The 54,779-nt window shown below is 67.4% G+C and carries 57 protein-coding genes (2 of these 57 cut by a window edge); 33 read left to right on the top strand and 24 right to left on the bottom strand.

The genetic code is table 11. The annotated features are described in order from the left end of the window. Both HHL27_RS06735 and HHL27_RS06730 read right to left on the bottom strand, forming a co-directional pair. Positions 1-773 carry the 5' portion of an acyl-CoA dehydrogenase family protein gene (locus HHL27_RS06735; protein WP_169492599.1) on the bottom strand. The gene continues 472 nt to the left of window position 1, outside the view, so 773 of the gene's 1,245 nt are visible here — the first part of the coding sequence; it begins with the start codon at positions 771-773; its stop codon lies beyond the left edge, outside the window. 3 nt (positions 774-776) lie between these two features. After that, positions 777-1,778: an ABC transporter substrate-binding protein gene (locus HHL27_RS06730; protein WP_169492598.1), complete on the bottom strand. Its 1,002-nt coding sequence runs from the start codon at positions 1,776-1,778 to the stop codon at positions 777-779. Positions 1,779-1,945: 167 nt separating this feature from the next. Here HHL27_RS06730 and HHL27_RS06725 point away from each other — a divergent pair, with 167 nt between their 5' ends. Next, complete coding sequence (locus HHL27_RS06725; protein ID WP_169492597.1) at positions 1,946-2,530, top strand: nitroreductase family protein; 585 nt, start codon at positions 1,946-1,948, stop codon at positions 2,528-2,530. A gap of 113 nt (positions 2,531-2,643) precedes the next feature. Here the strand turns inward: HHL27_RS06725 and HHL27_RS06720 are convergent, their stop codons facing one another. Next, the gene (locus HHL27_RS06720) at positions 2,644-4,005 is read right to left on the bottom strand and encodes an FAD/NAD(P)-binding protein (RefSeq protein ID WP_169492596.1); all 1,362 of its coding nucleotides are present in this window, start codon (positions 4,003-4,005) and stop codon (positions 2,644-2,646) included. 308 nt (positions 4,006-4,313) lie between these two features. Here HHL27_RS06720 and HHL27_RS06715 point away from each other — a divergent pair, with 308 nt between their 5' ends. From HHL27_RS06715 to HHL27_RS06700, 4 genes are all read left to right on the top strand, one after another. Further along, complete coding sequence (locus HHL27_RS06715; protein WP_169492595.1) at positions 4,314-4,925, top strand: class I SAM-dependent methyltransferase; 612 nt, start codon at positions 4,314-4,316, stop codon at positions 4,923-4,925. Next, a complete protein-coding gene (locus HHL27_RS06710) occupies positions 4,922-5,452 on the top strand; it encodes an AAA family ATPase (RefSeq protein ID WP_169492594.1) in 531 nt (176 codons plus the stop codon). Before HHL27_RS06715 ends, HHL27_RS06710 begins: the two co-directional genes overlap by 4 nt. Positions 5,453-5,595: 143 nt before the next feature. Continuing rightward, entirely contained in the window at positions 5,596-6,084 is a 489-nt protein-coding gene (locus HHL27_RS06705; protein WP_169492593.1) for a hypothetical protein, read from the top strand. 83 nt (positions 6,085-6,167) lie between these two features. Further along, positions 6,168-6,644 carry a DUF6644 family protein gene (locus HHL27_RS06700; RefSeq protein WP_169492592.1) on the top strand — a complete coding sequence of 159 codons (477 nt, stop codon included), beginning with the start codon at positions 6,168-6,170 and terminating at the stop codon, positions 6,642-6,644. A 72-nt stretch (positions 6,645-6,716) separates the two neighbouring features. Here HHL27_RS06700 and HHL27_RS06695 read toward each other — a convergent pair whose 3' ends face one another. Continuing rightward, positions 6,717-7,133, bottom strand: a complete 417-nt coding sequence (locus HHL27_RS06695) for a DUF6152 family protein (protein WP_169492591.1) — start codon at positions 7,131-7,133, stop codon at positions 6,717-6,719. Next, complete coding sequence (locus HHL27_RS06690) at positions 7,130-7,993, bottom strand: hypothetical protein (protein WP_169492590.1); 864 nt, start codon at positions 7,991-7,993, stop codon at positions 7,130-7,132. Before HHL27_RS06690 ends, HHL27_RS06695 begins: the two co-directional genes overlap by 4 nt. A gap of 137 nt (positions 7,994-8,130) precedes the next feature. Here HHL27_RS06690 and HHL27_RS06685 point away from each other — a divergent pair, with 137 nt between their 5' ends. Beyond that, a complete protein-coding gene (locus HHL27_RS06685) occupies positions 8,131-8,820 on the top strand; it encodes a c-type cytochrome (protein WP_206069411.1) in 690 nt (229 codons plus the stop codon). Positions 8,821-9,000: 180 nt separating this feature from the next. Beyond that, positions 9,001-11,340 (top strand): TonB-dependent receptor, encoded by a 2,340-nt coding sequence (locus HHL27_RS06680; RefSeq protein WP_169492588.1) that lies wholly within the window; start codon positions 9,001-9,003, stop codon positions 11,338-11,340. 42 nt (positions 11,341-11,382) lie between these two features. Here the strand turns inward: HHL27_RS06680 and HHL27_RS06675 are convergent, their stop codons facing one another. Genes HHL27_RS06675 through HHL27_RS06665 form a run of 3 tightly spaced genes read right to left on the bottom strand, consistent with a single transcriptional unit; the run spans position 11,383 to position 13,242 of the window. Continuing rightward, complete coding sequence (locus HHL27_RS06675; RefSeq protein WP_169492587.1) at positions 11,383-12,075, bottom strand: VIT1/CCC1 transporter family protein; 693 nt, start codon at positions 12,073-12,075, stop codon at positions 11,383-11,385. Between the two features lie 6 nt (positions 12,076-12,081). Beyond that, positions 12,082-12,597, bottom strand: a complete 516-nt coding sequence (locus HHL27_RS06670) for a helix-turn-helix transcriptional regulator (RefSeq protein WP_169492586.1) — start codon at positions 12,595-12,597, stop codon at positions 12,082-12,084. A gap of 9 nt (positions 12,598-12,606) precedes the next feature. After that, entirely contained in the window at positions 12,607-13,242 is a 636-nt protein-coding gene (locus HHL27_RS06665; RefSeq protein WP_169492585.1) for a cytochrome b/b6 domain-containing protein, read from the bottom strand. A 245-nt stretch (positions 13,243-13,487) separates the two neighbouring features. Here HHL27_RS06665 and HHL27_RS06660 point away from each other — a divergent pair, with 245 nt between their 5' ends. Continuing rightward, positions 13,488-14,501 (top strand): sensor domain-containing diguanylate cyclase, encoded by a 1,014-nt coding sequence (locus HHL27_RS06660; RefSeq protein ID WP_169492584.1) that lies wholly within the window; start codon positions 13,488-13,490, stop codon positions 14,499-14,501. Between the two features lie 76 nt (positions 14,502-14,577). Here the strand turns inward: HHL27_RS06660 and HHL27_RS06655 are convergent, their stop codons facing one another. After that, positions 14,578-15,339 (bottom strand): crotonase/enoyl-CoA hydratase family protein, encoded by a 762-nt coding sequence (locus HHL27_RS06655; RefSeq protein ID WP_169492583.1) that lies wholly within the window; start codon positions 15,337-15,339, stop codon positions 14,578-14,580. Between the two features lie 203 nt (positions 15,340-15,542). On the opposite strand from HHL27_RS06655, the gene HHL27_RS06650 reads away from it, so the two are divergent. From HHL27_RS06650 to HHL27_RS06620, 7 genes are all read left to right on the top strand, one after another. Then, complete coding sequence (locus HHL27_RS06650; protein WP_169492582.1) at positions 15,543-16,766, top strand: NADP-dependent isocitrate dehydrogenase; 1,224 nt, start codon at positions 15,543-15,545, stop codon at positions 16,764-16,766. A gap of 137 nt (positions 16,767-16,903) precedes the next feature. Continuing rightward, positions 16,904-17,989, top strand: a complete 1,086-nt coding sequence (locus HHL27_RS06645; protein ID WP_240959436.1) for a serine hydrolase domain-containing protein — start codon at positions 16,904-16,906, stop codon at positions 17,987-17,989. 13 nt (positions 17,990-18,002) lie between these two features. Beyond that, on the top strand, positions 18,003-18,479 hold the full coding sequence (locus tag HHL27_RS06640; protein ID WP_169492581.1) for a nuclear transport factor 2 family protein: 477 nt from the start codon (positions 18,003-18,005) through the stop codon (positions 18,477-18,479). A 148-nt stretch (positions 18,480-18,627) separates the two neighbouring features. Then, positions 18,628-19,692: a DUF5694 domain-containing protein gene (locus tag HHL27_RS06635; protein WP_240959432.1), complete on the top strand. Its 1,065-nt coding sequence runs from the start codon at positions 18,628-18,630 to the stop codon at positions 19,690-19,692. Positions 19,693-20,042: 350 nt separating this feature from the next. Continuing rightward, complete coding sequence (locus HHL27_RS06630) at positions 20,043-21,824, top strand: cation:proton antiporter domain-containing protein (RefSeq protein WP_169492580.1); 1,782 nt, start codon at positions 20,043-20,045, stop codon at positions 21,822-21,824. Between the two features lie 24 nt (positions 21,825-21,848). Continuing rightward, complete coding sequence (locus tag HHL27_RS06625) at positions 21,849-22,493, top strand: hypothetical protein (protein WP_169492579.1); 645 nt, start codon at positions 21,849-21,851, stop codon at positions 22,491-22,493. A 71-nt stretch (positions 22,494-22,564) separates the two neighbouring features. Further along, positions 22,565-22,741 carry a hypothetical protein gene (locus HHL27_RS06620; protein WP_169492578.1) on the top strand — a complete coding sequence of 59 codons (177 nt, stop codon included), beginning with the start codon at positions 22,565-22,567 and terminating at the stop codon, positions 22,739-22,741. Between the two features lie 3 nt (positions 22,742-22,744). Here HHL27_RS06620 and HHL27_RS06615 read toward each other — a convergent pair whose 3' ends face one another. The 8 genes from HHL27_RS06615 to smpB form a co-directional block, all read right to left on the bottom strand. Beyond that, positions 22,745-24,775, bottom strand: coding sequence for a S9 family peptidase (locus HHL27_RS06615; RefSeq protein ID WP_169492577.1), 2,031 nt, complete (start codon positions 24,773-24,775; stop codon positions 22,745-22,747). Between the two features lie 113 nt (positions 24,776-24,888). Further along, positions 24,889-25,347 carry a hypothetical protein gene (locus HHL27_RS06610; RefSeq protein WP_169492576.1) on the bottom strand — a complete coding sequence of 153 codons (459 nt, stop codon included), beginning with the start codon at positions 25,345-25,347 and terminating at the stop codon, positions 24,889-24,891. 26 nt (positions 25,348-25,373) lie between these two features. Beyond that, entirely contained in the window at positions 25,374-28,019 is a 2,646-nt protein-coding gene (gene alaS / locus HHL27_RS06605) for an alanine--tRNA ligase (RefSeq protein WP_169492575.1), read from the bottom strand. A gap of 58 nt (positions 28,020-28,077) precedes the next feature. Continuing rightward, positions 28,078-28,926 carry a class I SAM-dependent methyltransferase gene (locus HHL27_RS06600; protein ID WP_169492574.1) on the bottom strand — a complete coding sequence of 283 codons (849 nt, stop codon included), beginning with the start codon at positions 28,924-28,926 and terminating at the stop codon, positions 28,078-28,080. A 241-nt stretch (positions 28,927-29,167) separates the two neighbouring features. Continuing rightward, positions 29,168-30,238, bottom strand: coding sequence for a recombinase RecA (recA, locus tag HHL27_RS06595; protein ID WP_169492573.1), 1,071 nt, complete (start codon positions 30,236-30,238; stop codon positions 29,168-29,170). Positions 30,239-30,501: 263 nt separating this feature from the next. Continuing rightward, positions 30,502-32,970 (bottom strand): ATP-binding protein, encoded by a 2,469-nt coding sequence (locus tag HHL27_RS06590; RefSeq protein ID WP_420874032.1) that lies wholly within the window; start codon positions 32,968-32,970, stop codon positions 30,502-30,504. Positions 32,971-33,007: 37 nt separating this feature from the next. Further along, positions 33,008-33,568: a DUF2062 domain-containing protein gene (locus HHL27_RS06585; protein WP_169492571.1), complete on the bottom strand. Its 561-nt coding sequence runs from the start codon at positions 33,566-33,568 to the stop codon at positions 33,008-33,010. A gap of 122 nt (positions 33,569-33,690) precedes the next feature. Continuing rightward, positions 33,691-34,179: an SsrA-binding protein SmpB gene (smpB, locus tag HHL27_RS06580; protein ID WP_169492570.1), complete on the bottom strand. Its 489-nt coding sequence runs from the start codon at positions 34,177-34,179 to the stop codon at positions 33,691-33,693. 174 nt (positions 34,180-34,353) lie between these two features. Between smpB and HHL27_RS06575 the strand changes: the two genes are divergently transcribed. From HHL27_RS06575 to HHL27_RS06550, 7 genes are all read left to right on the top strand, one after another. Next, complete coding sequence (locus HHL27_RS06575) at positions 34,354-35,457, top strand: patatin-like phospholipase family protein (RefSeq protein ID WP_169492569.1); 1,104 nt, start codon at positions 34,354-34,356, stop codon at positions 35,455-35,457. Positions 35,458-35,501: 44 nt separating this feature from the next. Continuing rightward, a complete protein-coding gene (locus tag HHL27_RS06570) occupies positions 35,502-36,284 on the top strand; it encodes a 3-hydroxybutyrate dehydrogenase (RefSeq protein ID WP_169492568.1) in 783 nt (260 codons plus the stop codon). A 361-nt stretch (positions 36,285-36,645) separates the two neighbouring features. Beyond that, entirely contained in the window at positions 36,646-36,942 is a 297-nt protein-coding gene (locus HHL27_RS22375; RefSeq protein ID WP_240959430.1) for an acyltransferase, read from the top strand. Then, a complete protein-coding gene (locus HHL27_RS22680; protein ID WP_338114839.1) occupies positions 36,939-37,157 on the top strand; it encodes a hypothetical protein in 219 nt (72 codons plus the stop codon). Before HHL27_RS22375 ends, HHL27_RS22680 begins: the two co-directional genes overlap by 4 nt. 14 nt (positions 37,158-37,171) lie before the next feature. Beyond that, on the top strand, positions 37,172-37,504 hold the full coding sequence (locus HHL27_RS22190; RefSeq protein WP_206069409.1) for an acyl carrier protein: 333 nt from the start codon (positions 37,172-37,174) through the stop codon (positions 37,502-37,504). After that, on the top strand, positions 37,497-38,810 hold the full coding sequence (locus HHL27_RS06555) for an ANL family adenylate-forming protein (RefSeq protein ID WP_169492567.1): 1,314 nt from the start codon (positions 37,497-37,499) through the stop codon (positions 38,808-38,810). The genes HHL27_RS22190 and HHL27_RS06555 overlap by 8 nt, the downstream gene beginning before the upstream one ends. Then, positions 38,807-39,526, top strand: coding sequence for an SDR family oxidoreductase (locus HHL27_RS06550; RefSeq protein WP_169492566.1), 720 nt, complete (start codon positions 38,807-38,809; stop codon positions 39,524-39,526). The genes HHL27_RS06555 and HHL27_RS06550 overlap by 4 nt, the downstream gene beginning before the upstream one ends. A 25-nt stretch (positions 39,527-39,551) precedes the next feature. Here HHL27_RS06550 and dapA read toward each other — a convergent pair whose 3' ends face one another. Further along, a complete protein-coding gene (dapA, locus tag HHL27_RS06545) occupies positions 39,552-40,433 on the bottom strand; it encodes a 4-hydroxy-tetrahydrodipicolinate synthase (protein ID WP_169492565.1) in 882 nt (293 codons plus the stop codon). 108 nt (positions 40,434-40,541) lie between these two features. Between dapA and HHL27_RS06540 the strand changes: the two genes are divergently transcribed. After that, on the top strand, positions 40,542-42,563 hold the full coding sequence (locus HHL27_RS06540; protein WP_169492564.1) for a lytic transglycosylase domain-containing protein: 2,022 nt from the start codon (positions 40,542-40,544) through the stop codon (positions 42,561-42,563). Between the two features lie 1,015 nt (positions 42,564-43,578). Here HHL27_RS06540 and HHL27_RS06535 read toward each other — a convergent pair. Next, complete coding sequence (locus HHL27_RS06535) at positions 43,579-43,800, bottom strand: hypothetical protein (RefSeq protein WP_240959427.1); 222 nt, start codon at positions 43,798-43,800, stop codon at positions 43,579-43,581. A 98-nt stretch (positions 43,801-43,898) separates the two neighbouring features. Between HHL27_RS06535 and greB the strand changes: the two genes are divergently transcribed. Then, positions 43,899-44,384, top strand: coding sequence for a transcription elongation factor GreB (gene greB, locus HHL27_RS06530; RefSeq protein ID WP_169492562.1), 486 nt, complete (start codon positions 43,899-43,901; stop codon positions 44,382-44,384). A 19-nt stretch (positions 44,385-44,403) separates the two neighbouring features. Here the strand turns inward: greB and HHL27_RS06525 are convergent, their stop codons facing one another. Next, positions 44,404-46,059, bottom strand: a complete 1,656-nt coding sequence (locus tag HHL27_RS06525) for an FAD-dependent oxidoreductase (RefSeq protein ID WP_338114838.1) — start codon at positions 46,057-46,059, stop codon at positions 44,404-44,406. A gap of 151 nt (positions 46,060-46,210) precedes the next feature. Here HHL27_RS06525 and HHL27_RS06520 point away from each other — a divergent pair, with 151 nt between their 5' ends. The 6 genes from HHL27_RS06520 to HHL27_RS06495 all read left to right on the top strand — a co-directional run bounded on the left by HHL27_RS06520 (position 46,211) and on the right by HHL27_RS06495 (position 48,884). After that, on the top strand, positions 46,211-46,795 hold the full coding sequence (locus HHL27_RS06520; protein WP_169492560.1) for a TetR/AcrR family transcriptional regulator: 585 nt from the start codon (positions 46,211-46,213) through the stop codon (positions 46,793-46,795). 110 nt (positions 46,796-46,905) lie between these two features. Then, entirely contained in the window at positions 46,906-47,289 is a 384-nt protein-coding gene (locus HHL27_RS06515) for a hypothetical protein (protein WP_169492559.1), read from the top strand. A gap of 79 nt (positions 47,290-47,368) precedes the next feature. Further along, positions 47,369-47,998, top strand: a complete 630-nt coding sequence (locus tag HHL27_RS06510; protein ID WP_169492558.1) for a histidine phosphatase family protein — start codon at positions 47,369-47,371, stop codon at positions 47,996-47,998. After that, positions 47,998-48,183: a DUF4169 family protein gene (locus HHL27_RS06505; RefSeq protein WP_169492557.1), complete on the top strand. Its 186-nt coding sequence runs from the start codon at positions 47,998-48,000 to the stop codon at positions 48,181-48,183. The genes HHL27_RS06510 and HHL27_RS06505 overlap by 1 nt, the downstream gene beginning before the upstream one ends. A 3-nt stretch (positions 48,184-48,186) precedes the next feature. After that, entirely contained in the window at positions 48,187-48,390 is a 204-nt protein-coding gene (locus HHL27_RS06500; RefSeq protein ID WP_169492556.1) for a hypothetical protein, read from the top strand. Further along, the gene (locus HHL27_RS06495) at positions 48,387-48,884 is read left to right on the top strand and encodes a hypothetical protein (RefSeq protein ID WP_169492555.1); all 498 of its coding nucleotides are present in this window, start codon (positions 48,387-48,389) and stop codon (positions 48,882-48,884) included. The genes HHL27_RS06500 and HHL27_RS06495 overlap by 4 nt, the downstream gene beginning before the upstream one ends. A gap of 61 nt (positions 48,885-48,945) precedes the next feature. Here HHL27_RS06495 and HHL27_RS06490 read toward each other — a convergent pair whose 3' ends face one another. Both HHL27_RS06490 and HHL27_RS06485 read right to left on the bottom strand, forming a co-directional pair. Next, positions 48,946-49,635 carry a porin family protein gene (locus tag HHL27_RS06490; protein ID WP_169492554.1) on the bottom strand — a complete coding sequence of 230 codons (690 nt, stop codon included), beginning with the start codon at positions 49,633-49,635 and terminating at the stop codon, positions 48,946-48,948. Positions 49,636-49,868: 233 nt separating this feature from the next. Further along, positions 49,869-50,540 (bottom strand): outer membrane protein, encoded by a 672-nt coding sequence (locus tag HHL27_RS06485; protein ID WP_169492553.1) that lies wholly within the window; start codon positions 50,538-50,540, stop codon positions 49,869-49,871. A 179-nt stretch (positions 50,541-50,719) separates the two neighbouring features. Here HHL27_RS06485 and rlmN point away from each other — a divergent pair, with 179 nt between their 5' ends. Further along, positions 50,720-51,982 (top strand): 23S rRNA (adenine(2503)-C(2))-methyltransferase RlmN, encoded by a 1,263-nt coding sequence (gene rlmN, locus HHL27_RS06480; protein WP_169492552.1) that lies wholly within the window; start codon positions 50,720-50,722, stop codon positions 51,980-51,982. 9 nt (positions 51,983-51,991) lie between these two features. Here the strand turns inward: rlmN and HHL27_RS06475 are convergent, their stop codons facing one another. Next, positions 51,992-53,155 (bottom strand): hypothetical protein, encoded by a 1,164-nt coding sequence (locus HHL27_RS06475; protein WP_169492551.1) that lies wholly within the window; start codon positions 53,153-53,155, stop codon positions 51,992-51,994. 73 nt (positions 53,156-53,228) lie between these two features. Further along, positions 53,229-54,068, bottom strand: coding sequence for a PhzF family phenazine biosynthesis isomerase (locus HHL27_RS06470; protein WP_169492550.1), 840 nt, complete (start codon positions 54,066-54,068; stop codon positions 53,229-53,231). Between the two features lie 182 nt (positions 54,069-54,250). Here HHL27_RS06470 and HHL27_RS06465 point away from each other — a divergent pair, with 182 nt between their 5' ends. Together HHL27_RS06465 and HHL27_RS06460 are read left to right on the top strand one after the other, a co-directional pair. Continuing rightward, positions 54,251-54,661 carry a glycine zipper 2TM domain-containing protein gene (locus HHL27_RS06465; protein WP_169492549.1) on the top strand — a complete coding sequence of 137 codons (411 nt, stop codon included), beginning with the start codon at positions 54,251-54,253 and terminating at the stop codon, positions 54,659-54,661. Positions 54,662-54,762: 101 nt separating this feature from the next. Then, positions 54,763-54,779, top strand: the 5' end (the start) of a protein-coding gene (locus HHL27_RS06460) for an SAM-dependent methyltransferase (protein ID WP_169492816.1). It continues 1,261 nt past the right edge of the window; the window shows 17 of its 1,278 coding nt (coding positions 1-17); it begins with the start codon at positions 54,763-54,765; its stop codon lies off the right edge, out of view.

The raw sequence follows: 54,779 nt of genomic DNA, 5'->3' as shown, positions 1-54,779 counted from the left end.
ATCGTCGCGATGGCGAGCGCGTTCCACAGCCCGGCGCGGTTGTCGTCGCCCGGACGCGGCGCCCATTCCTCGGGCGCGCGCAAGTCCACGGCGAACTCGGCTGGCGTGGGCGTATCGTCGAACACCACCCGGTGGCTGACCGTCGCACGCATGCCGAGGTGGTCCCATTCGGGCTCGATCGCGATGCGCTCGCTGTCCGGCCGGACCAGGAACGTGCCGAGGCGCGGCGGCTGCTCGTCGGTCTTCGCCCAGACCGCAAACCAGTCGAGCCCGGTCGATCCGGTCGAATAGATCTTCTCGCCGGTGATCGCCCAGCCGGTGTCGGTGCGGCGGGCCGTCGTTTTGGGCAGGCCGCCGCGCACCGGAGTGCCAAGCTCGGGCTCGACGCGGAAGGTGCCGATCAGCCCCCTGCCCGCCGCCGCTTCGTGCGCCAGCCGCTCGTACAGCCTGCGGTTCCAGCGCGCGTTCTTGTCGGGCGCGGCGTGAAAGGCATAGGTCATGAACAGGATCAGCGCGGTCGATGGCTCGCCCTTGGCCACCGCGCCCAGCACCCGCAGCGCATCGACAAAGCCCGCGCCGCCGCCGCCCAGGGCTTCGTCCACGGTCAATCCGATCAGCCCGCGGCTTGCCAGGATGTCGAACGCCTCGCGCGGGAAGCGGGGATGGCGGTCGTAGTCTTCGGCAAGCGCGGCCAGTCCCGCGCTCAACCGGGCCAGCGCCTCGTCGGATAGATCGGGATGGACGGCTTTCGCCGCAACCGGCTGGGTGGCCATGGATCAGGTTTCCTTGAGAACGGGATTGAAGCGCGCGTCCCACAGCGGGCGCACGTCGACCTTGCGCGGGATGAGCCCGGCGCTCGAAAAGACATCGGCAACCTGCTGCTGCGAGGCTATGGCCTTGTCATCGACCGGGCGCAGCTCGAACGAGGCGCTCTTGCGGCGGAACTGGTCGCGCACCTGCTCAACCGGAACGCCGATGCTGGCGGCAACCACTTCGGCCCAGGGGTCCTGGTTCGCCGCCGCCCAGGCATAGCCCTTGCGGACCAGCGCCAGGTAGCGCGCGATCCAGTCGTGCCGCACCGGATCCTCGATCGCATCCTTGTGCGCGGCGATGATGTAGTTGCCCGAAAGGAAGCCCAGCGCGGTCGACAGGATGCGCGCACCGTCGTGCGCCATGGCGCGCTGGATGGGAAAGCCATAGATCGCCCACGCATCCAGCCCGCCCTGACCGAAGGCGGCCGCGCCGTCGGCCACCGTCATGGCGATTGGCGTGATGTCCGCCCAGGTCAGCCCCACGGATTCGAGCATGCGGATGAGGAAATACTGCGTCGTCGTCGCGCGGACATAGCCGACGCGCTTGCCCTTGAGATCGCGCAGCGAGGCGATCGTCGAACCCTTGGGCACCAGCACCGCCTGGTTGTTGACGTCCCCGTGGTACACCCCGATCTGGCGGAAGCTCTGCACCGAAGAGGCGGCGGCGAACACCGGCGGGATCTCGCTCATGCCGCCGAAGTCGACCGCGCCCGAATTGAACGCCTCAACCACCAGGTGGCCGGATTCGAACTCCGACCAGGCCAGCGGAATGTCGGGTGTGATGCCCGCCGCCTTGAACAGCAGGCGGTTGTCGCTTTCGCCCTTGCCGGTGATGGCGATGCGCAGCGCGCTCGCCTTGGCGGATTCGCGCGCGCAACCGGCCAGCAGCGCCGCGCCGACGATCGCGCCGGAGCCGGCCAGGACGGAGCGGCGGGTCAGCGCGGAAGGAGATCTGGGCAGGGTCATGACCGAAAAATGCTTTGCAGACAGGAGCAAAAATCAAACTCAAGTTTATCGGTAGACTAATCCCGCAACAATCAAGTATCGCTCGATGGTCGAATGAGCGATCCTTGATTGGCGGACCGCGATCATGCCGCTTAGCCAAGGCCCGCTTTCCTCTCCCAGGAGCCTCTATGACCCGTACGACCGACTTGCCTGTCCTGCCCCAGTTCCTCGACCGATGGTCGCCGCGCTCGTTCGATTCGAGCGAGATTTCCGAGCAGGATCTGCTCACCCTGTTCGACGGCGCGCGCTGGGCGCCCTCGGCCTTCAACTGGCAGCCCTGGCGCTTCGTCTGGGCCCGCCGCGGCGATGCGAACTGGGCCACGCTGGTCGACCTGCTGCTGCCGTTCAACGCCGGCTGGGCCCAGAACGCCAGTGCGCTCGTCTTCCTGCTGTCGGACCGCGAGATCGTCGCCCCCGGCACCACCGAAGCCAAGCCCGCCACGACGGCCAGCTTCGATGCCGGCGCGGCGTGGGCCTTCCTGGCGCTGCAGGCGCACGAGCTCGGCCTTGCCACGCATGCCATGGCCGGCTTCGATCACGAACGCGCGCCCGCCGCGCTGGGCGCCGGTGAGCGTTTCAAGGTGGAAGCCGCCATCGCGATCGGCCGTCGCGGCCCCGCCTCGGCCCTGCCCGAGGCGCTTCAGGCGCGCGAAGCGCCGAGCCCCCGCCGCGCGATCGACGAATTCGCGTTCGCCGGCAAGCTGCCGGGCTGACACCGTCCGGCTCAGCCTCCTATCGACTGCAATCCCCGGATGGCGGCTGGTCCAGCACCAGCCGCCATTCTTCGTATCAGGTCAGTCGGTCGGGCGCGCATCCGTCCGCCCCGTCATTCGCCGAAGACGGCGGTGGCGAGATAGCGGGCAAGATCGTGCACCTGGTTGCGGATATCCGGCACGGCGACCGTCTCCCAGTCGGCGCCGCGGCTGACCGGCCCCACCGCGAAGATCGTCTTGTGCGCAACGCCCGCGGCATCGCGGATGCGGAATACGGGATCGACATCCAGTCCGAGGCGATGCGGGTCCGACCGCGCCATGCCGCGTTCCACCAGACGCCGCAGCAGCCCTTCGGACGACTGCGCGATGTCGCCTTCCGGCCCGGTGCAGATGATCGCGCGATCGACATGAAGCTGCCGCGTCGCATCCCGCCCCCGTGGCTTCCACCCGGCCTCGAAGCCGCGGTCTGCCGGCGTTGCGCCAAGCAGCCGGCCCGCGAGGAACTGCAGCCGGCCACTGATCTCCATCGACGTGATCCGCGCATCGACCGCCGGTGCCAACCGATGCCGGTGCACGTCCCACCACGGCCGCAGATGCCGGATCAGCCGTGCCTGTTCGGCAACGCTGTGGCTGCGCCAGATCGCGCGGGTATGCGGGCGCAGCTCGTCGACAGCGTTGCGCCAGCCGACCTCGCCGGCCCGCCGGCGCACGCTGGCGACAAGCGCGGAGCCCGATTGCTGCGGGCACGCCACCTGCCGCACCGGCACAATCGCCTCGTCATGGCTGCGCGGTCGCAGGCCCCGGCGCGACAGCACGTGGATCGGGCCCTTGTGCCCCTGCCGATCGAGCGACAGCGCGACGTCCACCGCGGTGAGGCCCGACCCCAGCAGCAGCACCGCCGCATCAGGATCGAGTCCCTCCAACGCCGCAGGGTCCCACGGGTTGGCGAACACCAGCCCGGGAGCAAGCCCTACCAGCGCCTCGGGAATGCGCGGGGTCAGGTTGCCCTGCGCCAGCACCACCGCGCGTCCGTGCAGGCGCTCGCCATTGTCCAGCAAGACCACCTGTTCGTCCCGCTGGCCGATGATGTCCGCCGCCTCGCCTTGCTGCACGCGCAGCAGCTGCCCCGATTTGGCCATGGCATCGATCAGCAGCGAGCGGAGGTAATGGCCATAGGCAAGGCGGGGCAGGAAGCGGTGGATCTGGTCGGGCGGCGTGAACCCCATCCAGCGCAGGAAGTGCTGCGGATCGCCGGGAAACGCGCTCATGTTGCGCGCCCGCACGTTGAGCAGGTGCTCGGGCCGCGCCGTGCCGAACGCCAAGCCCTTGGCCAGGTGGGCCGAATTGCGTTCGACCAGGATAACCGGCTGGCCGAGCCGGACCAGGTTGATTGCCAGCAAGGTCCCCGAAAATCCTGCCCCGATGATGATGACCGGCAAGGCCCGGTCAGGGCTCGAGGCAGCTGATATGGACATTGAAACCCCGAAAATGATGACTTGAGCCCAGTCTATTCAGCAGGTTGCCCGTGTCGATTTGATCAAACTCATACCCGCTATGAGGACGGGCAATCACCCGCGCACCGGGCGACAATCAATAAGACCTTCAGCAAAGCTCGCTCGCTGGCACCGCGTTCCCGCCGTACCTTCATCGTCAGCATCGTCATGCCCGCACCTGTGCCCCGCGCCGGCTTTGAAAGGGAAGACACGAGACCAGGCCGATCATGCTATGGATGGACACGAGGACGCCCTCGTCCGCCGGGGTCGTAGAGACAGGAAACGCCGCAATGCCCGCCGAAGTCTCCCCCTACGATCCGCGCACGCTGGCGTTCTACAACACCCGGGCGGTCGACTACGCCACCGCCCGCCCGGATCAGGTCTCGCGCGAACTTGAAGCCTTCCTGCCCCGGCTGGCGCCTTCGAGCCGCGTTCTCGAGCTTGGCTGCGGCGCGGGATACGATGCGGCGGAGCTGGAACGGCAGGGGCACAGCGTCGATGCGACCGACGGCAGCGCCGCCATGGCCGCACTGGCAAGCAGGCGCCTGTCGCGGCCGGCGCGCGTGCTGCGGTTCGACGAGCTGGAGGCAGAAGCAGACTACGACGCCGTGATCGCCTGCGCCTCGCTGCTGCACGTGCCGCACGCCGCGCTGCCCTCGGTCCTTGCCCGCATCCACCGTGCCTTGCGGTCGGGCGGCTGGCATTTCGCCAGCTACAAGACCGAAGGCCGCCCCGGCTGGGACCGCCACGATCGTTACTACAACCGTCTCTCGCGCACCGATGCGGACCGCTTCTACGCCGGCGCCGGACCGTGGGATCTGGTCGAATTCGAGGAACGCGACGGCGAAGGCTATTTCGCGGAGCCATCGCGCTGGTTGTTCGTCACCGCGCGCAAGGCATGAGCGAAAGCTTCGTCGTTATCTCGGGCTGTTCGGGGGCCGGCAAGTCTACCCTACTCGATGAGCTGGCGCGTCGCGGCAAGTCGGTCGTGTCGGAACCCGGGCGCCGCATCGTTTCCGCCGAGCTGGCCGGCGATGGCAAGGCGCTGCCCTGGATCGACCTTGCCGCCTTTGCGCGCAAGGCGAAGGCCCTGGCCTTGGAAGACCGCGCAACGGCAACGGCGCTGCCCGCTCCGGTTTTCTTCGATCGCGGCCTCGTGGACGCGCTCGCCGCGCTGGACTTCGCCACGGGAACGCACGCCATATCGTCGCTGGGGCAGGCCCACCGTTATCACCGGCGCGTGTTCATGGCCCCGCCCTGGCCGGAAATCTGGCAAACCGATGCCGAACGCCGCCATGACTTTGCCGCAGCGACGGCCGAATTTGACCGACTGGTCGCCGCCTATACCTCGCTCGGGTACACGCTCGTCATGCTTGACCGAGCGCCTGTCGCGGCGCGCGCGGACCAGATCCTGGCCTGCTTCAGCTGAACAGGTACGGCCCGCGTTGCGCCGGCCTATGACTACAATCAATCTGCCGATGATCTCTTCGAATTGGCGGAGCCCGCCGCGCTCGCCCTAGAGACGCAGCCGGTGCCTCCCGCCCGGGGGGGACAAGGACGGGGGCCCTGCGCATGGAAATTCTTGCCGACTTTGCCACGTGGCTAGCCGCGACGCCGGTCGCGGCGCTGGTCACCTCGCGCGGCTGGATCGTGCCCGCCATACAGGTCGTCCACATCATCGCGATTGCCGCGGTGGTCATCTCCGTTGCCCAGATCAACCGCAACGCCGTGCGCACCCGCGCTGGTGCCCCGGACATCTCGCTCACGCTGCGCCAGTGGCTGCCGGTCGCCTATATCGCGGTGGGCATCCTGGCCGTGTCGGGCGCGCTGCTGATCGCCAGCGAGCCCGGCCGCGCGCTGTTCCGCACGGTGTTCTGGGTCAAGATCGCGCTCATCATCGCCGCCCTTGCGCTCACCCGCGCGCATGGCGCGGCCGCCCTGCGTGCAAGGCTTGGCTGGCATCGCGTGCTCGCAGCCGGCTCGGTGCTGCTGTGGGTCGGCGTCGTCTTCGCGGGCCGCTGGATCGCCTACGCCGATGGCTGGCCCGGTGCGCCAGCCTGACGACTGCGCCGCAACCGGCCTGCATCCGCAGAACCTGCCACCTGCCCAACCTGCCATCTGCCACATCTGAAAGCCGACTTGCCATGAGCCTGCAGGACCTTGCCACCACGCTGTCCGATACCCGCCTCGCCATCGAACTTACCGACAGCACCTGGCTGTTCGGCACGATCGAGGCGGTGCACGTCCTGGCGCTGACGCTCGTCTTCGGCTCGATCGCGGTGGTCGATCTTCGGCTGCTCGGCCTGTGGCGCAAGGACGCGACGATCCCGGCACTGCTGCACGAACTGCTGCCGATCACCTGGGGCGCCTTCGCCCTCGCCGCCGTCACCGGGATCACGATGATCTTCGCCAATCCCTTCGGCTATTTCGAGAACTTCTTCTTCAAGGCCAAGCTGGTGCTGCTGCTGCTCGCAGGGATCAACGTCCTCGTCTTCCACCGCTTCGTGCTGCCGCGCGCCACGTCCGCGCAGGCTCTTGCGCCGCGCATTTCGGGCGGCGTCTCGCTGGTGCTGTGGCTTACGATCGTGAGCTTCGGGCGCTGGATCGGCTTCACCATCTGACGCCGGCGGACGCCCGCACGCATTCGCACGGCATCCGCGGCCGGCGCGCCATGGCCGCCGGCCGGCGCTGCGTCACTTGGGCGGCTGCGCGCCCGGGATCGCGCCGATCGACAGCACCTTGCCGCTGCCGACCACGGTCGCCCGCTTGAACTGGCCCGAACGGCGTCCGTCGCGGATCGGATTGATCTCCACGATCACCTTGTCGCCGGCCTTCACCGACGTCCGCGACCAGCCCATCCGCGCCAGGTTCGCCGGACTCGTCGGCAGTTCGAGCGACCACAGCCCCGGCGCATAGGCGCCGACCTGTGGCGCATCGACCCACAGGATCGCGTGCGGCGATGTCCATTGCAGGTTGCGCACCGTCGCCTCGAACTTCATCGGCTTGGACGGATCGAACATCGAGAAGCTGTGATGCGCGTCGGCCGGAACGGCGAGCGAGGTCAGCAGCATCAGAGCAAATCCGGCGCGGAGGAACGGCGAAGGCTTCATCGGTGGTGTCCTGTTGCAGGCGCGGTCGGCTGGTCGGGCGGCACGGGGGCGCCGCCAGCGTCCTTGGGGATGGGGCTGAACACCGCATTCCCCTGCGCATCGGTGTCTTCGAAGAAATCACCCTGCCGGCACGAAGCCTCGGCAAGGTCGACGCTGCGTTCGCGGTGACGGGTGAAGGTGCGCGATGCGTGCCACGGCGCGGCCAGCACCTTGGGCGCGTGCACCACGATGTCGACGCGCAGCGTATCCGGTCCGGTCAGCGCCAGCCGCTCCTCAACGTGCATGTCGCCGTTGTTGGGAAAGCCCACGCCCTGGCTCAGCGGGATGAACACCTCGGGCAGGAAGCCGACCGTGTCGACCACCAGCGCCCCGCCCTCCCAATGGCCGATCGAATGGCCGCTGAAGGTGGGATCGGGATCGGCCGGATGTGGCCGCCCGTCGGTCCAGATCCGGCGCAGGCGGTTGCCATCGAATTCGCCGAGCACGGTCACCCGCCCCGGCGTAACCAGAAATTCCACCGAATTGAGCGTCTGCGTGACGCTGCTGGGCAAGCCTTCGGGCAGGCAGTTGGTGTAGATGTTCTGCGGCCGCCCCTCGGCGTCGAGCTGCTTCAGCCGGTCGACCTGCGTGGCGATCGCGGGCAGCCATTGCGGCGCTTCGGCCCCGCCCGGCCCATACCTGTCTAGCGGCCCCGGGGTCCACACCCCCGACAGGTCGGGCAGGTCGGCAATGGCTGTCCAGTCCGCCCGCGTCGGCGCGCGATTGATTACAGGCGCCTCGGCACCCGGCGCGGTCTGGCCCAGCGCAGGCACGGCCAGAAGCGCTGCCAGAACCCCAATTGCCACTCGATCGAACGTCATGCCGTTTCCCGGGGATGCCCTGTGTTGTCGCGCTTGCTTCTGGCGAGCCGCCCAATCGCGGAAAATCCAGAATTTCTCGACTGACGTTGAGCTTTACTGGTTGGACCCCGGCCGCCGCATCGGGCGGTGTCGCGCGCATGACCAAGCGCCGCCACATCGCCCTTGCCGCCGCCATCGCCAGCCTCGGTGCCGCAGCGCTCGCCGCTCCTGCCGTGCCCCACGCAGACGCACGCGCGATCAAGGCGGGGCAAGCGCTGTTCGCCGCCAACTGCGCCAGTTGCCACGGCATCGATGGCAAGGGCGCGGCGGGGCACCACGTGCCGGACCTGACCGACGATCGCTGGCTGTTCGGCGGAGAGGATGTCGACACGTTCCTGATCCGGCCTTCGGACATCGCCACGATCATCCGTCACGGCATCCGCGCCGACGATCCGCAGACGCGCAACCTTGCCGCGATGCCCGCGCTCGGCGTCGGCCACAGCCTCGAACCCGATGAAGTGGCCGCCGTTACCGAATACGTCCTCAAGCTTGGCGGGCAGCCGCACGACGAAGGCCAGATCGCGTTGGGCAAGGAAACGTTCGAGGACGAAGGCGGCTGCTACGATTGCCACACGGTGCAAGGCTGGGGCGACCCGGCGACCGGCTCGGCAGACCTCACCCGCCCGCGCACCTACCTTTACGGATCGGACCGCGCCGCCATCGCCGCCACTGTCCGCGAAGGGCGCGCCGGCGTATCACCGGCATTCGGCCGCAAGCTATCCCCACAACAGATCCACGATATTTCCGTATATGTTTTGACTCTCTCGAAGTCTCATAAATATATCTGAATTCATGACCCCTACGCGATCACATATTCGCAAATCTTGAATTTGATCAATTCATATACGCGACGATCCTAATCGTATGAAGTTTATGGTGCATTGCCATAGGCACCCCTGCCACGGGCAGACGGACCGGTCTGCCCCGCACACAACGCATCGTCGATCGAATGACGATCAGGGGGAATCATGCATCTCGCTCGCTTGTCTCATCGCGCCCGCCGGCACTGGCTGACCGGCACCGCGCTTTCGCTCGCCCTGTCGCTTGGCTCTCATGCCCGGGCCCAGACGGCCCCGGCCCAGGCCCCCGCGCCAACCGATAGCGCTGCCGCGCCGGATGCCGCCGCCGACAGCGGGGTCGGCGATATCATCGTCACCGCGCAGAAGCGCCCCGAAACGCTGCAGCGCACTCCCATCGCGGTCACCGCCATTGGCGGCGATGCGATCCAGCAGCAGCAGATTTCGACCTTCCGCGATCTGTCGGGCGGCCGCGTGCCCGGCCTGCTCGCACCCAAGCGCTCCACCGCGCAGACCACGCAGCAATACTCGATCCGCGGCATCGGCGAGATCGACACCTATCCCGAGCCGGCGGTCGCGGTCTATGTCGACGACGTCTACCTCGCGCGCACGGTCGGCTCGCTGTACGACACGCCCGATCTTGAACGCGTCGAGGTGCTGCGCGGGCCGCAGGGCACGCTCTATGGCCGCAATTCCAGCGCAGGGGCGATCCGCTTCATAACCAAGGACCCGACCGCCACACCTTCGCTCGATGCATCCGCCACGCTTGGCAGTTTCAAGAACGTCGATCTGAAGGCGCGGGTCAACGGTGCGATCCTGGCCGACGATGCCCTGAACGGGGCGCTTACCGTGATCCGCCACACGCGCGATGGCTGGCAGCACAGCGTGCCGCTGGATCGCGATTTCAACGATACCGACCTGTGGGTGGTGCGCGGCAAGCTCAAGTCGCAGGTCGCGCCCGGCTTCACCCTGACGCTGGCCGGCGATGCGATGTTCGACCGCGCGACGCAGAGCTACTACACGCCGGTCAACCAGCCCGACGGCAAGCCCGGCACCGGCAACGCCACCGATCCCGATCTCACCTGGTCCGATACGCTGCCCTACAACCGCACCACCACCTATGGCGGTTCGCTGACCGCGAAGTACGAGATCGACCAGCACTTCACGCTCAAATCGGTGACCGCCTACCGCGGGCTGCACGGGCCGATCTATTACGACAACGACGGCGTCACCGCGATCAAGGGCGACAGCCTCGCGCTGTTCTGGCAGCACCAGATCACCGAAGAGCTGAACCTCAACGGCGAATTCGACCGCTGGAATTTCGTTGCAGGGCTCTATTTCTTCAAGGAAAACTTCCACAACCACCGCCTGAGCCAGTCGGCCGGGTCGCCGCTCGACAACGTCGGCACGGTCACGCACACCAACAACTGGCTGAACACCACCAGCTGGGCCGTATTCGGGCAGGCCAACTTCAAGGCGACCGACCGCCTCACGTTCACCGTGGGCGGGCGCTGGACCACCGATCGGCGCAGGTTCCACAACATCGGCCAGACCGGACGCGGCTGGGGCCTGCACGATCCGCAGGACTGGAACTACGATCCCGACCGGTTCTTCGTGCAATATCCCACCGGCGCATCGGCCAGCGCCACGTTCTCCAGTTTCGATGTAGAGGCCAAGCCCAAGAGCTTCGCCCGCTTCACCCCCAAGCTCGGCGCACAGATCGACTGGACTAGGGACATCTTCCAGTACGTCTCGTTCTCGCAAGGGTTCAAGAGCGGCGGGTACGACCTGCGCTCGGTCAGCCTCGTCGGGTCGAGCACGCCCTACCTGCCGCAATTGACCACCACTTACGAAACCGGCCTCAAGACGCGCCTTTTCGGCGGCAGGGCCACCTTCAACATCTCAGCCTATTACAACGATATCAAGGATTTCCAGGTCCGCGCCACGGCCACTGCGGCGCTGGGCGTCGTCACCAACCAGCTGATCAACGCGGGCAAGGCCGCTTCGTGGGGCGCGGAAGCGGAACTTACCGTCGTTCCGGCCGACGGGCTGACGCTGACCGGCAGTGCCGCGTGGCTGCGGACGAAGTACCGCACCTTCACGGCCACGCTCCCGGCCAACGTCGCAGGACGCAAGACCCTGCTCGGACTCGATTTCCCCTACTCGCCCGAATGGCAGTTCGGTGGATCGTTCAACTACCGCCTGCCGCTGGCACTGCCCGGCGCACTGCGCGTGGGCGCCGATGTGCAGTACGAATCGAGCCGCTACGCCGATATCTACAACACCCCGCAGCTGCGGGTCGGCGCGCAGACCTACGTCAACGGCACGATCAACTACACCGCCGCCGACCAAAGCTGGAGCATCGGCGCAAGCGTGCGCAACCTGTTCAACCTGCGGCGCGGCCAGTTCGGCGGCTACGCGCCCTCGAACGCGGGCGTCTATCCGCTCTACTATCGCGCCTACAACGAGCCGCGCACTTTCAACGTGACCGTCTCGAAATCCTTCCACTGACCGGAAACCGGGGCGGCGCCGCGCGGCGTCGCCCTTTTTCCGTTACAGGCTGGTGCCGACCAGCCGGCCGATCCCCGCGGTCAGCCCCATCGCCAGCGCGCCCCAGAACACCACGCGGACCACGGGCTTGAGCGCCCTTGCCCCGCCGGCCCGTGCGCCGACCGCGCCGAGCAGCGCCAGGAACAGGATCGAGCCGACCGCCTCGCCAGCGACCACCCGGTTCATCGGCAGCACGGCGGCAAGCAGCAGCGGCAGCGCCGCGCCCGACGTGAACGTCGCGGCAGAAGTCAGCGCCGCCACCACCGGCCGCGCCGCCGTCACCTCGGTGATGTGCAGTTCGTCGCGGGCATGCGCGCCCAGCGCGTCGCGGTCCATCATCTGGCGCGCCACGGTCTGCGCCGTGGCCGCATCCACCCCGCGCGCCACGTAGATCCCGGCGAGTTCGGCAACCTCGGCCTCGCGGTTGCTGGCAAGTTCCGACGCCTCGCGCGCCAGGTCCGATTGCTCGGTGTCCGATTGCGAGCTCACCGAGACGTATTCGCCCGCCGCCATCGACATCGCGCCCGCCACCAGCCCCGCCGCGCCTGCCACCAGCAGCGCCGGCCGGTCCGCGCCCGATGCCGCGACGCCCAGCACCAGGCTGGCGGTCGATACGATCCCGTCGTTGGCGCCCAGCACCGCGGCGCGAAGCCAGCCGATGCGCGATACGAGATGATGTTCGCGGTGTGCTCTCATGCGGGTTCACTCCAGGCCGGCGGGTGCAGGCGTTTCGGCAACGATCAGGTCTTCCAGAAAGCTTCCCAGCAGCGCCGCGTGCGAGCCCACGCCCGCCTTGGCATAGACGCGGGCCAGCTGCGCGCGCACCGTGCCCGCCGCAGCGCCGCGCAGCCGCGCGATCTCGGCAATGTCGCAACCCTTCAGCGCGAACAGCGCGACGTCGGCCTCGGCGCGGGTCAGCTTCCACTGCGCGAACCGCAGCCGCACCAGTTCGGCCGCCGCGCCCCGCGCCATCGCCACCGCCGCCTCGTCGGCGCGGGTTGCCAGCACCAGCGCGCGGATCTGCAGCGCGCCGCCGAAGACGGCGACCACCAGCGCGACCACCGCCGCGCCCTCGATCGCCAGATGCTGGCCCATCCCGTCAGCGATCACGTCGCCGAAAAGATCGAGCACGAAGAACAGCGCCGCGATGGCCTGCAGCACCACCACAACGGCCAACAGCGCGGCGCGGCGTTGCAGCGTGGCGTGGTGGTGCTTCATGGCCACGGCTTAGCCGCGACCGGGCAGCATCGCCAGCACCACATCGCGCCCGCTGCGCCGCGTTTCGAAGACCACGCCCGCGATATGCAGCACGATCAGCAGGTAGAGCAGGTTCACCGCCGCCTCGTGCACTTCGCCAAGGCCGCCTTCCTCTTCGCCTTCGCGGTCCTTTCTGCCATCCTTCTCGCCCTCCTCCTCGCGCTCGCCGCCAACTTGCGCGGTCGCAACGGCCGGCTCGTGCCGTTCGGCCCGTACCGCGCCCGGCAAGCCCGCCATGGCGATGCCCGATGCGATCACCACGCCCAGGCAGCTCCAGATCGCATAGACCATCAGCGCGCCCAGCGGATTGTGCGAAGCGTGCCGCGTGTGCCCGCCCGCCCGGATCTCGCGGACATGGGCCAGCGCTCGGGCCGGGTTGGGCAAAAAGGCACTGAACCGCGCCTCGGCCGGGCCCACGAAACCCCACAGCAGCCGCAACGCCAGCACCGCGGCAAGGGCATAGCCGATCCACACGTGGGTTGCCGAACCTTCCTCGGTCAGCAGGGCATTGGCGAGCACCGCGCCCACCACCGCCCAGTGGGTCAATTTCACCACCGGGTCCCAGCGCCGGCGCGCCGGGGGCATCGTTTCATCGTCATCGTGCATCGCCGTCTCCTTGCTTTGGGCAAGGTTGCGCAATGCGTGCCACGTCCGCCGCCATCCATTGGCACTGCGCTTATTGCGGCGGGGATAAGCGCCTGCTTATCGCGGCAGGTCCCTTTCCGGCCGCTCTTGACGCCGCTTCGCTTCGTCCGATTTCGTCACGTGCCGTGCGGATAATTTGTTCAAAATTAACGAAGTTTGGTGCATCTCTAGGTAATTCTACTAGGCCGCAGATCCGGATCTTTACCATGCCCGCCGTACAGCTTTTCGACGAACCCGGACGCCTCGCCGCGCTCCACCGCCTGTCCGTGCTCGACACCGCGCCCGAACAGCCGTTCGACCGGGTGGTCAGCCTCGTGCGCAACGTGCTCGACGTGCCGATGGTATCGATCTCGCTGGTCGACCGCGATCGCCAGTGGTTCAAGGCAAGCCTGGGCCTGCCCAATCGCGAAGGGCCGCGCCAGGGCTCGTTCTGCACCGTCGCCATCGCCAACGACGGGCCGCTGGTCGTCGCCAACGCCACCGAAGACCACCGCTTTGCCGCCAGCCCGCTGGTCACCGACGAGCCGCACATCCGCAGCTATGCTGGCGTGCCGCTGCAGATGCCCGATGGCTACAACGTCGGCACGCTGTGCGTGATCGACCAGCGCCCGCGCGATTTCAGCGCGCGCGACATCGCCATGCTGGGCGATTTCGCGCGCATCGTCGTCAACGAACTCGAACTGCGCCAGATCGTCGCACGCGATCTGCTGACCGGCGCTCTGTCGCGGCGCGGCTTCCTCGATTGCGTGGAGCGAGAGCTCGACAACGCACGCGCCCAAAGCACCCCCGGCCACAGTCCCAATGCCTGCCTGATCGCGCTCGATGTCGATCATTTCAAGCGCATCAACGATGGCCACGGCCACCCGGCGGGCGACCGCGTGCTCGAAACGCTGGCCGCGCGGATCACGCGCGAATTGCGCGAAACCGATTGCTTCGGTCGCCTGGGCGGCGAAGAGTTCGCCGTCCTGCTTCCCGGCCTTTCACAAGACACCGGCCTTGCCATCGCCGAACGCATTCGCGCCGCGCTCGAACGCGAACCGATCGTGGTGGACGGGATCGCAACGCCCCTGCCCGTCACGGCAAGCTTCGGGGTTTCCGCCACGCCGCTCGCCTTCCGCGATGCGCCCGGCTGGCTCGCCGCTGCGGACGCCGCGCTCTACGAAGCCAAGCGTTCGGGCCGCAACCGCTGCTGCCTTGCCCGGCAGCGCAGCGCCGCCTGATCGCCTGCTCCTGACGCACGAAGGCCGGAACGCACCCGCGTGCGCCCCGGCCTCGTACCTCAAAGCTCTGGCAGGCTTACTTGCCCTGCCAGTTCGGCTTGCGCTTCTCGGCGAAAGCGGCCGCGCCTTCGCGCGCATCGCTCGAAGAGAACACCGGCGCGATGTATTCCTGCTGCTTCTTCCACATCTCCGCTTCGGTCCATTCGTGCGAATCGCGGATGATGCCCTTCGAAGCGATCAGCGCCAGCGGGCCGTTCTCGGCAACGCGGGCCGCCAGAGCCTTGGCCGCCTCGATCGCGGGGCCTTCGGTCAGCTGGTTGATGAAGCCCAGGTCATAGGCGCGCTTGGCGTCGATGAAGTCGCCGGTCAGCGCCAGTTCCATCGCGATGCGCGGCGGGATCTGGCGCGGCAGCTTGATCAGGCCACCGGCGGCGGCGGCAAGACCGCGCTTGGCTTCGGGAATGCCGAACTTGGCCTTGTCGTTGGCCACGATCAGGTCGCAGGCGAGCGCCAGTTCCATGCCGCCGGCCAGCGCATAGCCGTCGATCGCGGCGATGATCGGCTTCTTGGGCGTCCATTCCGAAAGGCCGCCGAACCCGCGTCCCTTGATCGAGGGCGATTCGCCGCGCAGGAAGCCCTTGAGATCCATGCCCGAACAGAACGTGCCGCCCGCGCCGGTCAGGATCGCGCAGCGCAGGTCGGTCTCGGCGTCGAGCCGGTCCATCGCGGCGGCGATGCCCTCGGCCGCGGCCTTGGTCATGGCGTTCTTGGCTTCGGGGCGGTTGATGGTGACGACAAGGACATTGCCGTCGACTTCGGTCAGGACTTCTTCGCTCATCCTTCAGGGTTCCCTCTGGTTCGTGGCTCGCGGCATTTAACCGCTTACTTAAATCCTTGGCCCGGATCGCCTGCCCTGTCCAGCCCTTCCGCCGCGCGCAGCGCCGCACGTCCTTGCAAAGCGCGCGGTTCCGCCCGTCTTGCACGCCCCGCAACCTCTGCTAAGGGAGTGCGCAAACCTCCCCGGAAACAGACAGGACGGACATGGCGAAGATCAAGGTGAAGAACCCGGTCGTCGAACTCGACGGCGACGAAATGACCCGGATCATCTGGCAGTGGATTCGCGAACGCCTGATCCTGCCGTATCTCGACATCGATCTGAAGTACTACGACCTCTCGGTCGAAAAGCGTGACGAGACGGGCGACCAGATCACCATCGATTCCGCCAACGCGATCAAGCAGTACGGCGTCGGCGTGAAGTGCGCCACGATCACGCCCGACGAAGCCCGCGTCGAGGAATTCAGCCTCAAGAAGATGTGGAAGTCGCCCAACGGCACGATCCGCAACATCCTGGGCGGCGTCGTTTTCCGCGAGCCGATCGTGATCCAGAACGTGCCGCGCCTGGTGCCGGGCTGGACCGACCCGATCGTCGTCGGCCGCCACGCCTTTGGTGATCAGTACAAGGCCACCGACACCCTGATCCCGGGCCCGGGCAAGCTGCGCCTCGTCTGGGACGGCGAAAATGGCGAGAAGATCGATCTCGACGTGTTCGATTTCCCGAGCGCCGGCGTCGCCATGGCGATGTACAACCTCGACGATTCGATCCGCGACTTCGCCCGCGCCTCGTTCAACTACGGCCTCAACCTCGGCTGGCCGGTGTACCTCTCGACCAAGAACACCATCCTCAAGGCCTATGACGGCCGCTTCAAGGATCTGTTCGCCGAAGTGTTCGAAACCGAAGGCTTCAAGGAAAAGTTCGCCGCCGCCGGCATCGTCTACGAACACCGCCTGATCGACGACATGGTCGCCTCGGCGCTCAAGTGGTCGGGCAAGTTCGTCTGGGCGTGCAAGAACTACGACGGTGACGTGCAGTCGGACACCGTGGCGCAGGGCTTCGGCTCGCTCGGCCTGATGACCTCGGTGCTGATGACGCCGGATGGCAAGACCGTGGAAGCCGAAGCCGCCCACGGCACCGTCACCCGCCACTACCGCCAGCACCAGCAGGGCAAGCAGACGTCGACCAACCCGATCGCGTCGATCTTCGCCTGGACGCGCGGCCTGATCTACCGCGGCAAGTTCGACGAGACCCCCGAAGTGGTCAAGTTCGCCGAAACGCTCGAGCGCGTCTGCATCCAGACCGTCGAAAGCGGCAAGATGACCAAGGACCTCGCCATCCTGATCGGCCCCGACCAGCCGTGGATGACCACCGAGCAGTTCTTCGAGGCGATCGTCCAGAACCTCGAAGCCGAAATGGCCAGCTGGGCCTGAAGCCCCGCCGCCAAGGCTGAACGAAAAAGGCCCCGGAGCGATCCGGGGCCTTTTTTTGGCACTTTCGTCCCCGGACATTTGCCGCCCACACCGAGCCCAGGCTTTCTGGCGCTAAGTTATCACGGTAGCTGTCCAGGATGACCACTCCTGTCGATCTCTTCAGACGCGCTGCGACTGCCGCCGCGCTCGCGATGCTGGCGTCCCTCCCCGTGGCCGAGGCCCGCCCCTTGGCAAGACTTCCGGACATGACGGCGGACTTGCGCGAGCAGCACGTCGAAAGTGCGTCGGTCGCACTGATCCGTCACGGCCGTATTGTCGCGACGGGTGCGTGGGGCATGGCGGGTCCCGATCGCCCCGCCACCGCTGCCACGCCCTACAACCTCGCCTCGCTGACCAAGCCGCTCACGGCTGAAATCATCCTGCGGCTGGTTTCGGCGGGCAAGCTCTCGCTCGACGAGCCGATGGACCGCTACTGGAGCGACCCCGACTTGGCGAACGATCCCCGCCGGGCCAAGCTCACCTCGCGCATGGCACTCAGCCATCGTACCGGGTTGCCCAACTGGCGCGATACGAAGGGGCTGGCATTCGAGCACGAGCCCGGCACCACGACGGGCTATTCGGGTGAAGGCTATCAATACGCGGCCCGCTATGCCGAACGGCGCGCGGGCCAGTCGTTCGTCGCGCTGGCTGGGCGCTGGCTCTTTACCCCTGCCCGCATGCGCGCATCCGGCTATGTCTCGACACAGGGTTCGACGTTGCCGCTCGCCGTGCCCTATGACGCGGCTGGCAACGCCTTGGCCGTTCCGGTCGTGGGACGTTTCAACGCGGCCGATCTCGCCCATGCGACGGCGGCCGATTACGCCCGCTTCCTGATCGAGGCGCGCAACGACCACGGCCTTGATGCCTCGATCGCCGCGCAACGCAGCAAGTCGCAGGCCGACCTCACCGCGGAAATATGCGGCGGGACCAAGGCCGCCAGTTGTCCGCCTTGGACCGGGTTCGGGCTTGGCTGGCAATTGCTCGGCTTTCCCGGAGCAATTACGATGCTCCACACCGGCAAGGACGATGGCGCCTTCACTTTCGCCGCGATTGATCGCGCAAGCGGAAACGGAATCGTCATTCTGACGAACAGCGACAACGGATGGCGCATCATTCTGCCGGTCCTGCAAGCGACTGCCAGCGATCCCAGGCTGATCGCCTTTCTTCGCGGCCAGATGAACTGAAAGGACAACCTCGATGACCCCCGCCCTTGCCCTTGCCGCAACGCTCCTCGCAGCGTCGGCGCCGCCCGCCGCCGATCCGCTGACAGCCCGGATCCGCGCGCTGGATGCCCAGGTCTTCGATGCGTACAACCGGTGCGACCTGCCGACATTCTCGGGCTATTTCGATCCCAAGCTTGCCTTCTATCACGACAACGGAGGCGCCACCTTCGATCGCGACGCGATGGTTGACGGTGTGCGCAAGTACATTTGCGGAAAAGTCAGGCGTGAACTGATCGCATCATCCTTCCGCGTCTATCCGATCAAGGACTACGGCGCGATCGAGGAGGGAGAACATCGCTTCTGCGATCTCGCTACCGGGAAATGCGACGGCATCGCCAAGTTCGTAATGGTCTGGGCCTGGCGGGACGAAACTTGGCAGATCACGAACGTGCTAAGCTACGGCCACCGCGCGGCTACACCCGCCGAGCAGAAGGGCGCCACCAGGAAATAACCTGGCCGTCAAGCTCTCCCGATCCGTCAGATCTCTAGCAGGCACGGCGCTTGCGTTTGGCGTCAGGGCCGCAGAGACAGTCGCATCTGGCAAGGGGATGATCGTCATGGCGCTTTATGGACTTCTTTTGACAGCAGCAGCAGCCGCGATGGCAGTTCCGCCTGCCCCTTCTCGAGAGGTCAATCCGCCTTCACCGGCGGCGCGGGCAGTCTGGATCGCTGACGCCGCCTTGCGCGAACCCAGAACGGACGTGCTGGTGCTGGGCACGCCGCACCTCAGCATGCTTGCGCCGGATTTTGATCGCGCCCGGCTGGAGCCGCTTCTGGCCCGTCTGCAAACCTGGCGTCCGCGCATGATCATGGTCGAGGCCGTCAGCGGCGCACAGTGCGACTATCTGCGCAAGTTCGCGGTGGCCTATCCCGGCGTGGCAGAAGATTACTGCCCGGACGCGAGCGCGGCGCGCGCGGCACTGAACCTCGATCAGGCCGGCGCGGAGGCGGAAATCGAACGGCTTCTGGCCACCGAAAGGGCCGATCGTCCCGCTGCCGAACGGCGTCGGCTTGCCGCGCTCTTTCTCGCAGCGGGGGATCCTGCATCGGCAAGGGTGCAGTGGCTGCGGTTGCCCGAACCGGAACGCATCGCCGCCGATGGCCTGACGGCGGGCTTGCTGGCCACGATCGCCGCAACCGGCAAGCGTCCGAACGAAAATCGCGACGTCGCGGCCGCCCTCGCCGCCCGTCTTGGGCTAGAGCGCGTCTGGCCCGTTGACGATCATACCGGCGATCGAGCTGCAGGGCCCAGCAATGCCGAAATGGAGGCTGCAATCCCCCGGCTGTGGGACAATCGCTGGTCCCATGCGCGAAAGCCATTGATCGAACAGATCCCGGCCCGGTTGAACAAGGGCGAAGTGCTGGCCGTCTATCGGGACGAGAACAGCCTCGATGCCGCCCGCTACGCCGTGGCATCCGATTTCGCCGCCACCGCCGCCGATCCCTCACCACAGCGGTATGGCCGACGGTATCTGGCCTATTGGGAAACCCGCAACCTGCGCATGGTGGCGAACATGCGCGAAGCGATGGGTCCCACGCCCGGAACGCGCGTGCTGGCCATAGTCGGGTCGTCGCACAAGCCCTACTACGAGCGCTATCTGGGCGTGCTCAGCGAAGTCCGCGTGGTCAGTACCGACAGCGTGCTTGCAGACAAGGCACGTTAGCATCGGCGGGCACATGCCCGGCTCGCTCCGTTCCTGACATCAGCGTCAGTATAGAACTTGCATATACACGACATGACATACCATCGCCGCGGCTGTCCTACACCCGGTCGCGGCGTTACAATGGCTACGCTTCGCTCTTTGACCTGTTGAATTAAAAAGACTTTCCGGATTCCGCCGGTTTCTGCGGATCATCGCTGCGCCAGTCCGCCCCCACCTCCCTTTTCTTCCCAGGACCGTGTAAACCCCGTCAACCTGGCGGCCCGCCCACCCCCCAATTCAAACTGTTTCGGGGTCGCATTTGAACCCGCCGAGGGGTGGCCTGCAACGCCCCCGCCCGCTAGGCTGCCTTCATGGCCGGATCGATTGCACCCACCACCGCGCTTTCCGATGCGCTCGTCATCCTCGGCGCGGCGGGGATCGTCATTCCTGCGTTCGCCCGCCTGCGGATCACGCCGATCATCGGCTTCATCCTCGTCGGCCTCGCCGTCGGCCCCTATGGCCTGGGCGCGCTCGTGCCGCGCTATCCCTGGCTCTACCACGTCACCATATCCGATCCGCACGCGATCGAACCCTTCGCCGAATTCGGCATCGTGCTGCTGCTGTTCGAGATCGGGCTGGAGCTGTCGTTCAACCGCCTGTGGTCGATGCGGCGGCTGGTCTTCGGGCTCGGCGCGATCGAGCTGCTGGTGTCCGCGCTGCTCCTCGGCCTGGTCCTGCGCGCCTCGGGCGAGACGACGCCCGCCGCGCTCGGGCTCGGCCTTGCGCTCGCGCTGTCGTCGACCGCGCTGGTCCTGCCGATATCGGGCACGCAAGGGCCCGTCGGCCGCGCCGCGCTGTCGATGTTGCTGTTCGAGGATATCGCGCTCGTCCCCATCATCTTCCTCTTGGGCGCGATCGGGCCGATGGCGGCGGCGGGCGGCGGGCCCAGCCTGTTCGATACGCTGTGGAAGGGCGGGATGGTCGTCCTCGTCCTGCTCGTCGCGGGCAAGCTGCTGCTGCCGCGCCTGTTCGCGCAAGCCGCCAAGACCAAGAGCCCCGAACTGTTCCTTGCCGCCAGCCTGCTCGTGGTCATCGTCGCCGCACTCGCCACCGGCGCCGTTGGTCTCTCGCCGATCATGGGCGCGCTGCTGGCGGGCCTGCTCATCGCCGAGACCGAATATCATGGCGAGGTCGAGGCGATCACCAAGCCGTTCAAGGGCTTGGCCCTCGGCGTGTTCCTGATCACCATCGGCATGGGCATCAACCTTGCCGTGGTCTGGCGCGATTTCTGGCCGCTGCTGGCGGGCGTTGCCGGGGTGGTGGTGGTCAAGGCGCTGGTGACCACGGTGGCGCTGCGCATCATGGGCAAGCAGCGGGCCACCGCGCTGCAGACCGGCATCCTGATGGCGAGCCCCAGCGAAACGACGCTGATCGTGCTCGGCACCGCCGGCACCGCCGCACTGATCGATGCCGAGACGGCGCAATATTGGCAGATCGTCACCGCCATCGGCCTCACCATCACGCCCCTGCTCGCCAAGCTGGGCGAGATCAGCGGCGCCCGCGTCGAACGTGCCGAGGGCCGCTCTGCCGAGGCCGAGGTGGAGGAACCGGTCGGCGATCGTGCGGTGATCATCGGCTTCGGCCGCGTCGGCCGCCTGATCGGCGAAATGCTCAAGGCGCACGACACGCCCTATATCGGCATAGACAGCGACCCGGCGATGGTCCGCGAGGCGCGCGCTGCCGGGATGCCCGTGCTGTTCGGCAATATCGAGGCGGCAACCGTGGTCGACCGGCTTGACCTCGACCACGCCCGCGCGCTGATCCTGACGATGGACGAACCGGTGCTCGTCTCGCGCATCGTGCGCAAGTTGCGCGCCCGCCGCCCCGACGTGCCGATCATCGTCCGCGCCCGCGATGCCACCCACGCCGCCGAACTCTATCGCGCCGGAGCGAGCCACGCGGTGCCGGAAACGCTCGAAAGCTCGCTGCAACTGTCCGAGGCGGTGCTGGTCGATCTCGGCGTGCCGATGGGGCCGGTGATCGCCTCGATCCACGAAAAGCGCGACGAATTGCGCAAGCAGATCATGGAGGACGGCGAGCTGGATGCCCTGCCCCGGCTCAAGTCCTCGCGGCTGCGCGAAAGGAACGCCTGACCCGGGACCTGTGTTGAAACGGCCATGAATCGACGCCTTGCCCTTGCCGCCGCGCTGCTGCTCACCGGATGCGAGCGCCACGCCGCGCCCGGTCCCGAGCCGCGCCCGACGGCGCAACCGTCGCCCGCTCCGCCGGTCGCATCGGCGCCTGCCCCTTCGCCAACCCCCGCGCCAATGCCCACCGCCGCACCGCTGTCCGCCGCCGACCGCCTGATCCTGGGCCAGTGGCGCAAGGCCGCGAACCGGGGCGAATGCGCGCCGCTTCATTTCCGCAGCACCGCCGGCGCTTCGGGCACGCCGCGCCCGGCCCGCTTTTCAGGCGGCTGGGCCGTCGCCTGGGACCAGCCGCAGGTGCGCAGCGCGTTCGGCATCGCCGGGGTGGCGATCCTTCCCGACGATCATGCCTCGGCCGATGCGCAGCGCGACCGGCTGGCGCGCCAATGGCAGCACCTGCGCCAGCTCGACACCCTGCCCCAGCCCGCGTTTGCCGGCTATGGCGTCGAAGGCGCGCAGCCGTATCCCGTCACCAATCCGGAGGGCAAAGGCCTCAATTCGCTCGCCTATCTCCGCGTCGGCGGCCAGACCTGCACCTACAACGTGTGGAGCAGGATCAGCCGCGCGCACCTTGAAGCGCTGCTGGAAAATCTGGAACTCCTGCCGACCGGTTGAACGCCCGCTCCACCGCAACCGCCGCGCCCCGCCCCCGCCCTAAGCGTTCGAGCAAGCGAAGGAGTGCGATAATGACCGCCAACCAAAGCCCGTCGAACGAACCAGACAAGAACCCTGCCACGCAAGGCGACCAGCCCGACACCGGCGCGATCAAGCGCCCGCAACAGACCGACCGGACGATGGGAGAAAAGGACTTGCCCCGCGGCAGCGAGCCCGAAACGCGCGCGACGAGCGGCAGGCGGCAGTAGCGCTCAGCGCTTGAGGTAGCGGGCGTACCAGGCGGCGAACCGTTCGAGCCGGTCGCGCTGGAAGCTTGGCCGGACAAGCCCGTGCGTCTCGTCCGGATAGGCCACCAGCTGGGTCGGCACGCCGAGCAGCCGCAGCGCCTGGTACATCTGTTGCCCGCCCGCGATCGGCACGTTGTCGTCGGCCGTTCCGCCCATGAACAGCGTCGGCGTTTTGATACGGTCGGCCTTGAGCAGGGGTTCGGAAAACTTGATCCACAGGTCCGGCCGCTCCCACGGCGCCCCGATTTCCTGCGCATATTGCTGCACGTATTCGTCCACGCCGAACAGCGCCAGGATATTGCCTTCGCCCGCACCGCTGAATGCCGCCTTGAAGCGGTTGTCGCGTACGATCAGGAAGTCGGTCAGGATGCCGCCATAGCTCCACCCGCCCACGCCCAGCCGATCGGGATCGGCAAGGCCGGACGACACGGCCCAATCGACCGCCGTGTGCAGGTCCAGCACGTCCTTGTTGCCCCAGTCCGCCGCAAGCGTGTGGGCATAGGCGTCGCCGCGCCCCGAACTGCCGCGATAATTGACCGACAGCACGGCATAGCCTTGCGCTGAAAGCCACTGCCGCATCAGGCTGTATCCGTCGGTCCCATGCGCATCCTGCCCGTTCGGACCGCCGTGGATCCACAGCACCGTGGGATAGCGCCTGCCCGCAGCGTAGCCTGCCGGGAGCGTGACCATCCCGTGCACATCGTTGCCGTCGCTGGCCTTGGTGGAGAAATCACGCACCGGCGCCCAGGCAATCTTCTGCGCAAGCGCGGCGTTGTGGCTGGTCAGCGCGCGCAGCTTTCCGCCCGCCAGCGCATAGACCTCGGCGGGCGCGGTATCGCTGCTGGCGATCACCGCGCGGCCAGCCGATCCCGCCTCCTCGCCGCACTGCACCGTCACGCCCAGCGCGCCGTCGCTGACGCGTTGCAGCTTGCCGCTGCGATCGACGATCGCGGGCAGCTCGCGCCGGTCTTCGCTGACGATCACGGCGATACGCCCACCGGTCATCGCCACCGGCTGCGATACGAACAGGTTGTCGGTCGATGACACCAGCTGCGTCTGCCCGGTTGCCACGTCGGTCCGGGCAAGGTGCGGTTGGGCATATTGCGCAACCTTGGGCGATGCCGTGCCGATCAGGTGGGAGATGGTCCTGCCATCGGCCGACCAGATCAGCGCCTGCCCCGCAACCCCAGGGACCTTCGCCACCAGCCGGGCCGGCCCGCCGCTCGCCGGCATGACATAGAGCCACTGCGTCGCAGGCGCTGCCGGGTCCATCGCGTGATCGACGAAATAGGCGATCCGCGAACCATCGGGCGACCATTCCGCCGCGCTTTCATCGCTCGCCCCGCTCGGCGTCAGTTGCGTTGCCTTGCCGCTCGCAACATCGAGCGCGTGAAGGTGGCTGTGGCTTTCGGCGACGAGGAAGCCGCTGCCATCACGCTTGAACAGCACATCGTCGACCACCACCGGACGCGGGCGATCCTTGTCGTCCTCGGGCCCGTCGGGCACAGGATCGGTCTTGGTCAGCAGGATCGTGCGGCTGTCGGGCGACCAGCGATAATCGAGGATATCGCCCTTCACCTCGCCGAGCTTGCGCGCCTCGCCCCCGCGCCGGTCGAGCAGCCAGAGCTGCGCCAGCTTGTCGTCACCCCGCTTCGACAGGAACGAGATCCATCGCCCGTCGGGGCTGAACGCGGGCGCGCTGGAGCTTTCGTCCTCGCCGGTCAGCCGCAGCGGCTCGCCACCCGTCAGCGAAGCCAGCCACACCGCATCGCGGCGCTTGTCCTTCTTCGCATCGACGCTGTTGACGGTGTAGAGCGCGCTGCGCCCATCGGCCGAACACTGCAACGCGGACAGGCGCTTGACCGCCATGATATCATCGATGGTGATGGGCCTGGGCGCTTCCGCCGCCAGCGCCAGACCGGCAAGGCCCGACAATCCCGTCGCCGCCGCCCCCAGCGCCAGCGCCACCCGCAAACCCGCACCCGACCGCCGCATGACCCGCCTCCCTGCTGCCTCCGCAACAGGGCTAACCGCTCGGCCAAGACGCCGCAATCACCCCCGCCAAAAAGGGCAGAAGGCAGAGGGCCGCGGCAACGAGCCCGAAACGGTCAGTCGCCGCAATTCAGCCGTGCGCGAAATCCGCTCGCCCAAGCGGCAGCGCCGAACCAGCACGCAAAGACCAACCAAAACGTGATGAAAGGAAAGGTGTGCGGATCGAGCGGGTACAGCACTGCCCGCCACAGTGCCCAGGCGCATCCGATAGCGCTCAAAACCAGGTATCCGGGGTGGTAGACCAACGTGCCATCGGCAGATGCCATGCGCCAGGGCATCGTTCGCGCTTCTGGCTCGGGAGCCCACACCGCAAAGGCAAACCTGGCGAAAAACCAGAGCAGAGCCAGCGCAGCCAACGGAGCCATGAGCTCGAGCAACGGAAGGTAGTCGCTGAAGCAGTCGTCAAACCGGCCCGAAAACGTCCGGCCGCGGCATCGCACGGCGTGCTTTGCGGCCCCTCCGAACAGTGGCAGGAAGGACGATCCCAGCCAGAGGCCGCACCCGATGAAGGCCATGGCCTTGCGGGTGCGTTCGCCTGGCCTCACCCCGCCAGCACGCCCTTCGCCGCAGCGATGGCGTCAGCCGCCTTGCTGCCATCCGGACCGCCGCCCTGGGCCATGTCGGGACGGCCGCCGCCGCCCTTGCCGCCCAGCGCTTCGACGCCGGCGCGGACGAGGTCGACCGCGCTCACCTTGCCGGCAAGGTCTTCGGTCACGGCGGCGGCGATGCTCGCCTTGCCATCGTTGACCGCGACGATCACCGCCACGCCCGAGCCCATGCGCTGCTTCGCCTGGTCGAGCAGGCCGCGCAGTTCCTTGGGGTCCAGCCCTTCGAGCACCTGGCCTGAAAACTTCACGCCGCTCACGTCCTCGTCAGCGGCCGCAGCCGCCGAACCGCCGCCACCAAGCGCCAGAGCCTTCTTCGCTTCGGCGAGGTCCCGTTCCAGCTTGCGGCGTTCGTCAAGCAGCGCGGCGACGCGCGCCTCCACCTCGTCGGGCGTGGTGCGCAGCAGGCTGGCGGTGCCCTTCAGCTTGTCCTCGCGATCGACCAGCCACTGGCGCGCGCCTTCGCCGGTCAGCGCCTCGATCCGACGCACGCCCGACGATACCGCGCTTTCCGAAACGATGCGGAACACGCCGATATCGCCCAGCGCGCGCACGTGGGTGCCGCCGCACAGTTCGACCGAATAGTGCTTGTCGGTCTGGCGGCCCATGCTGAGCACGCGGACTTCGTCGCCGTACTTTTCGCCGAACAGCGCCATCGCGCCCGCCTCGATCGCCTCGTCCGGGCTCATCAGGCGGGTGGTGACCGCCTCGTTGGCGCGGATTTCAGCGTTCACTTCGGCTTCGATCGCGGCGATGTCCTCCGCCGTCAGCGCGGTCGGCTGCGAGAAGTCGAAGCGCAGGCGATCGGCCGAAACCATCGAGCCCTTCTGCGTGACGTGGTGGCCCAGACGATGGCGCAGCGCCGCGTGCAGCAGGTGCGTGGCCGAATGGTTGGCGCGCGTGGCGTCACGCCGCTCGACATCGACCGCCAGGAGCACGGCATCGCCAACCTTGACGGTGCCCGCTTCCACCTTGCCCTGGTGCGCGTGGAGGCGGCCCAGCGGCTTGGACGTATCGCCGATGACGATCTTCAGGCCTTCGTTGGTGGAGATCGTGCCGGTATCGCCCATCTGGCCGCCGCTCTCGCCATAGAACGGGGTCTGGTTGGTGAGGATGACGACCTCTTCGCCGACGCCCGCCTCGGCCACTTCCTTGCCGTCCTTGACCAGCGCCACGACCACGCCTTCGCCGGTGGTGGCGGTGTAGCCGGTGAATTCGGTGGCGCCGTGGCGTTCGGCGATGTCGAACCAGACTTCGCTGTCGGCCGCCTGCCCGCTGCCCTTCCACGCCGCGCGCGCCGCCGCCTTCTGCTGCGCCATCGCCGCATCGAAGCCATCGCGATCGACCGAGATGCCGCGCGCACGCAGCGCGTCTTCGGTCAGGTCGTAGGGGAAGCCGTAGGTGTCGTAGAGGCGGAACGCAGTTTCGCCGGGCAGCTTGTCGCCTTCGCCGAGCGTGCCGGTCGCTTCGTCCAGCAGCTTCAAACCGTTCGACAGCGTGCGGCGGAACTGCACTTCCTCGCGCAGCAGCGTTTCCTCGATCAGCGGCTGCGCGCGGCCGAGTTCCGGATAGGCCTGGCCCATTTCGGTGACCAGCGCGCCGACCAGGCGGTGCATCAGCGGGTCTTTCGCGCCCAGCAGGTGCGCGTGGCGCATGGCGCGGCGCATGATGCGGCGCAGGACATAGCCGCGGCCTTCGTTGCTCGGCAGCACGCCGTCGGCCAGCAGGAAGCTGGTCGACCGCAAGTGATCGGCGATCACGCGGTGGCTGGCGGTCTGCTCGCCTTCGGCCTTCACGCCGGTCAGGCTCTCGCTCGCGGCGATCAGCGCGCGGAACGTATCGATGTCGTAGTTGTCGTGCTCGCCCTGCATGACCGCGGCGATGCGTTCCAGGCCCATGCCGGTGTCGATGCTGGGCTTGGGCAGGTTGCCGACGATTTCGCCCGCCGCCTGCTCGAACTGCATGAACACCAGGTTCCAGATCTCGATGAAGCGGTCGCCGTCCTCGTCCGCCGATCCCGGAGGACCGCCCCAGATGTGGTCGCCGTGATCGTAGAAGATTTCCGAGCACGGTCCGCACGGCCCTTCATCGCCCATCGCCCAGAAGTTGTCCTTGGTGGGGATGCGGATGATGCGGTCTTCGGAAAGCCCGGCGATCTTCTGCCACAGGCCGAAGGCTTCGTCGTCGGTGTGGTAGACGGTGACGAGCAGCTTGTCCTTGGGCAGGCCCCATTCCCGCGTCAGCAAGGTCCAGGCGTGGGTGATCGCCTGTTCCTTGAAATAATCGCCGAAGCTGAAATTGCCCAGCATCTCGAAGAAGGTGTGGTGGCGCGCGGTGTAGCCCACGTTGTCGAGATCGTTGTGCTTGCCGCCGGCGCGGACGCACTTCTGCGACGACGTGGCGCGCGAGGTGGCGCGCGTCTCAAGCCCCGTGAACACGTTCTTGAACGGCACCATGCCGGCGTTCACGAACATCAGCGTGGGATCGTTGTAGGGGACCAGCGGCGCGGATTGCACGACCTCGTGCCCGGCCGAGCCGAAGTATTCGAGGAAGGAGCGGCGGATTTCGTTCGTCGACGTCATGGCACGCGAATTAGGCGAGCACTTGGCGCGGAACAAGCACGATTCATCGTCCGCGCATTCATCCTGCCGCGTGATCGGCGGTGGCGGTCACCAGCCACGCCGCTGCGGGGAAGATCACCTGCCCGCCGGCAAGGCGCGAGCGGACGAGTTCGTCGAGCTTGGCTTCGAACGAGGCGCGCGCCGTGCGCGGCAGGTTCCGGATGGCCGCGGCGGCGGGGCCGATTCGCTGGAAGAAGGCGAGCGCGTCCTCGACCGGAGCTTCGCCACTGCCGGCGACATAGGTGAAGTCCACCGGGGTGAATTCGATGTCGCGCCATCCGGCCAGCGCGCGGCGGACGCGTTCCGGATCGGCGAAGGCGAAAGGGCCGGGCGGCGGATCGAACGCCGCTGGTGATGGGGAAGTTGGCACGGGAGGGGCGGGCGGCAGCAGGCGGGCGATGTCCGCTGCCCAGGCATTCTCGGCCGCCGAGCGGAAGCAGGTGAAGACGAGCCGGGCCTGCGGTGCGGCAACCGCGGCGAGGTGCGCGAAGGCAGCAGCGGGATCGTCGAAGAACATCACGCCATGGCGTGAAACGAGCAGGTCCGGCTTGCCCGCGGTATCGACCCAGCGCGCGGCATCGCCCTGTTCGAACCAGAGGTTGCCCAGCCCTTCCCCGCGCGACCGCGCCACGGCCAGCAGCGGGGCGGAAAGATCGAGGCCGATGACGGTCGCCTGCGGCCGCGCGCGGGCGAGCGACAGCGCGATTTCGCCTGCGCCGCAGCCGATGTCGAGCACGCGGTTAGCGGGATGCGCCAGCGTGGCTTCGAGCAGGCGGGGGGTGAGCGCGGCAAACGAGCGGTCGGTGCGCCGCCATTCCGCGGCCCAGCTGGTCCCGACGCTGCCCTCCCAATCCCCGGCGCTTGTCATGGCCGGCAGGCTAGGCGCAGCGGTGCTGGCGGGCAAGCGGGGATGGTTCCGCTGTGAAGCAAGGCGACGTGTGGGTCGGCGGGGCGCGCCGCGCGTGCGGCGCAGGAATCGAGCGGGGGCAGGAGCCGCGTCCGCGCCAAAGGAAAAGCGGCGCGTTCCGCCCGTGGAACGCGCCGCCCCCTTGTTCGGCGATCAGGCGTGCTGGCCCGGACGATGCCCGGCCCCGCGCCCCGCCTGAAGATCAGACGTCGTCGTCCGCGTCCGGACCGGCCATCAGACCTTCGGAGACCTGCTCGGTGCGGCTGCGGATCGCAGCTTCGAGCCGGTCGCAAACTTCCTTGTGTTCGCGCAGGTAGTTTTTCGCGTTTTCACGCCCCTGCCCAATGCGGATGCTGTCGTAGCTGAACCAGGCACCCGACTTTTCGACGAGGCCAGCCTTGACGCCGAGATCGAGGATCTCGCCGATCTTGGAGATGCCTTCGCCGTACATGATGTCGAATTCGACCTGCCGGAACGGCGGGGCGACCTTGTTCTTCACGACCTTCACGCGGGTGGCGTTGCCGGTAATCTCGTCACGATCCTTGATCTGCCCGGTGCGGCGGATGTCGAGACGGACCGAGGCGTAGAACTTGAGCGCGTTGCCGCCCGTCGTCGTCTCGGGATTGCCGTACATCACGCCGATCTTCATGCGCAGCTGGTTGATGAAGATCACCATGCAGCGCGAGCGGCTGATCGAGCCGGTAAGCTTGCGCAAGGACTGCGACATCAGGCGAGCCTGCAGGCCGACGTGGCTGTCGCCCATCTCGCCTTCGATCTCGGCGCGGGGGACGAGCGCGGCGACCGAGTCCACCACCAGCACGTCGATCGCGTTCGACCGCACCAGCGTATCGGTGATCTCGAGCGCCTGTTCGCCGGTGTCGGGCTGCGAGACGATCAGGTTGTCGATATCGACGCCCAGCTTCTTGGCATAGACCGGATCGAGCGCGTGTTCGGCATCGACGAACGCTGCCGTGCCGCCGTTCTTCTGCGCTTCGGCGATCACGTGCAGCGCAAGCGTGGTCTTGCCCGAGCTTTCCGGCCCGTAAACTTCGATCACGCGGCCACGTGGCAGGCCACCGACGCCAAGCGCGATGTCCAGACCGAGCGACCCGGTCGAAATCGCTTCGACCTGCATCGCTTCCTTCTGGCCCAGCCGCATGGCCGAACCCTTGCCGAATGCCCGGTCGATCTGGGCCAGGGCCGCATCGAGCGCCTTCTGACGGTCCATGTCCTTGTCTTTGCCTTCCTGAATGAGCTTGAGCTGCGCCGCCATGGCTTTGCTTCCCCTTGCCTAAAGATGGCTCACACGAACCGTCAACACTGGCTTTGTATGCCTTTTGTTCTCATGGAACAAGAGGGGAACGGAAATTTCCCGCCATTTTCGCGCGATTACCCCCTAAAGCTCTGCGCCAGCGCCGCTTTTTCGGGGCGAGCGCGCCGGAAGGACGTTGGAATCCGGGCGGGCTTTTCCACCGATTCCTTCCAACATGGCGGTATCGGTGTGGCGCCCTGGCGCCCGCAACGATCGCGCGGCGGTCAGTCGCCGCGCAGCACGTCTTCCACCGCCGCCACGATCTGCGCCACGCTGAACGGCTTGGCCAGGAAGTGCATGTTGGGAATGTCGATCTCGCGCCGCAGCTGTTCCTCGGCATAGCCCGACATGAACAGGATCGGCATGTCCGCGCGCAGGCGGCGGATCTCGCGGGCCATCGTCGGGCCGTCCATGCTGGGCATGACGACGTCGGACACGATCATGTCGACATCCTCGCCCGCCGCCATGATCCGCTGCAAGGCCTCGAGCCCTTCCTCGCCATCGGCGGCCGTGGTCACCTCGTAGCCCTGGCGCACCAGCGCGCGTTCGGCCACGGCGCGGACGGTGTCCTCGTCCTCCACCAGCAGGATGCGCCCGCCGCCGCTCCATTCGCTGCGCCGGCCTTCGGGCTTCGGCCTGGCGGCTTCGGCCTGCTCGACCGCGTCGGGCACGTGGACCGGCAGGTAGATGGTAAAGCGCGTGCCCTTGCCCACCTCGCTCGAGGCGAAGATGAACCCGCCCGACTGCTTGACGATGCCGTACACGGTCGAAAGGCCAAGGCCGGTGCCCTTGCCCTTGTCCTTGGTGGTGAAGAACGGCTCGAAGATCTTGCCGATCAGGTTGGGCTTGATGCCGTGGCCGGTGTCCTCGACGATCAGCGCGGTATAGTCGCCGATCGGCAGGATCTCGCTCTTCATCGCGCGCACGTCGCCGGCCGTCACGCGCCGGGTCATCAGCCGCAGCGTGCCGCCGCCCTTGATGTCGGCCATCGCATCGCGCGCGTTCACGGCAAGGTTGAGCAGCACCTGTTCGAGCTGCACCGGGTCTGCCCGAACGAAGCCCAGATCGCGATCGTGGGTCACTTCCAGGCTGATCTTTTCGCCGAGCAGGCGCTTGAGCAGGGTCGAAACCTCGGCCACCACGTCGGGCAGCTGCAGCACTTCGGGGCGCAGCGTCTGCTGGCGCGAAAAGGCGAGCAGCTGGCGGGTGAGCGAGGCGGCGCGGTTCGAATTCGCCTTGATCTGCTGGATGTCGTCGTAATCGCTGTCGCCCGGGGTGTGGCGCATCAGCATGAGATCGCAATAGCCGATGATCGCGGTCAGCACGTTGTTGAAATCGTGCGCCACGCCGCCCGCCAGCTGGCCCACTGCCTGCATCTTGGTCGCCTGCGCGATCTCGCGCTTGAGGCGGGTTTCCTCGGTCGAATCCTTGAGACTGAGCAGCACTGCCCCTTCGCCCAGCCCCCGCACCGCCGCCATGTTGAGCGAGACCGGCTCTTCGGGTGCGGCGCGCAGGCGCACGGCGACGTCGCCCGATGTCGGCGCGCCTTGCGCATAGCGGCGCACCGCATCGGCCAGCGCGCCCTTGTCCTCGCGGATGACGAGGTCGGACGGGTACGGCGGCGGCAAATTGGGGTCCTCGTGCCCGGCGGCGCGCAGGAAGGCGCGGTTGGCGAAGAGGAAGCGGCCGTCGCGATCGGTCATGGCAAGGCCCAGCGGCAGCCGCGCCAGCAGCGCTTCCACCTGCGGCAGCCCGGCGCGCGGATCGCCGATGCCGCCCTGATCGTCGAGCAGCAGGAACAGCGACGGCACCGCGGTCGGATCGATCGCGTCCGAGATGTCGGGATCGGCAACGGGCACGTGGACGAAGCGCACCGGCGCGCCCTTGGCGCCTTCGCGCGCATAGTAGATGCGTTCGTGCTCGTCCGAGCAGAACCACGAGACGAAGTCGGTGCCGACAAGGTCCGCCGTCTCGCGGCCCGAAGCGCGCGCGGCAAAGGCGCCGTTGGCGGCCAGCACCTGCCCGTCGGGCGCGACCAGCGCGCATTGCAGCGCTTCGCGGCTCAGCGCGCGGCCGAGCTTGCCGGCGACATGCGCGGCCATCTCGGTCACCGGATCGTCGTCGCTCGCCGGCACGAAGCGCCAGACCAGGTGGTTCTCGCCCCGGCCCGCGCGCCGCACGTCGAGCGACAGCCCTCCGAGCGACCCGGGGATCAGCGCCACCCGTGCCGCGCCATCGCGCCACGCCGTGCGCGCCGCATTGTCGATGCCTTCGCGGGCCGGTGCATCGAGCTGCAGGCTCGGCGGCGCGACGCTTGCATCGAACCATTCCATATAGCGCGTGCTGGCGCAGACCAGCCGGCCGGCGCGGTCGGTGATCGCCACCGCCTCATCGTCACGGTCGATCGCGGTGAAGGTGACCGACCAGTCGGGCGCGGCAAAATCGGGCACTTCGGCTTCGGGCCGCAGCCGCAGCACGGCGAGCACCAGCGCGCCGACCAGCACGATCCCCGAAAGAAAGGCGATGGCGGCCACCGCCTCGCCCGAAACCCACCACAACAGGCCGGCGCTTGCCAGGATGCCGAGCGCGATCGCGGCAAAGTCCTTCCACGGCAGACGCCTGCCGTCGGGTTCGGCCGAGAGCAACGCCCCCTCGCTGCGATACGTCGTCGTCACCCCTGCCCCGCTTTCAATCCTGCTCACGCGGGCCATACCCCCTCTGGCCCGGCGGTCACTCCGGAAAGTCCCTTGCCTGCGCCCGCATCAGCCGGGTGCGCCGCTTGTGCGCGGTCCACCACCGCCAGCCGATCGCCGTGACGACATAGCCGAGCGCGGCGCTGGCCAGCGAGATCACGCCAAGGCCGATCACCAGCGACGGCGCGGCATCGGTGCCCAACCAGGCGAGCCATTCGCCCAAGCCTGCCCCTTTGGACACGAGCGTGGTGATCGTCGAGAGATCGGCGTGGAAGCCGAAGCGGTTGCCCACCCAGATCGCGCCGGGAAGGAACACGAACAGCGTCGTCGGCGGAATCGAGATGAACGTCATCAGCGCCGCGATCGGGATGTTGCCACGAAACGGCAGGCACATCAGCGCCGCGCCCACGATCTGCACGCCCGGGATCATCGCGAAGATGCCGATGAACAGGCCGACCGCCACCCCCCGCGGCACCGAACGGCGGGTGAACCGCCACAGTTCGTGCCGCGCGGCGAGCGGGCGCGCCAGGGGCATGCGCTCCATCTGTTCGCGCGTGGGCATGTTGGCCCGGGCCCAGTTGGCGATTCTCGTCTGCATCTCGTCCCGCAAGGTTAGCGGCGTGTCACCGTCCCGTCACGGAACGATTGCGCCTCTATCGATCCGCCGTGGCTACCCGCGCGGAGCTTACGCCGAAGTGAAGCGCGGGGTGGAAGGCCAACTTATTCCTTGCCGTGTTCGCGCATGATGCGCGCCTTGTCGCGCTTCCAGTCGCGTTCCTTGATCGTGGCGCGCTTGTCGGCTGCGTTCTTGCCCTTGGCGAGCGCCAGCTCCACCTTGGCCCGGCCGCGACCGTTGAAATAGATCGACAGCGGCACCAGCGTCATGCCCTTGCGTTCCACCGCGCCGTGGAACTTGTCGATCTCGCGCTCCTTCAGCAGCAGCTTGCGCGGCCGCCGGGGCACGTGGTTGAAGCGGTTGCCGTGGCTGAATTCGGGCACGTTGGAATTGACCAGCCAGACTTCGCCGCCCTTCACCTCGGCATAGGATTCGGCGATCGAGCCTTCGCCGAAGCGCAAGGACTTCACCTCGGTGCCGGTCAGCACGATGCCCGCCTCGTAGACGTCCTCGATATAGTATTCGAACCGCGCGCGACGGTTCTCGGCGACGATCTTCTTCTTGTCGAAGGCTGCGGGGGTGGGGCGTGCCATGGTCGCCGCCATGTAGGGTGTGCCCCGGCAAAAGGGAAGCGGGGCGCCCGCAATGACTTGCGCACTCCAGCCCCGCCCGCATGACCGAAGTTTCAGGAAACCGCCCTTGCGCTTTTACGTTGCAGTGCACAAACCGTTTCCCGACATCGCTCACCCCTTGCGAGGCGCTCCCAAATGACTGGCCAAGTCGACAGCGAATCCTGCGCGCTGGTCCTTCAGGGCGGCGGCGCGCTCGGCGCCTACCAGGCGGGCGTGTTCGAGGCGCTGATGGAAAGCCGCCACATGCCCGGCTGGGTCGCGGGCATCTCGATCGGCGCGGTCAATGCGGCGCTCATCGCGGGCAACCCACCGGACAAGCGCATCGCGGCCTTGCGCGCGTTCTGGGACAAGGCGTCGAGCCGGGTGCCCTTCCCCTCGCCCTTTGCCGATGGCTGGGGGCGGCGGCTGTTCAACGAAGCGTCGGCCGCCACCATCGCGCTCACCGGCATTCCCGGCTTCTTCACCCCGCGGCTGTGCGCGCCCTGGCTCGAACAGCCCGGCTCGCCGCAGGCGATCAGCCTGTACGATACCGCCCCCTTGCGCGCCACGCTGGAAGAGCTGGTGGATTTCGACCTGCTCAACGATGGCCCTGTCCGCTTCAGCGTGGGCGCGGTCAACGTGCTGACGGGCAACTTCGTCTATTTCGACAACCGCGACCGGCGCATCGGGCCCGAACACATCATGGCGAGCGGTGCGCTGCCGCCCGGTTTTCCGCCGGTGATGATCGATGGCGAACCCTATTGGGACGGCGGCATCGTGTCGAACACACCGCTGCAGCAGGTGCTGGACCAGCGCGGCACCGACCCGCTGCTGGTGTTCCAGGTCGATCTGTTCAGCGCGCGCGGGATGATGCCGCGCAGCCTGGCGGAAGCGACGCAGCGCGAAAAGGACATCCGCTATTCCAGCCGCACCCGCATGAATACCGACATGAACAAGCGGATCGAAGCGCTTGAAGCAGCAGCACAAAGGCTGTTCGCCAAATTGCCACCGGAATTTGCCGACGATCCCGATCTCGCCCTGCTCAAGGCCTACCGGTCGCAGGGGCCGGTCACCATCCTGCACCTGATCAATCGGGGCGAGGACTACGAGAGCCAGGGCAAGGACTACGAATTTTCGCGCATGACAGTCGAAGGGCACTGGCAGGCGGGGCGCGAAGACGTGCTCCGCTCGTTCGCCAGCCCGCGCTGGAAGAAACGCGAACGCCCCACGCGCGGCATCGTCACGCTCGATCTCGCCTGACCACCCTAACCGGGGAATCCCCCTCAAGAACCGGAGCCATCACCATGAATCTTAACAACAAGGTCTGCATCGTCACCGGCGCCGCCAGCGGCATCGGGCTTGCCATCGCCAAGCGCTATGCCGCCGCCGGGGGCAAGGTCGCCATCGCCGACTTGAAGCTCGATGCGGCGCAGGCCGCGGCCGATGCGATCAACGCCGACCATGCCGATGCCGCGCTTGCCGTGGCGATGGACGTCACCAGCGAAGACCAGGTCAACGCCGGCGTGGCGCAAGTCGTGGCCAAGTGGGGCACGGTCGACGTGCTGGTGTCGAACGCCGGCATCCAGATCGTCAACCCGGTCGAAGCCTTCGCCTATGCCGACTGGAAGAAGATGCTGGCGATCCACCTCGATGGCGCCTTCCTCACCAGCAAGGCGGTGCTGCCGCACATGTACAAGCAGGGCTCGGGCGCGGTGATCTTCATGGGCTCGGTTCATTCGAAGGAAGCCAGCCCGCTCAAAAGCGCCTACGTCACCGCCAAGCATGGGTTGCTCGGCCTGTCGCGGGTGATCGCCAAGGAAGGCGGCGCCAAGGGCGTGCGCTCGAACGTGATCTGCCCCGGCTTCGTGCGCACCCCGCTGGTCGACAAGCAGATCCCCGAACAGGCGAAGGAACTGGGCATCAGCGAAGACGAAGTGGTCAAGAAGGTCATGCTCGGCCAGACGGTCGACGGCGAATTCACCACGGTCGAGGACATTGCCGAACTCGCCCTGTTCTTCGCCGCCTTCCCGTCGAACGCGCTGACCGGCCAGTCGCTCACCGCCAGCCACGGCTGGTCGATGAGCTGATCCAGGGGGCCTCGACGCCCCCCGCAATCACGCATCTGCCCCTTCTCGCGGGCGGCCACCCGGCCGCCCGTCCAGCCCTGCGCATCCGAATCACGGCGCAGTCCATCGCCGCGCGCGCAATCGATCTTCGTCGCCGCCCCCCCTGCTGCGCGACTGCTCGTTTCCATTGCCAGCGCCAGCGGGCCACGTGGATGCATGGAACTGCATGAAAACAGAAGACAAAGCCGAACGGCAAAAATACGTTGCGGATTGTTGCTTAAATAATTTCCCACCCGTAAATTGGTGCCGATAAAAATCGCGAAAATATCGGCGGGCGATAAGAAACAATTTGCCGCCTTTACCGCCTGTCAAGGAGGGTTTGGTGAAGCGCTACGGGGTCGCAACGCGAATCAGGACCGAACTATACAGACGGTTTATTAGTATAGTACGATGGTACTATAATCATTTCTGGGGAACGCACATCGGCGAAGGCACCCGGATTTCCCTCACCGCCAAGATCGACAAGACCTTTCCGGACGGGATCCGCATCGGGAAGTATTCGGCGGTCACCTTCCGCACGTCGATCATGACGCACGATTTCGTCAACAACGTGCACCTGCCCACCACCATCGGCGACTACTGCTTTATCGGCGCGCACGCGGTGATCATGCCGGGGTGACGATCGGCGATCACTGCATCATCGGCGCGGGCTCAGTCGTGCTGCGCGATGTGCCGGCCCATTCGCTGGCCTTCGGCAACCCCGCGCGCGTGATTGAACGCAACATCCAGACCGGGCTCTACGGCGCGCGCATCCGCGATGGCGCGCCCGCCGAAACGGCACCGGCCGCACAGTCAGCCGCAGACCAGGCCGATACCATGCCAGCACATGCCTGAAGGGGGACAAGGGCGTGACCACAGACACCGTAGCCGACCAGATCCGCGTGACGTTCAACGCATTGTGGAGCGAAGATCACGACGAGCCGCCACCGCCGCTCTCCGATGAAACGGTGCTGCTCGAGACGGGCTTCGATTCGATGGCCTTCGCGGTGCTGATCGCGCAGCTCGACGACGACCTCGGCGTCGATCCGTTCGCGATCGATCCCGATGCCGAACCGCCGATCACCTTTGCCGAATTCGTCGGGTTCTACACCCGCCTGCTCGAAGCGGACCAGCCGGCGATCCCGCTCGCCGCCGCCGAACCGCGCGAAGACCTGACCGCGCCAGCCTTCGTCGATGGCTAGCCTGGGCCTGCGGTTCAGGGCGCGCGCCCTGCCGCCCGGCCAGGTGGTGATCGATACCGGCGGCGCCCGCGTCACCGCTGGCGAGCTGGCCGATCTCGCCGCATCCGCCCCGCCCGGATGCGGGCCGCAGGACATCGTCACGCTGGCCCCGGCGCATGTCGGCGATCTGGCCCGGCTCGTCGCCCTGCTCGATGGCAAGGTCGCGGCGCTGCGCTTCCTGCCCGCCGACCTCGCCGCGCAAGCCACCCATGCGCTGGCCGCCCCGCCCGCCCTCGTCTACCCGTACGAAGGCGCGGCCGTCGCCACGCGCTGGGACCTTGCAACCTCGGGCTCGACCGGGGCGCCGAAGTTCTTCGCCCACGCCTTCGCCAGCTTGGCCCGCAGCGTGCCAACACCGCGCGATCGGGCCCCGTCCGATCCGGCGCAGCGCGGGAGCGCGCCCGTCTGGGGCATGCTTTACGATCCGTGCCGCTTTGCCGGGCTGCAGGTGCTGCTCCACGCCCTGCTCGGGGGAAGCCGGCTCGTCGCCCCCGCCGCCGATCTGCCCTTCGCCCAGCGCATCGCCGCGCTGGCCGCAGGCGGGGTCACCCATCTGTCAGCCACGCCATCGCTTTGGCGCCGCGTGCTGATGGCCCCGGCGGCGCGCGATCTTGCCCTGCGGCAGGTCACGCTGGGCGGGGAAACGGCCGACCAGCCGCTGCTCGACCGGCTCGCCCGCCAGTTCCCCGCCGCGCGCATTTCGCACCACTATGCCTCGACCGAGGCCGGCACCGGCTTTTCAGTGCACGATGGCATCGCCGGTTTCCCGCAGGAATGGCTCGACCGGGCGCCGCACGCGCTCGCGCTGCGCATCCGCGACGACATGCTGTGGATCCGCCCCGATCCGCAGACCCTGCGTGCCGGGCGGGAGGCGCTGTTCGACGCCGACGGCTTCCTCTGCACGCAGGACCGCGTCGAGCTGGCGCAGGGGCGCGTGCGCTTTCTCGGCCGCGCGGGCAACGTCATCAACGTCGGCGGGGCGAAGGTCCATCCCGAACGCGTCGAAGCCGTGCTCAAGCAGCATCCCGCCGTGCTCGATTGCCAGGTCGTGCCCCGCCCCAGCGCGATGCTCGGCGCGCTGATCGCGGCAAGGGTCGTGCTCGATCCCGGCGATGCCGCGAACGGCGCGCCCCCGGCCGACACCATCGCCGCGCTCAAGCGCTGGTGCCGCGAACACCTGCCCCGCGAAGCACGCCCCGCCACGATCGAGATCGCGCCCGAACTCGCGCTCACCCGCGCGGGCAAGGTGGCGCGGGTTCCGGCGTGAGCACGGTCGTCGTCACCGGCGCCTCGCGCGGGGTCGGGCTCGCGCTCGCCGCCCGCCTGCTCGATCGGGGCCATGCCGTCGTCGCCGCCAACCGGCGCTGGAGCGACGCGCTGGCAGAGCTTGGCGAGCGCCATCCCGGCAAGCTGGCGTTCGAACCGCTCGATCTGGGCGATCTGGCGCAAGTCGCCGAAGTCGGCCGCCGCATCGTCAAGACGCACAAGGACATCTACGCGCTCGTCAACAACGGCGCCGCCAGCAGCGACCGGCTGTTCGCGCTCACTCCTCCGGGCGAGATCGAAAGCCTCGTCACCACCAACCTCACCGGGCCGATCCTGCTGACGCGGCAATTGCTGCAACCGATGCTGGTGCGCCGCCGCGGCCGCATCATCATGACCTCGTCGGTCAACGCGCGCACCGGCTACAGCGGCCTGTCGGTCTATGGCGCGACCAAGGCGGGGCTCGAAGGCTTCACCCGCTCGCTTTCGCGCGAAGTGGGCAAGCGCGGAATCACGGTGAACTGCGTTGCCCCGGGCTACATGGCGACCGAGATGACCCGCACGCTCGATGGCGAACGGCTCGCCTCGGTCCTGCGCCGCGCCCCGCTTGGCCCGGCCGAACCCGAGGATGTGGCCGGCGCCATGCTCTACCTGCTCTCGGAAGAGGCGGCGCGCGTCACCGGCACGGTGTTGACCGTCGACGGCGGCAGCACCGCCTAGAATCTCACCTCAGGCCAGCCGCGCCTCAGATAAGGCCCGCGTGCTCCAGCGCGGCGTCCACCGCCTTGCGCGCGCCTTCGCTGCACGGCACCAGCGGCAGGCGCAGGTCTTCGGTCAGCCAGTCGTGCACGCGGGTCAGCGCGTACTTCACCGGGCCCGGCGAAGCGTCCTCGAACATCGCGTAGTGCAGCGGGTAGAGCTTGTCGTTCAGCTCGCGCGCGCGGACCAGGTCGTTGTCGGCGCAGGCCTGCTGGAACTCGGCGCAAAGCTTGGGCGCCACGTTCGCCGTCACTGAAATGCAGCCCACCGCGCCCGCGGCATTGGCCGGCAGGGCCAGCTCGTCGTCGCCCGAAAGCTGGCAGAAGTGCTTGCCGATGCCCATGCGGTGGTCGGTCACGCGCGAAAGGTCGCCGCTCGCATCCTTGATGCCGATGATCCGGTCGGGAAAGCGCTTGGCCAGCTCGCACACCGTTTCGGGCAGGATGTCGGTCACCGTGCGGCCGGGCACGTTGTAGAGCACGATCGGCAGGTCGATGTGTTCGGCCAGATAGCTGAAGTGCGCGATGATCCCTGCCTGGCTGGGGCGGTTGTAGTAGGGCGCCACGCACAGCGCGGCCTGCGCGCCGCACTTCTTGGAAAAGGTCATGTGCAGCAGCGCGTTCATCGTGTCGTTGCTGCCGCAGCCGGCGATCACCGGCACCCGGCCTGCCGCCTGTTCGACGCAGACCTCGATCACGCGGTGGTGTTCGGCGTTCGACAGGGTCGATGCCTCGCCCGTCGTGCCGCAGGGCACCAGCGCCGACGAACCGTTCTCGATCTGCCAGTCGACCAGCTTGCGGAACGCCTTCTCGTCAAACGCTCCGTCGCGAAAAGGAGTCACCAGGGCCGGAATTGAGCCGGAAAACATGGACTTTCACCTTCAACATGCCGCATGATCGGACAGCGGCGCTGAACAGCGCCGAAAATGAGGACGGGGTATCGTTATTCAGTGCCTGATAAGGACGCGTGGCATAGGATGTCCAGCGTGGACGTGAAAGCTGTCATTCGAAAGCTGCTGCTGGGTGCGGCAGTCCTGCCGGGCCTTGCCGCCTCGGTCGCCTGCCACGCCAGCGAAGGCAGCGGCGATGTCGATGCAAGCGCGTGGGATCGCGCCCGCGCGCAACTCGTGGCGCAGGCGCAGGGGCCGATGGCCCAGGCGATCGAGCGCTGGAAGCTGCTAACCAGTTCCAACCGCTTTTCGTTCAACGATTATGCCGGCTTCGTGCTGTCCTATCCGCGCTTTCCGGAAGAGGAGCGCCTGCGCCGCTATGCCGAAGCCGCGCTCGATCGCGAATTCGCCGATGCCACCACGCTCGTCGCCTTCTTCGATCGCCAGCCGCCGCTGACCAATCCCGGCCGCGCGCAGTACGCGCTCGCGTTGCGCCAACTCGGCCGCCCCGATGCCGCGCAAGTCGCCCGTGCCGCCTGGCGCGGCGGCGCGATGAGCGACATGGCCGAAGCGAACATCCTCGCCGCCTATGGATCGACCTTCACGCAGGAAGATCACGACGCGCGGATGGACGCGCTGCTCTGGGCCGGCGCCACCGCGCAGGCGCAGCGCGAACTGCCGTGGATCTCCCCGGCGCGAAAGGCCATCGACGGCGCGCGCCTCGCTTCGCTGCAGGGGCTCGATCCCTATGCCGTCGCCGCCGGCGTCCAGCCGCAGGCGCTCAATTCCGATCCCGGCTTCCTCTTCCAGCGCGCGCGCCAGCTGCGCAAGTCGGGCCAGGGCAGCGCCGCGCAATCGCTGCTCGCAAACCGCCTGCCGCTCACGCGCAAGCCGCTCGACCGCGAAAAGTGGGTCGAGGAACTGCTCATGAACGCGCGCGGCGCGGCCACCTCGGGCGATGCCCGTTCTGCCGTGCGCATCGCCGCGGCCATCGACGATGCGTTCGATCCGGGCGAGGATGTCAGCCAGACGACTTACGGCCTGCGCGACGATTACACCTCGCTCGAATGGCTCGGCGGCACGCAGGCGCTGTGGAACATGGGCGATGGCAACCAGGCCGCCCCGCTGTTCTACCGCTACGGTGCTGCCGCGCGCACGCCGGGCACCCGGTCCAAGGGGTTCTACTGGGCGGGCCGCGCGCTCACCCAGGCGGGCCGCACGGCAGACGCCAACAAGTACTACGAACTCGCCGCGCAATATGCCGACCAGTTCTACGGCCTCCTCGCGCTCGAACGGCTCGGCCGGGCGGTGCCGCGCTTTGCCCGCGATTCCGATGCGCAGGCCACGGCCGCCGAACGCGCCGCCTTCGCCGCCGCACCGCTGACGCAGGCCGTGCGCGAAGTGGCGCGCGAAGCCGACTGGCGCACCAGCGTGCGCTTCTTCAAGGAAATCGCCGAACAGCAGCAGACCGAAGGCCAGCACATGCTCGTCGCCGAACTGGCGCGCAGCTTGGGCCGGCGCGACCTGGGCGTGATCGTGGGGCAAGCGGCCGGCGCGCGCGGCTATCTCGATTTCCAGCACATCGCCTTCCCGCTCGTCACCGTGCCGGCGGGCTACGAAAGCGGCTGGACCGGCATCCACGCCATCGCCCGTCAGGAAAGCCAGTTCGCCCAGAACGCGCTGAGCCATGCCGGCGCGCGCGGGCTGATGCAGTTGATGCCCGGCACCGCCAACGAACAGGCGGGCAAGCTCGGCCTCGCCTACGATACCACGCTGCTGACGCAGGACCCCAACCTCAACATCCAGCTCGGCAGCGCCTATTTCCAGCGGATGCTCAATTACTTCGGCGGGTCCTGGCCGCTGGCGGTCGCCGCCTACAACGCGGGCGCGGGCAACGTGAACAAGTGGCTGCGCGCCAACGGCGATCCGCGCACCGGCGGCATCGCCTGGGTCGACTGGATCGAACGCATCCCGCTGTCGGAGACCCGCAACTACGTCCAGCGCGTGCTGGAAAACGCCGTGGTCTACGAAGCCATGAACCCCGACAAGGCCAGCTATCGCGGCCCCAACCCGCTCAGCCACTTCCTCGGCAAAAATCAGCCAGGCTGAGTTGACCGGACCCGAAGGGTGGCGGAGGGGTGCGAGCGAGGCGTGGGGCCCAATGAAAAGAGCAGTCCTTCGACAAGCTCAGGACGGACGGGGGTGGGGAGGCAGCGCCTGCCCCCGCCCATAACGTCATCCCAGCGAAGGCTGGGATCGCTGGCCGGCTAGCGCGCCAACCGTTCCGCAAACCGCCAACGATGCCAGCCTACGCTGGCATGACGGCCTTGGAAGCAAGAACCCCCTACCCCCCAAACCGCCTGCCCTGAGCCTGTCGAAGGGCTGCCCTTGTTCTCCAAAGCGCAACAGCCAGACAGCACGCAACACCTCCCCACAGCGCAACCCTCGCGCCGGAAGACGTCCCGGGAGCGCGAGGGGGTGACCCCCTCGCATCTATCCTGCTCTCTGGCCTTCCCCCACCAACCTTGACAGAACGTACCATATAGGTTATACGCCAGCCCACGGACCGGGAGCGGCATGGCCGGCTTGCTCTTCGCTCCTTCGGGCCAATCTCCACGACGGGAAAGGCCCGACGCGACCGGCGCGGGTCGGCGCTGCGGGAGCCGGATCCCTTTCGGGGGATACGGCAGCGAGGGCGTTAAGCCCCAAGTCCCTCAGGGCAACCCAACGCCACTGCAACGGACGGGCGGATGTGGTGCGGTGGTTCAACCGCGTGGCAGCGCTCCCTTGCGAGTCCGGTTCCAGTCCGGTCCGGCCCCTTCATGCGGCCGCAACCAATCCCGGAACTTATCCTCGCGGGACTTATCGCTACGGACCGGGCCGCCTTGCGAGCCGCAGCCCGGGTTTCGAGCCCCCGTCCGAATTCAGGCTGAGCCGATCCGGGATAGCCAACGCCCCGCCGGCCACTCGCCACAGCGTTCCTCTTGCCCTCCACGCGCAAGCGCCACGCATGGCGCCCGCGCCGGTCGCGCAGGTCCGTACACTTCCCAACGGCGTTATCGTCCGGGCTCGCCGCCGGATAGGGGGGCGTGAGTCGAGTGGCCCGCGCGGGCGAGCCCTGCCCTTATTCGGGCAGCATGTCCTGCAGGCGGGTGAGCAGCTTCTGGATGTTCAGCGCGGCGTCCTTGAACATCTCGACATCGCCGCCATCGCCCGAACCGCGGGCTTCCTTGGCCGCTTCGACATAGCCCTCGAGATCCGCTTCGAGCGCGTCGACCAGCATTTCCAGCTCGTCGGCGGTCACGGTCAGGGAAAAGGTGTCGGCCATCGGGATTCGCTTTCGCATCTTGGATAAAGTCCTGTCCGCCCTAGGCGCGGGCCATCCACAGCGCAACAGCGCGCGCCTGCTTTCGCCGTGCAGGACGAACGCCTAAGACCGCGCGCATGAAGGTTGAAGGCAATCCCATCACCCCGGCCGGCCTCGCCGCGCTGCGCGCGCGCTACGATCACCTGCTCAGCACCGAACGCCCGGCCATCGTCGAGATCGTCAGCTGGGCGGCGGGCAATGGCGACCGCAGCGAGAACGGCGACTATCTCTATGGCCGCAAGCGCATGCGCGAGATCGATCGGGAGCTCGCCCACCTCGCCCGGCGGATGAAGGCCGCGCGCGTGGTCGATCCCGCGCGGCAGGAAGACCGCACCCGCGTGCTGTTCGGCGCCACGGTGGAAATCGAAGACGAGGACGACAACCGCCGCACGCTCACGCTCGTCGGCGATGACGAACAGGATGCGAGCGCCGGCCTGATCGGCTGGAGCGCCCCCATCGCCCGCGCCCTGCGCGGCGCGCGCCTTGGCGATCTGCGCGTGGTGCGCCTGCCCGGCGGCGAAAAGGAGTGGGAGATCGTCGGCGTCAGCTATCCGGAGCCGTGATCCCAACGTCGCCCTTCTCTCACACGTTGGGGATCGTGGCGCCCAAGTGCTTTCCGGCGATATAGCCGAAGGTCATGCCCGGTCCCAGCGTGCCACCGGCCCCGCCATAGACATCGCCCAGCACCGCCGCCATGGCGTTGCCCGCGGCATAGAGCCCAGGGATCGGGTTGCCGTTCCAGTCGACCACTTGCGCATCGGCATTGGTTCGCGGGCCACCCGCCGTCCCCAGCGCGCCCGCCTCCATCTTCACCGCGTAGAACGGCCCCCGGTCGATCGCACCCAGCGTGCGGAACGGCGGATCGTAATCCAGATCGCCCCACATGTAGAAGTTGTCGTAGGTGTTGGCGCCGCGCTGGAAATCGTCGTCGCGTCCCTGCGCAACGAAGCCGTTGAAGCGTGCCACCGTCGCCTCGAGACCCGCCGGATCGATTCCCGCCTTCTGCGCCAGTTCGGCCAGGGTATCCGCCTGAAGCATGTAGGACGGCGTCGGCGCTCCCGGCGCGGCGTTGAAGGTGTGGTACTTGTCCCTGTAGCGCTGGTCGATCACCAGCCAGTACGGCAGGTTGGCATAGGCGTGGGTGCCCGCATCGAAGGCATGCAGCGCCTTGCCCAGCGCGTTGTAGTTCGCCGCTTCGTTGACGAAGCGCTGCCCCTTGCGGTTGACCAGGATCGCCCCCGGCCGCGCGCGCTCGTCCGATCCCAGCATGTAGTTGGGCTTCGCGGCGCGATGCTGCGGCTCGAACTCCAGCACGCTCTGCATCCAGAAGGCGTTCTGCATGTTGCCGAGCTGCGCCCCCGCCTCGATCGCCATCAGCAGGCCATCGCCTTCGTTTTCGGGAACGCTGACCGGGCCGGTGAGCGGACCGCGCAGGAAATTCTTCACCAGCGTCTCGTTCCATTCGAACCCGCCGGTGGCGATGACCACGCCGCGCCGGGCGCGCACGCGCACGTCCTTGCCGCTGGCGCCTTCCGCCACGACGCCGATCACGCGGTCGCCATCCTTGACCAGCCGCCGCGCACGCTTTTCGAATTCGACCGGGATGCCACGGTCGAGCACGGCCTTGAACAGCGACCCCGCCAGCGCCTGCCCCAGACCGCGATAATCGCCGCGTTCGCGCTCTTCGAGCGTCGCCGCGTCGAGCGTGCCGCGCGTCGCTTCCATCAGGCTGCCGCGCAAAGGGTAGGCCATCTTGCTGGGGTTGACCCGCCCGGCCCACTTGCCCAGCCGTTCGAAGGCGAAGGCTTCGTTGTCGAGACTGCGCCCGCCATCGGGCTTCGCGCCGGGGGCATAGGGCTGGTAATCGGGGAAATCGGTGAACGAGACCAGCCGCACCGGCGTCCTCTCGGCAAAGTAGCGCAGCATTTCCGGCCCGTTCTGCATGAACGCCCATAACAGGTCGGGATCGAGCGCGCCGGGGGCAAGGCTGTCGAGATAGGCGACAATATCCTCGTCGCTGTCGCCGATCCCGGCTTCGTGCTGGTGGTGATTGTTCGGGATCCACAGCATTCCGCCCGACATCGCCGTGGTGCCGCCGACCATGCCCGACTTTTCGAGGATGACGACATCGCTGGCGCCGTGATCGTAGGCCGAGATGGCAGCGGTCATCGCCGCCCCGCCCGAACCGAGCACGACGACGTCCGCCGTCAGATCCCACGCCACGTCAGCACTGGTCACGCCTTGCGCCATCATCCGTCTCCCTTGCGGCATCCCGCCTGTCGGGGAGCCTCAGCTTGCATCGGCCGTATACAACACGCGTTGCACACAGGGTCCTCGACCTTTGGCTAGGTGGCTTGGCCAGCCTCCCACTTGTGGCTACGAGGTGGCGATGCCTGCACCGGTCGACCATGACGAGAAGCGCCGGGAAATCGCGGCGATCGCGGCGGACCTGATCGCCGAACGCGGGCTGGAGGCGGCAACCATCCGGCACATCGCGGCGCGCGCCGGATTCAGCACAACGGTGGTGACCCACTACTTCGCCAACAAGCGCGCGCTGCTGCGCGCCGCCTATCGCCATGCGGCCGAGAGCACGCAGCACCGCTTCGACGCGCTGGCCGGCAGCGAGCTGTCCGATCCGCTGGCCCGGCTCGAAATCCTGCTGCCGATCGACGAGGACGGGCGACGGGCCTGGCGGGTCTATTTCCAGTTCTGGCCGATGGCCGATCATGACCCGGAACTGGCCGAGGAGCAGCGCTGGTGGAGCGCGAACGCGGTCGGCCTTGCCCGCGAAGCGCTGAAGATTGCCTACCCGCACGTGGACGATATCGACCGCAGGGCGACCATGGCGGTCAGCGCCCTGCAGGGCATCGCCATCCAGTCGCTGTTCGATCCCGACAACTGGCCAGCCGAACGCCAGCGCGAATTCTGGCGCGCCAACGCCCGGCTGATCATGGGCGACAGCGCCATTCGCTGACCGTGCCCGCAAGGCAAGCCGAGCGGTTGGTCGCAAGTCGCTTTGCCGCCGTCCAGCCGCCTGATACATCTCGACAAATAACGGATCGGGTACGGGTTCGGGGAGCATCAATGAAAACGGGATCATGCGCCATCGTCGCGTTTGCGGCGCTTATTCTTCCGGTTGCGGCACACGCCGACAATCCCAACGATCCTGCCATGCGCAGCAAGGCCGCGCGGGCGCGCGACAGTGCGATCATCCGCCAGTTGAACCTGAACGAGGCGGCGCGCGTGAAGCAGCGCGATGCGCAATATGCGCAAGGCTGGCGCGCCTGGCGCGAGGCGCAGGACGGCCAGGGCCGGGACACGCGCGCGGACTATGCCGAACAGGACAGCCGCTATCGCGCCGACCAGGCCGATTACGAAGAACGCCGGGCGCAATACGAGCAGGACATGGGCGACTGGCGCCGCGCCGTGGCCGCCTGCCGCGCGGGCGACTGGTCGGCCTGCGACTAATCGCGTGATCGCCGATGGCCTCACACGGATGGCCTGACACGGATGGCGTGACGCCACCGGCCGCGCTATCACGCGAGGCATGACCACATCGCGCTTCTACATCATGCGCCACGGCGAAACCGTCTATAACGCCGCGCGCCGCCTGCAATCGAACCACATCCATACGCCGCTGACCCGGCTCGGCTGCGAACAGGCGACGCAGATGGGCCAGGCGCTGCGCCGGGAACTGGGCGAGCGGCCGCGCGTGGTGCTCCACGTTTCGGAGACCGGCCGGGCGCTGCAGACGGCGGCGCTGATCGCCGAGGAGCTGGGCATCGACTGGTTCGCCGCCAGCCGCACGGCGGACCTGAAAGAGATCGACATGGGATCGTGGTGCGAACGGTCCTACGACGATGTCGAGGCCGAGCATGGGCCCATCGTCATCGCCGACCACCTGCTGCGCCCTGCCCCGGACGGCGAGGATTACCCCGCGATCGCCGCGCGGCTGGAGAGCTGGATCGAGCGCACCGGCGATGACGGGCAGGATCATATCGTGGTGATGCACGGCATCTCCAGCCGGGTGCTGCGCGGAATCATGGCCGGATACCCAGCCCATCCCGATCACGGCGTGCCGATCGCGCCTTCGCTGGTGCAAGGCTCGATCGCGCTGATCAAGGATGGCGCGGAATGCGTGCTCCATGGCGCCGAGCGCGGGACCGAGCACGCCTGATGGCCGAGATCGTCAACCTTCGCGCCGTCCGCAAGGCAAAGCAGCGCGCGGGCGCGCAGGCGGAGGCGGCGGCCAACCGGGCCAAGTTCGGCCGCACCGCCGGGCAGAAGGCGCTCGAGGACGCCGAAGCGGCGCGCGCTGCGGCCAGGCTCGCAGGCCTGCGGCGCGAGCGGGATCCCGACTGAGCGATGCGCACGACCTATGGCGAGGCGACGGTGCGCCTCTATCACCTGGGTGACGGAGCCGAAGGCGGATCGGCCGAAACGCTGTTCTACGGCCCGCTGGACCAGGCGATGGCGATTGCCGCCGCGCAGAGCGAGGTGGTGCAGGACGGCCTGTTCCTTGCCACCGACAACGACGTCGTCGCCAATCTGGACCTGCTCGAAGGGTGAAGCGGGCGCTGCTGGCCGTGCCGCTGGCCATTACGGCCGTCGCGGCCGCCCCTGTTGCGGAGGCGCGCGATTCGCTGGGCGTGTGGAACGATTGGGCGGCCTTCCGCGATCCGGGCGTGCCGCGCTGCTACGTCATCGCAATGCCGCGCCCGGCACCGGGGCGGAAGCGCGATTTCCAGCCGTACCTGACCGTCGCCAGCTGGCCGACGCGCGATGTGCGCGGACAGATCCATGTGCGCCTGCCGCGCGTTGCCTCGCCTGCCGCGCGGGTCACGCTGTCGATCGGCGGGCAGTCGTTCGTGCTGTTGGCAGGCGGGGCCAGCGCCTGGGCCGAAGACCGGCGCGCCGATGCGGCGATCGTGGCGGCGATGCGGTCTTCCACGGACCTGACCGTGACCTTGCGCGAACCCGGCCGGGTGACGCGCGAGACATGGCGGCTTGCCGGATTGCCCAGCGCGCTCGACGCCGCAACACTCGCCTGCGCGCGGCGCTGACAGCAAAGCGGGCCGAGGTTGCCCCCGGCCCGCCGCTTTGGTCTTCGGATCGATCAGGTGATCAGAAGCGCACGCCAACGCTGGCAACGACCTGGTGACGATCGGTGTCGATGTTGAAGCGGCTGCTGTCCGGCGTGTTGCCGTTGAAGTCGAATTCCGCCTTCTGGTAGTTCGAGTAGCGGTATTCGATACGGCCGAAACCGTGATCGCCGAGCTTCTGCTCGATACCGGCGCCTGCGCGCCAGCCGTCGGTGTCCAGGCGCTGGTTGCTGACCAGGCCGCCGCCGTTGCCTTCCAGCGCAAAGCGGGCGTTGGTGTAGCCACCCTTCACGTAGAGCAGGGTCTTGGGCGACATGGCGAAGCCCAGACGGGCACCGACGTAGAGGTCACGTTCGGCCTTCACGCGGCCCAGGTTGAACGTGTTGGGAACGCCGTTGTTGTTGTCCCAGCGGGCCGAGCTGGTGGTCGCTTCGCCTTCTGCGCCGAGCGTCAGGCGATCGCCCAGCGGCACGTCGAAGCCGATGCCGCCACCGAACACGATGCCGTCCAGCGACTGCTTCACGTTGGCGGCGTTGTCGATGTCCTTGGTGCTGCCCGAACGCAGGTGATCCCAGCCGATCGTGGTGTTGACGCTGAGGCCGCTGAAGTTCTTCGACGGCGACACCGTTTCGTCACTGGCGTCCTGCGCAAAGGCCGGAGCGGCCAGAGCAATGGTGGATACGGCGACAAGCGCGGCAACGATCTTCTTCATAAATGAAACTCCCTTTTTCGTGTCTGCCAGTAACCGGAAGGTTGCGACCCAGCCGGCAGTCCACTGACGAATGACTTCACGGCCATTCGGTTTCCTGAATCGAATACAACAAATGACAGTGTTATTTCTGCAACACTATTTAGTTGGTTGCATAACAAGGGCGGGCCGGATCGCTCCAGCCCGCCCCGTCATTCGAGAACGGTCAAACCGTCAGGCGGCGATCCGTTCCCGGATCAGAAGCGCACGCCCGCACCGACCATGACCTGGTGCCGATCGGTATCGATGTTGAAGCGGCTGCTGTCCGGCGTATCGCCGTTGAAGTCGAATTCGCCCTTCGAGTAGTTCGAGTAACGATATTCGGCCTTCACATAGGCGTTGGTGCCGACCTTCTGTTCGACACCGGCGCCAACGCGCCAGCCGTCGGTATCGAGGCGCTGACGCAGGTTGGTGCTGCCGTCGGTGCCTTCGAGGTTATAGCGCGCGTTGGTGTAGCCACCCTTCAGGTAGACCAGCGTCGAGGGCGAGACCGCATAGCCCGCGCGAGCGCCGAAGTAGAGGTCACGCCCGGCCTTTACGCGGCCGAGGTTGAAGGTGTTGGGCACGCCATTGTTGTTGTCCCACTTGGCGCTGCTGTCGGTGACTTCGGCTTCGGCACCCAGGGTAAAGTTGCTGCCGGCGGCCACGTCGTAGCCGGCACCGATGCCGTAGACGACGCCATCGATCGACTGCTTGATGTTGCGGGTGTTGTCGATGTCGACGCTGCTGCCCGAACGATTGTGGTCGTAACCGACCAGGCCTTCGACCCGAAGACCCTGGAAATTCTGCGCGGGCGTGGCATCCTGCGCGAACGCCGGGACCGAGATCGCTGCCGCACCGACGGCAAGGATGGCGCTGATCTTCTTCATAAAAAACTCCGTTCTGTAACCCCTGCCAGCAAGCAAACGCATCGGCTGGCATTGGTCCTTCGAACGGATGAGACAGATCGCCGGTTTCATGAACCTAACACAACAAGGCTATGTGGCAAAACCGCCACAGTGGCAGGGCGAGTTTGCGAAAGCGGGCGCACTTCCCTATATGCGCGCGCATGCACACCCCCCTGATGCCGATCCCCGGGCACACGGACCCCGTTCCGGTGCCGCGTGACGTGACCCCGCGTGAAGATGGCCGGATCGACCTGATCGGCCTGCCCAAGAAGCGCATCGTCGAGCTGTTCGGCGAAGCCGGGCTCGATCCCAAGGCCGCCAAGCTGCGCGCCAAGCAGGTGTTCCACTGGCTCTACCACCGCGGCGTGACCGATTTCGAGGCGATGACCGACATCGCCAAGACGATGCGCCCGTGGCTGGCCGAACGGTTCGTGATCGACCGTCCGGAGATCGTCGAGGCGCAAGTTTCGACCGACGGCACGCGCAAGTGGCTGTTGCGCACGGCGGACAAGCATGACTTCGAGATGGTGTTCATCCCCGACGCCGACCGCGGCACGCTGTGCGTTTCCAGCCAGGTCGGCTGCACGCTCAACTGCCGCTTCTGCCATACCGGCACGATGCGGCTGGTGCGCAACCTGACGCCGGGCGAGATCGTCGGCCAGGTGATGCTCGCGCGCGATTCGCTGGGCGAATGGCCCAAGGGGGCCGGCAACATGGCCGGTCTGGACTTCGACGACGACGACGAGGAAGCGGCCAGCGCCTACACCCCCGACGGACGCCTGCTCACCAACATCGTGATGATGGGCATGGGCGAGCCGCTCTACAACTTCGACAACGTGCGCGATGCGCTGAAGCTGGTGATGGATGGCGACGGGCTTGCCCTGTCGAAGCGCCGCATCACGCTTTCGACCAGCGGCGTGGTGCCGATGATGGCCCGCGCGGGCGAGGAAATCGGTGTGAACCTTGCCGTCTCGCTCCACGCAGTGACCAAGGACGTGCGCGACGAGATCGTACCGATCAACCGCAAGTACGGGATCGAGGAACTGCTGCAGGCCTGCGCCGACTATCCCGGCGCTTCGAATGCGCGGCGGATCACGTTCGAATACGTGATGCTGAAGGACAAGAACGACAGCGACGACGATGCGCGCGAACTGGTCCGGCTGATCAAGCAGTACAAGCTGCCGGCCAAGGTCAACCTGATCCCGTTCAACCCGTGGGACGGCGCGGTCTATGAATGTTCGAGCCCGGAGCGAATCAAGCGCTTTGCCGAGATCGTGTTCGATGCCGGGATTTCCGCCCCGGTGCGCACGCCGCGCGGACGCGACATCGACGCGGCGTGCGGGCAGCTCAAGACGGCTGCCGAAAAGAAGAGCCGCGCCGAGCTCGACCGCCTCGCCGAAGAGAAGCAGGCCGCGCTCGGCTGACGGCCACCGTCACGAGGCGGTGTAGCTGCTCGACAGGCGGAACACCGTCTGCGCCGTGGCGCCGTTCACATAGCGCACACGGTAGAGCACGCCGGTACCAAGGCTGCCGCACAGACGCACCGAGAGGTTGGCCGAACCGCCCGCTGTAACAGCCTGGCTGAGGATCGGCTGGTAGGTGGTGCCTGTATCGGTCGACTGGTCGATGAACAGCGTGCCCGCCTGGTCGGCATAGGCACAGGCGTTGAAGAAGCAGTACTGCAGGCTGTTGGTGTTGCGCCCCGTCCCGGTGAACGTGGCCGATGCGGCCAGCGCGGTCTGGCTGTCGGTAAAGCCGGTGGTCGAATTGACCGTGCCAGTGACCGTCACCGAACCGAGCGCCGACGAGCCGCCGGCGAGCGACACGCCGCTGAAGCTGCTCGACTGCTGCTTTTGCGACAACGTGATCGAGACCGTGCCGCTGCCATAAGTCGACACGCGCGCGCGGACGAAGGCGGCGGTGGAGCTGAAGCTGAAAAGGCCGGCGATCGTCGAGCTGGTGACCGGCGCGCTGTTGGCGGCAGCGCTGGAGATCACCGGCAGCGCGACCCAGTTCGTGCCGTCGTTCGACTGTTCATAGCTGACCGTGCACGACGTTCCGGCGCTGGTCACCTGGAACGAACCACCCATATAGAGCGAATTGCTGGCCGAAACGACGACTGCGGCCGACGTCGCTGTGCCGGTAACCGCCGCGCCTTCGCTGCACGAACGATAGATCGCCGAGAGCCAGCCGGTCAGCCCCGTACCGCCGGTCGGCATCGTGGTGCCGGTGACGGCGGCGCCGGCGGGTTCAATGTTGGCAAGGTCCGTCGCCGGCGCGATCGACAGGCTGGCCGCACCGGTCTTGGCGCCAAGGCTGGCGGGAAGCTGGCCCGAGATCGCCGAAAGCGTGGTGATCGCCGACGCCTGCGCGGTGGCCGTCGCCGCCCCGGTGGGCAGCGGAAGGCTTGCGGCAGAGATCGCCTGCGTCGTCGGGAAGTTCGCCACCGAGACGGTCTGGCTTCCCGGCAGGTTGGTCACCGCGACAGGCAGCGGCGCATCGAGGCTGACGGTCTGGGCCGAATTGTCCGGGTTGGCGAAGGCCACCGCGTTGGCCGCGGTGAACGTCGAGGGGAACTGTATGGGGGGGTTTGGCATCTTGAGGCTCCTTGCAAGGGACGCTCTAGATAACCAAATCGGTTCTTGTAGGAAATATAACTAACCTACATGCCTATCCCATGGTGAGAGTGCCGCCTTGTGACACCATGTCGGCGCGTCCGCCAATCCACACGCCGTCCGCGGTTCGGCGCACGCTGACGCGGCCGTCTGCACCGACCTTGCGGCCCTGCGCGGCGACGTAGCCCTCGCCGCCCTCGCCCCGTTCGAACAGGGTGAGCGCGATCGCGGCGTTCAGGCTGCCGGTCACGGGATCTTCGGTGAACGTGCCGTCCGGCTTGGTGAAGAAGGCGCGCACTTCCCATGTGGCCTCGCCGCCGGGGGCCAAGGGCCCGACCAGGCCGACGTCGGTGGGCACGGTGGCCCGCGCCACCGGCTGCGCTGCGAGAACGTCCTCGGCCGAGCGAAGCACCAGAAGCCGCCAGCCGGGCCCGTTGTCCGCGTGCACGGCCGCGACCACCTGCTCGCGCGTAACGCCGGCGACGCGCATCGCCTCGCGCGCGTCCTCTTCGTCCAGCGGCCCCGCCCGCAACAGCGGCGGCGCACGGAAGGCAAGCTCCTCGCCCTCCTCGCGCACCTCGACCAGGCCGATGCCGCATTGCTGGACGATCACCCCGTCCTGGCGCGGAACGCCACCCGCCGCGCGCCAGGCGCGCGCTGTGCCGAGAGTCGGGTGCCCGGCAAACGGCAGCTCGCCCGCGGGATAGAAGATGCGCACGCGGTAATCGGCCCCCGGATCGGTCGGAGGCAGGAGGAAGGTCGTTTCCGAAAAACCCAGCCAACGGGTCAGCGCCAGCATCTGGTCAGACGAAAGCGCTTCTCCGCCACGCACGACGGCGAGCGGATTTCCGGTCATCGCTTGGCGTCCGAACACGTCAACCAGATCGATCAGCACGATTTTCGCCTTTTTCTCATAGCCTGTTCATACCTGCAGAGGTGATCCATCGCCCGCAGGAAACGCCCTGTCCCGGAAAGAGCCGCGCGTTGCTGCGTTCATCCGGCGTTGTGGATCGCAAGTCCACCCCCCGCGTTGCCCGTCACAATCGAATATCGGCAAACAGCAGGGAGCTTTTCGCCATGAAGAAGATGATCATCGCCGCGGTGCTTGCCGCCGTCGCCGTTCCCGCCGCTCCGGCGCTGGCGGACCCGCCGTCGTGGGCCCCGGCGCATGGCCGCCGCGACCACGATCGTGATCGTGATCGTGACTACCGCCGCGACTATCGTTCGGGCGACTATGACCGCTATGGCCGCTATCGCGAACCTCGCCGCCTTTCGCGCAACGATCGCATCTGGCGCGGTAACGACGGCCGTTACTACTGCCGCCGCAACAACGGCACCACGGGCCTGATCATCGGCGCAGGCGTTGGTGCGCTTGTCGGCCGCTCGATCGATAACCGTGGCGACCGGGCGCTGGGCACGATCCTCGGCGCGGCGGGCGGCGGCCTGCTTGGTCGCGAGATCGATCGCGGCGGACTGCAGTGCCGCTAAGCACCTAGCTTGAAAAAACAAAACGGGCGCGCGGCTTGCGGGAACGCAAGCCGCGCGTCATGCTTTGCGACGGCGGGATCTTCGGGAGGTACGCAATGAGCATGCTGTTGCTGGATCA

It is taken from the genome of Novosphingobium olei, assembly GCF_012927405.1.
In the GTDB taxonomy this organism is placed as follows: domain Bacteria; phylum Pseudomonadota; class Alphaproteobacteria; order Sphingomonadales; family Sphingomonadaceae; genus Novosphingobium; species Novosphingobium olei.
The sequence above is the reverse complement of the archived record's forward strand: the minus strand, read 5'-3'. Positions and strand labels throughout refer to the sequence as shown.

What these genes read in the sequence shown, in the direction of transcription:
- HHL27_RS06730 (WP_169492598.1), bottom strand. Translation starts at nt 1,778, where the DNA reads ATGACCCTGCCCAGATCTCCTTCCGCGCTGACCCGCCGCTCCGTCCTG.
- HHL27_RS06725 (WP_169492597.1), top strand. Translation starts at nt 1,946, where the DNA reads ATGACCCGTACGACCGACTTGCCTGTCCTGCCCCAGTTCCTCGACCGA.
- HHL27_RS06720 (WP_169492596.1), bottom strand. Translation starts at nt 4,005, where the DNA reads ATGTCCATATCAGCTGCCTCGAGCCCTGACCGGGCCTTGCCGGTCATC.
- HHL27_RS06715 (WP_169492595.1), top strand. Translation starts at nt 4,314, where the DNA reads ATGCCCGCCGAAGTCTCCCCCTACGATCCGCGCACGCTGGCGTTCTAC.
- HHL27_RS06710 (WP_169492594.1), top strand. Translation starts at nt 4,922, where the DNA reads ATGAGCGAAAGCTTCGTCGTTATCTCGGGCTGTTCGGGGGCCGGCAAG.
- HHL27_RS06705 (WP_169492593.1), top strand. Translation starts at nt 5,596, where the DNA reads ATGGAAATTCTTGCCGACTTTGCCACGTGGCTAGCCGCGACGCCGGTC.
- HHL27_RS06700 (WP_169492592.1), top strand. Translation starts at nt 6,168, where the DNA reads ATGAGCCTGCAGGACCTTGCCACCACGCTGTCCGATACCCGCCTCGCC.
- HHL27_RS06695 (WP_169492591.1), bottom strand. Translation starts at nt 7,133, where the DNA reads ATGAAGCCTTCGCCGTTCCTCCGCGCCGGATTTGCTCTGATGCTGCTG.
- HHL27_RS06690 (WP_169492590.1), bottom strand. Translation starts at nt 7,993, where the DNA reads ATGACGTTCGATCGAGTGGCAATTGGGGTTCTGGCAGCGCTTCTGGCC.
- HHL27_RS06685 (WP_206069411.1), top strand. Translation starts at nt 8,131, where the DNA reads ATGACCAAGCGCCGCCACATCGCCCTTGCCGCCGCCATCGCCAGCCTC.
- HHL27_RS06680 (WP_169492588.1), top strand. Translation starts at nt 9,001, where the DNA reads ATGCATCTCGCTCGCTTGTCTCATCGCGCCCGCCGGCACTGGCTGACC.
- HHL27_RS06675 (WP_169492587.1), bottom strand. Translation starts at nt 12,075, where the DNA reads ATGAGAGCACACCGCGAACATCATCTCGTATCGCGCATCGGCTGGCTT.
- HHL27_RS06670 (WP_169492586.1), bottom strand. Translation starts at nt 12,597, where the DNA reads ATGAAGCACCACCACGCCACGCTGCAACGCCGCGCCGCGCTGTTGGCC.
- HHL27_RS06665 (WP_169492585.1), bottom strand. Translation starts at nt 13,242, where the DNA reads ATGCACGATGACGATGAAACGATGCCCCCGGCGCGCCGGCGCTGGGAC.
- HHL27_RS06660 (WP_169492584.1), top strand. Translation starts at nt 13,488, where the DNA reads ATGCCCGCCGTACAGCTTTTCGACGAACCCGGACGCCTCGCCGCGCTC.
- HHL27_RS06655 (WP_169492583.1), bottom strand. Translation starts at nt 15,339, where the DNA reads ATGAGCGAAGAAGTCCTGACCGAAGTCGACGGCAATGTCCTTGTCGTC.
- HHL27_RS06650 (WP_169492582.1), top strand. Translation starts at nt 15,543, where the DNA reads ATGGCGAAGATCAAGGTGAAGAACCCGGTCGTCGAACTCGACGGCGAC.
- HHL27_RS06645 (WP_240959436.1), top strand. Translation starts at nt 16,904, where the DNA reads ATGACCACTCCTGTCGATCTCTTCAGACGCGCTGCGACTGCCGCCGCG.
- HHL27_RS06640 (WP_169492581.1), top strand. Translation starts at nt 18,003, where the DNA reads ATGACCCCCGCCCTTGCCCTTGCCGCAACGCTCCTCGCAGCGTCGGCG.
- HHL27_RS06635 (WP_240959432.1), top strand. Translation starts at nt 18,628, where the DNA reads ATGGCAGTTCCGCCTGCCCCTTCTCGAGAGGTCAATCCGCCTTCACCG.
- HHL27_RS06630 (WP_169492580.1), top strand. Translation starts at nt 20,043, where the DNA reads ATGGCCGGATCGATTGCACCCACCACCGCGCTTTCCGATGCGCTCGTC.
- HHL27_RS06625 (WP_169492579.1), top strand. Translation starts at nt 21,849, where the DNA reads ATGAATCGACGCCTTGCCCTTGCCGCCGCGCTGCTGCTCACCGGATGC.
- HHL27_RS06620 (WP_169492578.1), top strand. Translation starts at nt 22,565, where the DNA reads ATGACCGCCAACCAAAGCCCGTCGAACGAACCAGACAAGAACCCTGCC.
- HHL27_RS06615 (WP_169492577.1), bottom strand. Translation starts at nt 24,775, where the DNA reads ATGCGGCGGTCGGGTGCGGGTTTGCGGGTGGCGCTGGCGCTGGGGGCG.
- HHL27_RS06610 (WP_169492576.1), bottom strand. Translation starts at nt 25,347, where the DNA reads ATGGCCTTCATCGGGTGCGGCCTCTGGCTGGGATCGTCCTTCCTGCCA.
- alaS (WP_169492575.1), bottom strand. Translation starts at nt 28,019, where the DNA reads ATGACGTCGACGAACGAAATCCGCCGCTCCTTCCTCGAATACTTCGGC.
- HHL27_RS06600 (WP_169492574.1), bottom strand. Translation starts at nt 28,926, where the DNA reads ATGACAAGCGCCGGGGATTGGGAGGGCAGCGTCGGGACCAGCTGGGCC.
- recA (WP_169492573.1), bottom strand. Translation starts at nt 30,238, where the DNA reads ATGGCGGCGCAGCTCAAGCTCATTCAGGAAGGCAAAGACAAGGACATG.
- HHL27_RS06585 (WP_169492571.1), bottom strand. Translation starts at nt 33,568, where the DNA reads ATGCAGACGAGAATCGCCAACTGGGCCCGGGCCAACATGCCCACGCGC.
- smpB (WP_169492570.1), bottom strand. Translation starts at nt 34,179, where the DNA reads ATGGCACGCCCCACCCCCGCAGCCTTCGACAAGAAGAAGATCGTCGCC.
- HHL27_RS06575 (WP_169492569.1), top strand. Translation starts at nt 34,354, where the DNA reads ATGACTGGCCAAGTCGACAGCGAATCCTGCGCGCTGGTCCTTCAGGGC.
- HHL27_RS06570 (WP_169492568.1), top strand. Translation starts at nt 35,502, where the DNA reads ATGAATCTTAACAACAAGGTCTGCATCGTCACCGGCGCCGCCAGCGGC.
- HHL27_RS06555 (WP_169492567.1), top strand. Translation starts at nt 37,497, where the DNA reads ATGGCTAGCCTGGGCCTGCGGTTCAGGGCGCGCGCCCTGCCGCCCGGC.
- dapA (WP_169492565.1), bottom strand. Translation starts at nt 40,433, where the DNA reads ATGTTTTCCGGCTCAATTCCGGCCCTGGTGACTCCTTTTCGCGACGGA.
- HHL27_RS06540 (WP_169492564.1), top strand. Translation starts at nt 40,542, where the DNA reads ATGTCCAGCGTGGACGTGAAAGCTGTCATTCGAAAGCTGCTGCTGGGT.
- HHL27_RS06535 (WP_240959427.1), bottom strand. Translation starts at nt 43,800, where the DNA reads ATGCGAAAGCGAATCCCGATGGCCGACACCTTTTCCCTGACCGTGACC.
- greB (WP_169492562.1), top strand. Translation starts at nt 43,899, where the DNA reads ATGAAGGTTGAAGGCAATCCCATCACCCCGGCCGGCCTCGCCGCGCTG.
- HHL27_RS06520 (WP_169492560.1), top strand. Translation starts at nt 46,211, where the DNA reads ATGCCTGCACCGGTCGACCATGACGAGAAGCGCCGGGAAATCGCGGCG.
- HHL27_RS06515 (WP_169492559.1), top strand. Translation starts at nt 46,906, where the DNA reads ATGAAAACGGGATCATGCGCCATCGTCGCGTTTGCGGCGCTTATTCTT.
- HHL27_RS06510 (WP_169492558.1), top strand. Translation starts at nt 47,369, where the DNA reads ATGACCACATCGCGCTTCTACATCATGCGCCACGGCGAAACCGTCTAT.
- HHL27_RS06505 (WP_169492557.1), top strand. Translation starts at nt 47,998, where the DNA reads ATGGCCGAGATCGTCAACCTTCGCGCCGTCCGCAAGGCAAAGCAGCGC.
- HHL27_RS06500 (WP_169492556.1), top strand. Translation starts at nt 48,187, where the DNA reads ATGCGCACGACCTATGGCGAGGCGACGGTGCGCCTCTATCACCTGGGT.
- HHL27_RS06490 (WP_169492554.1), bottom strand. Translation starts at nt 49,635, where the DNA reads ATGAAGAAGATCGTTGCCGCGCTTGTCGCCGTATCCACCATTGCTCTG.
- HHL27_RS06485 (WP_169492553.1), bottom strand. Translation starts at nt 50,540, where the DNA reads ATGAAGAAGATCAGCGCCATCCTTGCCGTCGGTGCGGCAGCGATCTCG.
- rlmN (WP_169492552.1), top strand. Translation starts at nt 50,720, where the DNA reads ATGCACACCCCCCTGATGCCGATCCCCGGGCACACGGACCCCGTTCCG.
- HHL27_RS06475 (WP_169492551.1), bottom strand. Translation starts at nt 53,155, where the DNA reads ATGCCAAACCCCCCCATACAGTTCCCCTCGACGTTCACCGCGGCCAAC.
- HHL27_RS06465 (WP_169492549.1), top strand. Translation starts at nt 54,251, where the DNA reads ATGAAGAAGATGATCATCGCCGCGGTGCTTGCCGCCGTCGCCGTTCCC.